This window comes from Undibacterium sp. Jales W-56, assembly GCF_025548535.1.
Taxonomy (GTDB): Bacteria; Pseudomonadota; Gammaproteobacteria; order Burkholderiales; family Burkholderiaceae_D; genus Undibacterium.
The window spans coordinates 173,015-230,685 of the sequence record NZ_JAJLQW010000003.1 but is presented as its reverse complement, the minus strand read 5'-3'; the positions used below and the strand labels follow the sequence as shown (position 1 = coordinate 230,685).

46 protein-coding genes (2 of these 46 running past the window's edge) are annotated in these 57,671 nt (G+C 50.7%); 15 read left to right on the top strand and 31 right to left on the bottom strand.

All coding sequences use genetic code 11. The annotated features are described in order from the left end of the window. The 8 genes from LPB67_RS10205 to LPB67_RS10170 form a co-directional block, all read left to right on the top strand. Positions 1–677, top strand: the end of a protein-coding gene (locus LPB67_RS10205) for a putative O-glycosylation ligase, exosortase A system-associated (RefSeq protein WP_262837063.1). Its footprint begins 694 nt before the window's first position; the window shows 677 of its 1,371 coding nt (coding positions 695–1,371); the start codon falls outside the window, past its left edge; it ends in the stop codon at positions 675–677. Positions 678–813: 136 nt separating this feature from the next. Further along, the gene (locus LPB67_RS10200; RefSeq protein WP_262837062.1) at positions 814–3,114 is read left to right on the top strand and encodes a polysaccharide deacetylase family protein; all 2,301 of its coding nucleotides are present in this window, start codon (positions 814–816) and stop codon (positions 3,112–3,114) included. A 55-nt stretch (positions 3,115–3,169) separates the two neighbouring features. Next, positions 3,170–4,675 carry a lipopolysaccharide biosynthesis protein gene (locus LPB67_RS10195; RefSeq protein ID WP_262837061.1) on the top strand — a complete coding sequence of 502 codons (1,506 nt, stop codon included), beginning with the start codon at positions 3,170–3,172 and terminating at the stop codon, positions 4,673–4,675. Position 4,676: 1 nt separating this feature from the next. Continuing rightward, positions 4,677–5,846, top strand: coding sequence for a carboxylate--amine ligase (locus LPB67_RS10190; RefSeq protein ID WP_262837060.1), 1,170 nt, complete (start codon positions 4,677–4,679; stop codon positions 5,844–5,846). A 79-nt stretch (positions 5,847–5,925) separates the two neighbouring features. Continuing rightward, complete coding sequence (locus tag LPB67_RS10185; RefSeq protein WP_262837059.1) at positions 5,926–7,074, top strand: beta-L-arabinofuranosidase domain-containing protein; 1,149 nt, start codon at positions 5,926–5,928, stop codon at positions 7,072–7,074. Positions 7,075–7,162: 88 nt separating this feature from the next. Beyond that, positions 7,163–8,122, top strand: coding sequence for a polysaccharide deacetylase family protein (locus LPB67_RS10180; protein ID WP_262837058.1), 960 nt, complete (start codon positions 7,163–7,165; stop codon positions 8,120–8,122). Between the two features lie 23 nt (positions 8,123–8,145). Next, positions 8,146–9,135 (top strand): acyltransferase family protein, encoded by a 990-nt coding sequence (locus LPB67_RS10175; RefSeq protein WP_262837057.1) that lies wholly within the window; start codon positions 8,146–8,148, stop codon positions 9,133–9,135. A gap of 85 nt (positions 9,136–9,220) precedes the next feature. After that, complete coding sequence (locus LPB67_RS10170) at positions 9,221–10,105, top strand: glycosyltransferase family 2 protein (protein WP_262837056.1); 885 nt, start codon at positions 9,221–9,223, stop codon at positions 10,103–10,105. 52 nt (positions 10,106–10,157) lie between these two features. Here LPB67_RS10170 and LPB67_RS10165 read toward each other — a convergent pair whose 3' ends face one another. The 16 genes from LPB67_RS10165 to LPB67_RS10090 form a co-directional block, all read right to left on the bottom strand. After that, entirely contained in the window at positions 10,158–10,811 is a 654-nt protein-coding gene (locus tag LPB67_RS10165; protein ID WP_262837055.1) for a PEP-CTERM sorting domain-containing protein, read from the bottom strand. A 127-nt stretch (positions 10,812–10,938) separates the two neighbouring features. After that, positions 10,939–12,183, bottom strand: coding sequence for a hypothetical protein (locus LPB67_RS10160; protein WP_262837053.1), 1,245 nt, complete (start codon positions 12,181–12,183; stop codon positions 10,939–10,941). A 9-nt stretch (positions 12,184–12,192) separates the two neighbouring features. Beyond that, the gene (locus LPB67_RS10155; protein WP_262837052.1) at positions 12,193–13,737 is read right to left on the bottom strand and encodes an MBOAT family O-acyltransferase; all 1,545 of its coding nucleotides are present in this window, start codon (positions 13,735–13,737) and stop codon (positions 12,193–12,195) included. A 378-nt stretch (positions 13,738–14,115) separates the two neighbouring features. Further along, positions 14,116–15,228 (bottom strand): acyltransferase family protein, encoded by a 1,113-nt coding sequence (locus LPB67_RS10150; RefSeq protein WP_262837051.1) that lies wholly within the window; start codon positions 15,226–15,228, stop codon positions 14,116–14,118. Between the two features lie 65 nt (positions 15,229–15,293). Then, on the bottom strand, positions 15,294–16,502 hold the full coding sequence (locus LPB67_RS10145; protein ID WP_262837050.1) for a TIGR04063 family PEP-CTERM/XrtA system glycosyltransferase: 1,209 nt from the start codon (positions 16,500–16,502) through the stop codon (positions 15,294–15,296). A gap of 8 nt (positions 16,503–16,510) precedes the next feature. Next, on the bottom strand, positions 16,511–18,463 hold the full coding sequence (locus tag LPB67_RS10140; RefSeq protein ID WP_262837049.1) for an XrtA/PEP-CTERM system amidotransferase: 1,953 nt from the start codon (positions 18,461–18,463) through the stop codon (positions 16,511–16,513). Beyond that, positions 18,448–19,617, bottom strand: coding sequence for a TIGR03088 family PEP-CTERM/XrtA system glycosyltransferase (locus LPB67_RS10135; protein ID WP_262837048.1), 1,170 nt, complete (start codon positions 19,615–19,617; stop codon positions 18,448–18,450). Before LPB67_RS10135 ends, LPB67_RS10140 begins: the two co-directional genes overlap by 16 nt. Next, positions 19,614–21,134 carry an exosortase A gene (gene xrtA, locus LPB67_RS10130; protein WP_262837047.1) on the bottom strand — a complete coding sequence of 507 codons (1,521 nt, stop codon included), beginning with the start codon at positions 21,132–21,134 and terminating at the stop codon, positions 19,614–19,616. Before xrtA ends, LPB67_RS10135 begins: the two co-directional genes overlap by 4 nt. A gap of 55 nt (positions 21,135–21,189) precedes the next feature. After that, complete coding sequence (locus LPB67_RS10125; RefSeq protein ID WP_262837046.1) at positions 21,190–22,398, bottom strand: TIGR03087 family PEP-CTERM/XrtA system glycosyltransferase; 1,209 nt, start codon at positions 22,396–22,398, stop codon at positions 21,190–21,192. Between the two features lie 9 nt (positions 22,399–22,407). Then, positions 22,408–23,496, bottom strand: a complete 1,089-nt coding sequence (locus LPB67_RS10120; RefSeq protein ID WP_262837045.1) for a FemAB family XrtA/PEP-CTERM system-associated protein — start codon at positions 23,494–23,496, stop codon at positions 22,408–22,410. A 5-nt stretch (positions 23,497–23,501) separates the two neighbouring features. Continuing rightward, complete coding sequence (locus LPB67_RS10115; protein WP_262837044.1) at positions 23,502–24,374, bottom strand: XrtA system polysaccharide deacetylase; 873 nt, start codon at positions 24,372–24,374, stop codon at positions 23,502–23,504. A gap of 2 nt (positions 24,375–24,376) precedes the next feature. Beyond that, entirely contained in the window at positions 24,377–25,558 is a 1,182-nt protein-coding gene (wecB, locus tag LPB67_RS10110; RefSeq protein WP_262837043.1) for a non-hydrolyzing UDP-N-acetylglucosamine 2-epimerase, read from the bottom strand. Next, the gene (locus LPB67_RS10105) at positions 25,558–26,556 is read right to left on the bottom strand and encodes an XrtA/PEP-CTERM system-associated ATPase (RefSeq protein WP_262837042.1); all 999 of its coding nucleotides are present in this window, start codon (positions 26,554–26,556) and stop codon (positions 25,558–25,560) included. Before LPB67_RS10105 ends, wecB begins: the two co-directional genes overlap by 1 nt. A gap of 16 nt (positions 26,557–26,572) precedes the next feature. Further along, the gene (locus LPB67_RS10100) at positions 26,573–28,144 is read right to left on the bottom strand and encodes a TIGR03016 family PEP-CTERM system-associated outer membrane protein (RefSeq protein WP_262837041.1); all 1,572 of its coding nucleotides are present in this window, start codon (positions 28,142–28,144) and stop codon (positions 26,573–26,575) included. After that, on the bottom strand, positions 28,125–29,069 hold the full coding sequence (locus LPB67_RS10095) for an XrtA-associated tyrosine autokinase (RefSeq protein ID WP_262837039.1): 945 nt from the start codon (positions 29,067–29,069) through the stop codon (positions 28,125–28,127). Before LPB67_RS10095 ends, LPB67_RS10100 begins: the two co-directional genes overlap by 20 nt. A 70-nt stretch (positions 29,070–29,139) precedes the next feature. Then, positions 29,140–30,666, bottom strand: coding sequence for an XrtA system polysaccharide chain length determinant (locus LPB67_RS10090; protein WP_262837038.1), 1,527 nt, complete (start codon positions 30,664–30,666; stop codon positions 29,140–29,142). A gap of 581 nt (positions 30,667–31,247) precedes the next feature. On the opposite strand from LPB67_RS10090, the gene LPB67_RS10085 reads away from it, so the two are divergent. After that, entirely contained in the window at positions 31,248–31,811 is a 564-nt protein-coding gene (locus LPB67_RS10085; RefSeq protein ID WP_410482730.1) for an XrtA/PEP-CTERM system exopolysaccharide export protein, read from the top strand. A gap of 304 nt (positions 31,812–32,115) precedes the next feature. On the opposite strand, the gene prsT is transcribed toward LPB67_RS10085, so the two are convergent. The 8 genes from prsT to LPB67_RS10045 all read right to left on the bottom strand — a co-directional run bounded on the left by prsT (position 32,116) and on the right by LPB67_RS10045 (position 44,360). Continuing rightward, positions 32,116–34,899 carry an XrtA/PEP-CTERM system TPR-repeat protein PrsT gene (gene prsT, locus LPB67_RS10080; RefSeq protein ID WP_262837037.1) on the bottom strand — a complete coding sequence of 928 codons (2,784 nt, stop codon included), beginning with the start codon at positions 34,897–34,899 and terminating at the stop codon, positions 32,116–32,118. 215 nt (positions 34,900–35,114) lie between these two features. Further along, positions 35,115–36,230, bottom strand: coding sequence for a GNAT family N-acetyltransferase (locus LPB67_RS10075; protein ID WP_262837036.1), 1,116 nt, complete (start codon positions 36,228–36,230; stop codon positions 35,115–35,117). A 43-nt stretch (positions 36,231–36,273) separates the two neighbouring features. After that, positions 36,274–37,305, bottom strand: a complete 1,032-nt coding sequence (locus tag LPB67_RS10070; RefSeq protein WP_262837415.1) for an SDR family oxidoreductase — start codon at positions 37,303–37,305, stop codon at positions 36,274–36,276. 20 nt (positions 37,306–37,325) lie between these two features. After that, positions 37,326–38,606: a nucleotide sugar dehydrogenase gene (locus tag LPB67_RS10065; RefSeq protein ID WP_262837035.1), complete on the bottom strand. Its 1,281-nt coding sequence runs from the start codon at positions 38,604–38,606 to the stop codon at positions 37,326–37,328. A 182-nt stretch (positions 38,607–38,788) separates the two neighbouring features. Beyond that, complete coding sequence (locus LPB67_RS10060) at positions 38,789–39,562, bottom strand: S1C family serine protease (protein ID WP_262837034.1); 774 nt, start codon at positions 39,560–39,562, stop codon at positions 38,789–38,791. 184 nt (positions 39,563–39,746) lie between these two features. Continuing rightward, positions 39,747–40,838 (bottom strand): trypsin-like serine protease, encoded by a 1,092-nt coding sequence (locus LPB67_RS10055; RefSeq protein WP_262837033.1) that lies wholly within the window; start codon positions 40,836–40,838, stop codon positions 39,747–39,749. A 604-nt stretch (positions 40,839–41,442) separates the two neighbouring features. Then, entirely contained in the window at positions 41,443–42,768 is a 1,326-nt protein-coding gene (locus LPB67_RS10050; protein WP_262837032.1) for a DUF1501 domain-containing protein, read from the bottom strand. Positions 42,769–42,770: 2 nt separating this feature from the next. Then, positions 42,771–44,360 (bottom strand): DUF1800 family protein, encoded by a 1,590-nt coding sequence (locus tag LPB67_RS10045; protein ID WP_262837031.1) that lies wholly within the window; start codon positions 44,358–44,360, stop codon positions 42,771–42,773. A gap of 511 nt (positions 44,361–44,871) precedes the next feature. Between LPB67_RS10045 and LPB67_RS10040 the strand changes: the two genes are divergently transcribed. Further along, positions 44,872–45,618 carry an acetoacetate decarboxylase gene (locus LPB67_RS10040; protein WP_262837030.1) on the top strand — a complete coding sequence of 249 codons (747 nt, stop codon included), beginning with the start codon at positions 44,872–44,874 and terminating at the stop codon, positions 45,616–45,618. 10 nt (positions 45,619–45,628) lie between these two features. After that, positions 45,629–46,411, top strand: a complete 783-nt coding sequence (locus LPB67_RS10035) for a 3-hydroxybutyrate dehydrogenase (protein ID WP_262837029.1) — start codon at positions 45,629–45,631, stop codon at positions 46,409–46,411. Between the two features lie 160 nt (positions 46,412–46,571). Here the strand turns inward: LPB67_RS10035 and ettA are convergent, their stop codons facing one another. From ettA to LPB67_RS10010, 5 genes are all read right to left on the bottom strand, one after another. After that, complete coding sequence (ettA, locus tag LPB67_RS10030) at positions 46,572–48,239, bottom strand: energy-dependent translational throttle protein EttA (RefSeq protein ID WP_262837026.1); 1,668 nt, start codon at positions 48,237–48,239, stop codon at positions 46,572–46,574. A 137-nt stretch (positions 48,240–48,376) separates the two neighbouring features. After that, on the bottom strand, positions 48,377–49,072 hold the full coding sequence (locus tag LPB67_RS10025; RefSeq protein WP_262837025.1) for a methylamine utilization protein: 696 nt from the start codon (positions 49,070–49,072) through the stop codon (positions 48,377–48,379). 93 nt (positions 49,073–49,165) lie between these two features. Further along, positions 49,166–49,609 carry a group I truncated hemoglobin gene (locus LPB67_RS10020; RefSeq protein WP_262837024.1) on the bottom strand — a complete coding sequence of 148 codons (444 nt, stop codon included), beginning with the start codon at positions 49,607–49,609 and terminating at the stop codon, positions 49,166–49,168. Between the two features lie 76 nt (positions 49,610–49,685). Next, the gene (locus LPB67_RS10015) at positions 49,686–50,495 is read right to left on the bottom strand and encodes a DUF3034 family protein (RefSeq protein WP_262837414.1); all 810 of its coding nucleotides are present in this window, start codon (positions 50,493–50,495) and stop codon (positions 49,686–49,688) included. Between the two features lie 332 nt (positions 50,496–50,827). Beyond that, positions 50,828–51,208: an MAPEG family protein gene (locus LPB67_RS10010; RefSeq protein ID WP_262837020.1), complete on the bottom strand. Its 381-nt coding sequence runs from the start codon at positions 51,206–51,208 to the stop codon at positions 50,828–50,830. Between the two features lie 176 nt (positions 51,209–51,384). On the opposite strand from LPB67_RS10010, the gene LPB67_RS10005 reads away from it, so the two are divergent. Continuing rightward, positions 51,385–51,933, top strand: a complete 549-nt coding sequence (locus LPB67_RS10005; protein WP_262837019.1) for a glycine zipper 2TM domain-containing protein — start codon at positions 51,385–51,387, stop codon at positions 51,931–51,933. Between the two features lie 201 nt (positions 51,934–52,134). Beyond that, positions 52,135–53,604 carry a sensor domain-containing diguanylate cyclase gene (locus LPB67_RS10000; protein ID WP_262837018.1) on the top strand — a complete coding sequence of 490 codons (1,470 nt, stop codon included), beginning with the start codon at positions 52,135–52,137 and terminating at the stop codon, positions 53,602–53,604. Between the two features lie 14 nt (positions 53,605–53,618). Here LPB67_RS10000 and LPB67_RS09995 read toward each other — a convergent pair whose 3' ends face one another. After that, positions 53,619–54,455, bottom strand: coding sequence for a Rossmann-like and DUF2520 domain-containing protein (locus LPB67_RS09995; protein WP_316685175.1), 837 nt, complete (start codon positions 54,453–54,455; stop codon positions 53,619–53,621). After that, complete coding sequence (locus tag LPB67_RS09990) at positions 54,452–55,171, bottom strand: Crp/Fnr family transcriptional regulator (protein WP_262837017.1); 720 nt, start codon at positions 55,169–55,171, stop codon at positions 54,452–54,454. Before LPB67_RS09990 ends, LPB67_RS09995 begins: the two co-directional genes overlap by 4 nt. Before the next feature lie 431 nt (positions 55,172–55,602). Here LPB67_RS09990 and LPB67_RS09985 point away from each other — a divergent pair, with 431 nt between their 5' ends. Both LPB67_RS09985 and LPB67_RS09980 read left to right on the top strand, forming a co-directional pair. Then, entirely contained in the window at positions 55,603–57,576 is a 1,974-nt protein-coding gene (locus tag LPB67_RS09985; RefSeq protein ID WP_262837015.1) for an AMP-dependent synthetase/ligase, read from the top strand. Between the two features lie 7 nt (positions 57,577–57,583). Beyond that, positions 57,584–57,671, top strand: the start of a protein-coding gene (locus LPB67_RS09980) for an ABC transporter ATP-binding protein (protein WP_262837410.1). The gene runs 713 nt beyond the window's last position; 88 of the gene's 801 nt are visible here — the first part of the coding sequence; it begins with the start codon at positions 57,584–57,586; its stop codon lies off the right edge, out of view.

Genomic DNA, 57,671 nt, shown 5'->3' with positions numbered 1-57,671 from the left:
TTATCAAGAGTAAAAGAAAGCTGTTATTCGCTTTCCTGTTCGTTTGTATCGGCAGCGCGATGGTGGGATTGATTCCTGCCGAATGGTTTTCGCGTATGGATACGATCAGCAATGCCAGTGAGGACGGGTCGTTCATGGGACGGGTGATTGCCTGGAAATTGTCGTTTATCCTGGCGGCTAAAAATCCCTTGTTCGGCGGCGGCTTCAAAGCCCTGGAAAACGGTCAGATCTGGTATGCCCTGTCCCAGGATTTCGGTTTGTATTCGTTTTTCTACACCGGCTCGGCGGTTCCCAATCCTTTCTTGTCGCGGGCTGCCCACAGTATCTATTTCCAGGTGCTCGGCGATCATGGCTTCGGTGGTTTGATTATTTTTACGTCTATCCTTGGGCTGTCATTTTTAAACGCCGGTCGCGTCGCCAAAAAAACCAGGGAAGCCAACGGACCCGAATGGCTGTTCAATCTCGCCACCATGCTAAGGCTATCCATCTTTGCGTATGCGATCGGCGGCGCGGCGCTGAGTTTCGCCTACTTCGACATGATCTACGCCTTGTTTGCGGTGGTGATCGTTCTCGAATACAAAATCTTGCCTGCAGTCATCAAGGATGAAGAACTGCGGCAGCAGAATGTATCTTTGCCGTCAGAAACGATACCGATTGCAGCCCCGGTCGCATACTGAGTGTATGAATTTTCGTGCATTTATTGTAACATTACGTCACCATATCATTTTGCAAATAAATCTGTTATCCAGGGTGTGAATACCGTCAGGTTTCGCCAAAATACTCTCCATGCTTGACTAGCGGGGCTGCACTTACATGACTGCGCGTACCAAGAACGGCCTCCTTACCTCTGTATTCATTCGAAGTATCGGAGACAGCATTGCTCGCCTCAGCAAGCAGGGACGAGTCTGCATCATCACTTATCACCGTATCCTCGCCTGCGCCGATCCCTTGCTGGAGACCGAGCCGGACGTCACCACTTTCTATTGGCAGATGAAGGTATTGGCTGAGCACTTCAATGTATTGCCTTTGCATGACGCGGTGCTCGCCATGAAAGAAGACCGGCTGCCGCCGCGTGCCGTGTGCATTACGTTCGATGACGGTTATAGGTCTACGCATGACCTGGCCTTGCCCATCTTGAAGGAATTCAATTTACCCGCCACCGTATTTGTGACGACCGCGTATCTGGGCGAAGGCAATATGTGGAATGACCGCATTATCGAGGCGATCCGCCGCGTACCTGACGGCGCGCTGGATTTGCAGGAAATCGGTATGGGCATGCATCCCCTGCATAGCCTGTCCGACCGCCGGCAATTGATCAAGAAGATTAATGACGGCTCCAAATACCTGTCTTCAGAAGACCGCTTAAACGTCATTCTGCAACTGGAAAAACTGACGGGCGATAAATCCAGTCCAGGCCTGATGCTGACGCGCGACATGCTCGTTAACCTGTCGCAAGCCGGGATCGAAATCGGCGGACACACGATTACCCATCCTATCCTGACCAAGCTGGATGACGACGTGGCCCGCCATGAGATTGCCGGCTGCAAAAAAGTATTGGAAGATATCGTCGGCAAACCGTTGCGACTATTCGCTTATCCGAACGGCAAAGTGGGTAAGGATTTCGACGCGCGTCATCTGGCGATGGCGCAGGATGCCGGTTATGTTGCCGCCTTCACGACCGCGCTTGGTTCCGCGTCGAAGAGCGATGATTTTTATCAAATTCCCCGTAGCCGTCCATGGGATGTGACGCCCTTCCTGTTCCAGCTGCGTTTACTGCGCTGGCTCGCAGGCTTTGGGTCTTACGGTGATCGCGACATTCACCGCGTGAAAAAACGTGCCCTGCTGGTCGCCTTTCATTTTCCGCCGCAATCGGCGAGCAGCGGCATACAACGCACTCTGAGTTTCACCAGGAATTTGCCTGATTGCGGCTGGGAGCCGATGGTCTTATCCGCCGATCCGATGGCTTATGAGCAGAAAAATTCTTCCCAGCTGAATCAGCTGCCAGCCGATACCATCGTCAAGCGGGCTTATGCTCTCGATGCCAAACGCCATCTCGGTATTGCCGGACGCTACCCCGAAATCATCGCCTTGCCGGATCGCTGGATTTCATGGCTGTTCTCGGCGGTGCCGGTTGGTCTCTACCTGATCCGTCGCTACCGGCCTAAAGTGATCTGGTCGACCTTCCCTATCTCGACTGCGCATCTGATCGGACTGTGTTTGCAACGCTTGACGGGCTTGCCCTGGATTGCGGATTTTCGTGATCCTATGCTGCAATCCGATTATCCCAAGAGTCCATTGCAAAGAAAAATATATGCCTGGATAGAACGCCAGACCATGTATCACTGCACCAAAGTGATGTTCACCACACACAGTGCATTAAGTTCGTATCAAAAACGCTTTCCCGAAGTCGCGCAGGAAAAATTCATGGTCATCGAAAATGGCTATGATGAAGATGGCTTTGCCGCGGCAGAGGCCGCTGCGGCACTAAAACCGACAAGCAACAGCCGCGGCAAAATCACCCTGCTGCATAGCGGCGTGCTTTACACGGAAGGCCGCGATCCCAGTGCGTTTTTTGCCGGGATTGCCGCCTTGAAAGCCAGGGGTTTGCTGAATCAACATAATTTCGAAGTGATTTTGCGCGCACCCGGCGACGATGCCCATTTCCAGGCGCTGATACAGCAGCACGAGCTGGTGGGAATAGTGCGTGTCGCCAATCCTGTGCCTTATCGCGAAGCGCTTGCCGAAATGCTGGAGGTGGATGGCTTGCTGCTGTTCCAGGGCACGCCTTTCAATCGCCAGATCCCGGCAAAAATTTATGAGTATTTCCGCGCACGCAAGCCGATTTTCGGTTTGCTGGATCCGGCGGGCGATACCGCAAGCGTATTGAATGCGGCAGGTTTTCAGGATCTGGCGGCGATGAATTCGGTAGAAGCAATTACCGAGGCATTACAAAGCTTCATCGGAAAAATTTATTCCGGACAAGCGCATGTTGCCAGCGATGCCGTGGTATCCGCATCGTCCCGCAAACATCGGGCACGCCAGCTTTCGCAGCTTTTTGAAGAAGCGAGTGAAAGTATCAGCGACGCTGTTTTGATGATGTCGCATCATCACTAAGCGATGAGCCAAGCGATGCAATCAAGCACAGTCATCATCATGAAAAGCCGCGTCCATGAGTAGCGAATTACGTTCGAAAACCATCCGGGCAATGGGACATCTGGGACTAGGCAGTGCGATGGGCAAAATCATCTCGCTAGCGACCACCCTGATTTTGGCGCGGATCCTGAGTCCGGCTGATTATGGCTTGATCGCGATTGCGATGATTGTGATTGGTTTTATCGGATTTTTCAATGAAGTCGGTATAGGCTCAGCCATCGTCCAAAAATCTGAATTGACGACCACGGAGGTAAATGGCTGCTTCGTGATCGCGCTCATGGTCAGCAGCATTCTGGTGTGCATCACGGTGGCATCGAGCGGTGTGATTGCGGATTTTTACGAGCATCCCCAGCTACAAAAGATGATTTCGGTGTTAGCCAGCGGTTTCATCTTCGGCGCGTTCAGTACGGTGCCGATGGCGTTCTTACGCAAAGAGATGCAGTTTAAAGCGATCGCCGGCGTGAATATTCTGGCGACCCTGATACAAAGTATTGTCAGCCTGGTGCTGGCATTACTGGGTCATGGGGTCTGGTCCCTGGTATGGGGCTTCGTGGCGGCAAGTGTGGTGACCAGCGCGGGTTTCTTTTTGCTGTCATCCTGGCGTCCGCGCGGTGCCTATGGAATACGTGAAGCCAGCAATCTGGTGATGTATGGCCTGCATGTGACGAGCACGCGGATTTTTTGGTACCTGTACACCAATGCCGATAAAGCGATCGTCGGAAAGATGCTGGGTGCGAAATCGCTGGGGATCTATGATATGGCTTTTTCTTTGGCAACCTTGCCCAGCGCGCAAATTACGACTCTGGTGATTAATGTCGCTTCGCCCTTGTTTTCCAAGTTGCAGCATAATCTTGCGGAACTTTCTTCGGTCATGCTGAAGCTGACGCGTGGCGTGGCCTATGTCACTTATCCGGTGCTCATCGGGATGCTGGTTTGTGCGCATGAATTAATTACAGTGCTGCTCGGTCCGGACTGGATCGATGTACTGATACCGTTTCGCGCGCTGTGCCTGATGGGCTTGATTAAATCGGTGGATCCTCTGTTGTCACAAGTGCTGACCAGCACCGGGAATGCGAAAAAACTTTCTGCCTACACTGCGATCTGCAGTGTCGTGATGCTGCTGGGCGTGGTCGCCGGTGCGCTGCTGGATGGATTGCGGGGCGTGTCCATCGTCTGGGTGCTGATCTATCCCTTACTGTCGATCAAACTGCTGAGCGACGTCAGCAAAATTATCGGTCTGCCCATGCTGACTTATTACCGCACCCTGTGGCCAGTATTATCGGGTACCGTCGCAATGGGCGCTATCGTGCTGGCGGTGCGCGAACTGGCGATCTCTTCCATCCCGTCGGTACCTGCGTTGCTTGCCCTGGAGATCGCCAGTGGCGTGCTCAGTTATTTTTTCTGGATTGTGTATCTGGATAAAAAAGGCTTAGAACAAATCCGTCAAACCTTAATCGATTTAGGTATTGCAGAAACGCGACTCAACCGCTGGCCTTTCATTCGCCACACAGAACCTACATAAAATGATGCCACACTACAAATCGGACCAGCCAGCAGTCGTTCTCGGCGGCGGCGTCAATGCCCTCGGGATTGTGCGCAGCCTGGGTAGCGCTGGCGTTGCTGTGCTTGTCATGGATAGCGATATCAAGTCGCCGGCGATGCTGTCCCGTTATGGCAGGAAAATCCACATAGCGACACTGGAAGGCCAGGCCCTGGTCGATCGTTTGCTGGCATTTGCCCGTGATTACTCCGTGCCATTGATGCTGTTCGCCACCGAGGAAAAAACCGTCCGGACGATATCCGGATATCGCGATCAGTTGAGTGCCGCCTTCCGGCTGCGTTTGCCGCAACATGAGCGCTTGATGGCACTGATGCACAAGCAAGGATTTCAAGAATTGGCCGAGGCGAACCATGCGCCTATTCCCAAGACCATCAGACTGCAAAGCCCGGATGATCTGGCGCAGGCTGCGCAATTGAAGTTTCCCTGCGTCTTAAAGCCCAGTGAAAAAAATTATGCATACGGCGCGCGCTTTAAGAAGGCATATAAGGTGCTTTCTGCCGAGGAGTTGCGGACCTTATATTTAGAGATACATCCGGTCCTGGCAGATATGGTGGTACAGGAGTGGATAGAGGGTAAAGATTCCGAGATTTATTTTTGCCTGCAGTATTTGGGGAAGCAAGGCGAACTGGTGGCCTCTTTCACCGGCAGAAAAATCCGCTCATGGCCAATCCGGATTGGCGGTACGGCGAGTTGCACCGCCGCCTGGGAATACGATCAGGAGTTGACTGAGAAAACCAAGAGGTTCTTCGACCAGGTCGAATTCACCGGCATGGGCAGCATGGAGTACAAGCGCGATGAGCGTGACGGTCAGTTTTATATGATAGAGCCTACGGTGGCGCGCACCGATTTTCAGGAGGAAGTCGCGACGCTGAACGGCGTCAATATACCGCTGGCTGCGTATTTGTATGAAAACGGCTTGCCGCCTGTTTCGGCGCAACAAGCGGAACCGGCGCAACAAGCGATGGTCTGGCGCGATCCGCAATCGGATCGCTGGGCATTTGAAGAGGGCGGCCACGTCGTCGATGAGCGCTCACAGTCGCTGCCGGTAGCTGATGCGTATTGGCGCTGGAGCGACCCTCTGCCTTGGGTCTATTTCATGTGGGACAGGGTCATGCAACGATTTTCGCCATGATCGGCGACAAGTAGCCAGCGGCATTGGGATATGGCAGAGATGAGTGATACGACCAGATATAAGAATCAGGAACGAGAGAATGAATCATATTAAGCAATTGGTGAAAGATAAGTTGGGCATGAGCGTCTTCCCTCCCCAATCGATAGAGACCCATTTAAAGGCCGCCGCAGATTGGTTATTGCAGGCGCAAAGGGGTACTGCTGACGATGGCGTTGCGCATAGCTACGATATCCGCGCCAACAAATGGCTGGCCTCTTATCCGGAAACAACGGGTTATGTGATTCCCACGCTGTACGATTATGCCCGGCACTACAACGCACCTGAGTATGCAGAAGCCGCCCGCAAAATGACCGAGTGGGAATGCGATATACAGCTACCCGATGGCGGCGTGCGCGCAGGTACGATGGATGCAGAGATCGTGGCACCGACTATTTTCAATACAGGGCAAGCCTTGTTTGGCTGGGCGAAGGCCTACCTGGAAACCGGTGAGGAGCGCTTCCGTATTGCGCTGGCACGGGCTGCCGATTGGCTGGTTGCGGCGCAGGATGAAGATGGCGCCTGGCGTCGTTTTCCATCGCCATTTACGACATCCAAACTCAATAGTTACAACACCCGTTCGGCATTCGGTTTAGTCCGGGCATATGAGGCGATAGGCAATGTACGTTATCTGGAAGCGGCGATTGCGAATGTCGAATGGACGCTGGCGCGTGCGCATGCGAATGACTGGTTGCCAGATAACTGCTTGTCCGACAACCAGGATCAGACTGCATTGACGCATACGATCGCCTATTCGATTCGCGGCATTCTGGAGGTAGGTGAAGCCGCCGGACGACAAGACTATATCGAACGCGCAGTGCGTATGGCCAAAGCGGTCGCGGCCCGGCAACGCGAGGATGGTGCGCTGAACGCGTTTTATACGCCGCAATGGCAGACTGCTGTGAGTTGGAGCTGTGTGACGGGGAATTCGCAAATGGCGATTAACTGGTTGCGCTTGGCGCAGTTGACGGGCGAAACTGCATTAATCGCGTATGCAAAAAAAGCCAACCGGTTCAATATGAGCATTCAAAATCTGGGCACAGACGATATGCATGTGCGCGGTGCGATGAAAGGTTCACACCCGATCAATGGCGGCTATATGACTTACCGTTATCCGAATTGGGCGACCAAATTCTTTATGGATGGATTGATGTTGGAACAGTTGTTCAATAAAGTGGACAACATAGGATAAATGCGGACAGGCCCTAGGGACGTTGAATCGAATCGGCTGTTCATGTGATTGAACTATCGTATTTTTTTGAGCTTATTGCTACCTGCTTATGTTAGATGTGTTTTTCACTGTTGACGTTGAAATCTGGTGCGGAGGTTGGAAAAACCTCGATGCCAGGTTTCCGCAGGCTTTCCAGCAATATGTGTATGGCCGCACGCCGAAAGGCGAGTACGGTCTGCGCTATCAATTGAAAGAATTACGTGATCACGGTTTATATGGCGTGTTTTTCATTGAGTCGTTGTTTGCCACGCGGTTTGGGATAGAGCCTTTAGCTGAAATTGTCGGGCTGGTGCAAGAATATGGACATGAGGTTCAGTTGCATATGCATCCGGAATGGGTGGATGAAGCGCGCGAACCCTTATTCAAAAATAGCCAGCATAAACGGCAATTTATGCGTCAGTTCTCACTCGAAGAACAAACCATATTGATTGCCAAAGGGATGCAATTGCTGGAACAGGCGAATGGCGGCCGCGTGCATGCGTTTCGTGCCGGTAGTTTCGGATTTAACCGCGATACCTTGCATGCCTTGGCTGCCAATCACATACCTTTCGATAGCAGCTATAACGCCAGCATGATGGGACTGGAGAGCGGCGTACTGCCGGGTCAAGTCCTGCATAGCCCTGTCGCATGCGATGGCGTGATCGAGTACCCGATGACGATATTTGATGACGGTACCGGCAGCTACAGGCATGCTCAACTGGGGGCCTGTACTAACCTCGAGCTAGAGGGCTTGATGAAGCAGGCGCTAGAACAGCAGCGTCAGGCTTTTGTGATTTTGTCGCATAATTTTGAGCTGATGAACCCGCAACGCGATAACGCCGATCTGATCATGATCAAGCGTTTCAGGCGATTCTGCGAATTTATGGCTGAGCATAAAACGGCATTCCAGATGCGTGGATTTCATCAATTGTCGCCCGCCACGATGACCAGTGATTCGTCCATGCTGACTTCTCCTTTGTGGAAAACCATGCACAGGATGGCCGAGCAAGTCTTGCGCCGCCGCTATTGAACCACCGAGATAAGGCGCTAGCCATGAACGATCAGCACTTTGACTATCTGGATGGCTGGCGAGGTTTGGCTATCCTGTTTTTATTGATAGGCCATTTTTTTCCTGTGCCTGGGATTAACTTCGGTCGGGTCGGCGTCGATTTTTTCTTTGTCCTGTCCGGTTTTTTAATGTGCCGGCTGCTGTTTATCAAAGAAGTCCCGGTTAAGACATTTTATCAACGCCGCATATCGCGGATATTCCCGGCTTTTTTCAGCTTTATCATTTTTATGTTGGCGTATTTTTTTCTTACCGGTCAGGCCATCGATTGGGCAGAAACCAGTATGGCGGGCTTATTCCTCAATAATTATTTCCCCGGCACGGTGGGTCATGCTGTCATGCCTTTTGGTCATATCTGGTCGTTGTCGGTAGAGGAGCATACCTATGTTTTCCTGACGTTGATTGCGGTCACTGTCAGAGGGAATTATGTCAATGCGAAGTGGGCATTGGCTGTTTCCAGCTTGATTTCTATCGTGCTTGGACTTGCCTATTGGCGGTTATTTCCAACCCAGAAATTAGAGTTCGAGCTATGGGCGCATTCTGAAATTTCTGCTTACGGTATCCTGTTTTCAGGCTGTCTGTTGCTGTGTCTGCAGCGAGTAAAAATTCCTACCCTGCCAGTTCCTGTTTATCCTATTCTGATTCTGCTTGGCCTGGCATGTTACTGGTGGTCCATGCCTATTCCCTTGCGGGGTTTTGTCGGCGTCGGCTTGTTCGCGCTGACTCTGAATATCCTCCCGACTGCTCCGGCAATGCTGAAGAGGTGCCTGTCTTTCGGCCCTTTAAAGAAATTGGGATTGTGGTCGTTTTCTATTTATTTATGGCAGCAAGTTTTTTATCTGGCACATCACAGAGAGGGTTTACCGACCATGGCGGCCATCACCTTAGCGGTTATTTGCGGTACCGCTTCTTATTATCTGATTGAAAATCCGACTCGTCGATGGCTGAATGATCGATGGGCTAAAACTGTTGAGTGATTGAGGCAAGGTGAAATTATTCCGAATCATCTTGATAGCCAGTCGCGTGCGCGGCTAGCATACTGGTAAGGCTGGAGGAACAGAAATGTCTATGCAAAATAAGAAAATAAATAAATATATCGCGATCTTTGCGCACAATGAGTCACAGAATATTATGGCGTGTTTGCATAGCGTAAAGCGTGCGATCTCGGAGGGTGACCAGTGCATTGTACTCAACAACGGCAGCACCGATAACACGGATGACTTAGTTGCGCGGTTCGCGTCGGAAAACAGTTTTTGCACACTAAAAAATATTCAGCTGGGCGATAAGGCAAATGCCTGGAATGCCTTCATCCATGATTTCGATGTCGAGGCTGGACATTATTATTTTTTGGATGGCGATTGCGCGTTATTGCCCGATTCATTGACCGCACTTGAAGACGCTTTGAACCAACATCCAGAGGCGCATGTGGCGGCGGCCTTACCTGCCGATGGTGTCGGCGATAAAGATAAAGAGATGCTATTGAGAGAGGGCGGTCTTTGCGGCAATCTTTATGCTTTGTCCGGACAGTTTGTGGCGCAGTTGCGCTCATCTAAAGTGCGGCTGCCGGTGGGCTTGATCGGCGATGATTCATTGATTGGCGCTCTAGCTTATTGGGATTTAAAGCCGCAGCAAAATTGGGATATGCGCAGGATTTTTATTTGCGAACGCGCCCGATTTACCTATGATCCGCTGTCGGTTCTGTCACTGCATGATTTACGTTTGTATTACCGCAGAAAGATCCGTTACAGTTTGCGGTATTTTCAAAATAAAATGCTCAAGGCTCCGCTCAAGGCGAAAGGTCTTGACGGCATTCCAAGCCATGTAAACCAACTCTATCATGAACACATGGGGCCGCTGGCATTGACCTGGCGAGGATTAAACACCTGGTTCGATTGGCTTGCTTTGAAACGTATCAGGCAAGTTTCCAGCCATTCAGGAAAGTCGTAGCGGGCAACAAGGATGGGAACCCACTGCACGGTCATGGCTGGCTGAATTAACCTCACTTAACTGCTCGACGACGCCTTATACCCAAAGCCGCCAATCCCAAACCGAGTAAGGCAATCGATGTGGGTTCTGGCACGTTGGCGGTCCCAGGCGGATTGTTGGCACTGGCATCCAGAACCAGATTGTCGAACTGGTGATAAGGGAAACCCTGACCCCAAGTTACAGAATCAAGATTTGTGAATCCACTGAACAGGAAGGTATTGAAACTGAGGTTGGTAGTCAGCTGGAAAGACTGGCTGACCGTGCCACCACCATGGACATTCCCTGTAAAGATAATGTCTTTACCGGCTTGAAAAGTGTAGTAATCGTTCAGCGATGCCAGATCAATGGCATCCAGTTCAAACGTATCGCCATTGGCCTTGGTCAAGGTAGTAATGCCATTACCCAATCCGTCGTTAAACAAACTCGTAGATCCATAATACCAAGTCATAATATGGCCGTTGTACAGGAAATTCACATCGCCGGTACGGGCTGAACCAAAGCCCGCATTCGATGTAAATAAGAAGCCGCTCTCGCTGTAATTAACCGGACTTACGAAACCGGTGCCGGCCGTTGTCAGCGGGTCAAAACCTATGGTTGTGGCGCTGGTGTTTATGGATAGCGCTACCAAAGCGCTAAGTAAGGCTAATTTAATTAAATTCTTCTTCATGATATTTCCTTGCAAAAACAATGATGAAAAAAGCAATAATCAAGCCTGATTTTTAAGTGATTGAAATAGAAGGCTATTTTTTAAATTCTTGGAATATTTACCGGATGCATGTAAAAAAAATCGACAACTATTTCTGTTTGAGCTCTTTGTTAGCCAGCTGCTCGACTTGCCGGAAGAGCGCTGGATAGGCATTGGCACAAACAGTTTTTTCTTGTCTGATTCTGGCCTGGTTTTCAAGAAAATTCTGTTCATTGAGTTGGATGCCGATAGTGCTGGCCGCTGTTTGTTTGGTTCGCTGCTCGAGCATGCGAGCCAGCATCAAATCGCCCAGACTTTGCTTAAAATGTCCGGCCTCCCAATACCATTTCGTGACGCTCTTGGTGTCGCCTTTGTCCGGAATGACTTCACATTGAGCTGCGCCATAAGCACTGAAATCCCATAGCCTTATAGTGGCGTCGGGATGGGATTTGTTGGCTACGCTGACTTCGCCGAGCAATATCTTTTTCCAGACCTCAAAGGCAGGCCATAAACCGGCCTGATCGAATAAGGCCAGAATTTGCGCGTGATACGGATAAATGACGATATGCGCTTCAGAGGCATCCGAGGCGATCATGGCCAGCGTTGCTCGCAAACCATCGAGTTCGGGCGTGCTGCCAGTCGCTGGATACGCCAGGTCGTGCGGCTTACCGCTGAAGGTTTTGGCGTATTCCAAAGCACGCTGCTGGAAGATCGCGTAATAGCCTTGTTCGCGGGCAAATTTTTTGTACTCTTGCAGCGGATTGAGTCCGCGCGGACTGATGGTTTCGGCTTCCGTATCGTTTTGAATCCGCAAAGTCTTGACGGCGTCCGCGACCGAGCTTAACGAAAACAGGACATCGAATTGCCATTTGATATCGCTGACATCATGTGGATTGCTGCCAGGACTGGCTGTCGGGATGGGGGGCTTCGATGCATCGACCAGATAGTCTAAAAAATCTACCCCAAGGATGACGAAATCGGGCGTTTGTCCAATACTGCGCAAATACGCCAGATCGCGCCTGGTAGTCGCTATTTTTGTGCCGGACAAGGCCAGGTTATAGCCCGATAATCCGGCTTTGGCAAACCCGGCATAGTCGGGGTTCAAGCCATATTCGGCTCTGGAATTGCCGAAGATCAGTGCATTCGCTTTTAGCTGTCGCGCGTTGCTCAGCTTGATCTCTTCCTGATAGCGATCTGGTTGCGGTTTGACTTGATTGACTCCGGCTATTTCTACCAGTCGATAGAGACGGTAGGGATCAATCATGACGACTAGCGACATTGCGGCGATGACGCCAAGCGCAATAGTGATGGCGGTTAAACGAAGAAAACGGACGAAGTCGGTATGAGTCGGCATGTCGTTTCCTTAAAACTGAAAATACAAAAATTCGGCCGGCCGATTAATCAGCAGCAGGCTGGCTAGCAAAATCAATCCTATCCATATCGCCCATTTCAAGCTTGGCATCCAGGTCAGGTGGCGAGCCACAAAAGTACTGCGGAGTTCATCAGATCTGTGATCCAGCGCCGGATCGAATTTTTCCATGATCTGCTGCGTATTCGGTAAGCAGAATGCAATGAAACCCGCGACCAACACCCAGCTATAGGTTTGCACAAACCGCGTACCGCCACCCAGATAAAAAGTGATTCCCCAATGCTCTAGAATTACCTTGAGTCCGCCCAGATGCGAACCGATATTTTCCGGAATGCCGATACCGTTCATGTTGACCATGCCCTGGATAATCGCGCTTGCCCGGTTGAAATCAGCGGCACGGAAAAATACCCAGGCAAAACACACGGCGGCGAAAGTGATGCAGATACTAAGCCGTCGCCATAACGGCGATGTCAGAGGTAAGCGCAAGGCGCTTGCCAGACTTGTCCATGCATGGTTCGCTATCAGATAAACGCCATGCAGTGTGCCCCAGATCACAAAATTCCAGCCGGCACCGTGCCATAAGCCGCCTAGCACCATGGTAGTCATTAAATTCGCATAACGGCGCACGGTGCCTTTCTGGTTGCCGCCAAGTGCGATGTACAGGTAATCGCGCAAGAAGCGCGATAAGGTCATGTGCCAGCGGCGCCAGAATTCAATGATATTGACCGCCTTGTAGGGAGAATTAAAATTCAGCGGCAGCCTGATGCCAAACAGGCGGGACAAGCCAATCGCCATATCTGAATAGCCAGAGAAATCAAAATACAGCTGGAAGCTATACGCCAGCACGCCACCCCAGGCGACTAGCAAGGAAGGACTATCCGTTTTCTCGAAGAAAAATGTTGCATGCACCGCGAGACTATCGGCGATCAAGACTTTTTTTGCTAAACCCATCGCAAAGATGGAGATGCCGATCGCGATATTTTCAGGCAGCCAGGTATAAGTCTTGGCATCGCCGAATTGCGGCATCATTTCTTTATGATGCAAGACAGGACCGGCAATCAGATGCGGAAAATAAGTGACGAAAAGCAGGTAATGTACGAAGCGATATTCTTTGACTTTGCCCTGGTAGGTATCGACTAAAAATGCAATTTGGGTAAACGTAAAAAAAGAAATACCTATAGGCAGGATCACGTGCAATACAGGGAATGTCGTTCCGGCCAGAGCATTGACGCTGGTGATATAAAAATCGGCGTATTTAAAGTAGGCAAGCAACCCTAGATTAAGCGTAATGGCACAGATCAGCCAAAACCTGGCTTTGCTGCGTGGCGTATGTGCAATGCGCCAGCCCAGCGAATAATTGCATACGATGGATGCCAGCAATAATGGCAGGTAACGGTAATCCCACCAGCTGTAAAAGAATAGGGATGCCAGTCCCAGCCAGCCGGCCGCAAGTTGATGACTGCGTTTTGCCACAGCAAAAAATACCATGACAGTTACCGGCAGAAACAGCAGTAAAAAGCTAAAGGAATTAAATAGCATGGCCTAAAATAAATTCACAACAATTCTGTAAAAAGAAGAAATCCTGTTGCCCAATGTTGATTGGGACTGACACAAAACGGCAAATTGCTTACCTCAGCATATTGAACCCGCAGGCTGGATGCGGCTTTCAGAGGCATTTCGTGCCAGCAGGCGCACCCGGATTGCGGGTTCATTTTTAATATCGCCATTCCATGGCGCTGTTTATTCTTGCTTTTCCTCCGTGTCTCGGTGGTGAGAGGCGGTGTTTTTTTGTAAGTCCTATTTATAAGCTTCTCGACAGCATATCGGCTCAGAAGCCGCATGGATAGTGTGGATGAAGCCCTGATGTCTGGAGAGTCGGTATAAAAACAAATACGGTACGACAAACCGCATCGATCTTTATGGCTTCTGCCGGTCAGGCAGGGCTGGCTTGCTGAATACGGATGCCAGCTGCCCCCACAGGCTATCGAAGCCATGCGCAAACCACGATTTTTTATGTTCCGTCACAGAGCCAATCAGATAGGTGAACAGTCCAATCAATACGGACACGCTGATGATGTCGATCATATTGTTGGCATCATGCCGATAAAAGCGCAGCCACATTGAAATCACCAGCATGTGGGCCAGATACAGCGTGAAGGTATACGATGAAATTGCCCTTATGCTAGCCGAGAATTTTTCCAGAACGGCGAACTGGGCATAGCGGGCGCACCAGAAATTACTCAACACCATGATGCAGACGACATAATCAGCCAGATAGCGGCTGGCACTGCCAAGCATCAAGGATTTGAAGGGCCAAATTGTCTCACCCAGCGTAATCAAAGGTTTATCCAGATCGAAATATTCAAAGATGCCGAAGATCACCAAGGTAGTCATCCAGCCTAGCCTTGCCGAGAACACACTGAGCGGGAATTTATCTTGCCGGTGATACAGAAAAACACCGCTCATCCATACAGGGAGCAATAGCCACAGCTTGTGCCCCAGTACCAAAAAAACCAGCGCACTCAGGCACAGGCGTTTATATGAAGAAAAATAATAGAGCGTCGCGAAGAAAATGTAATACCACACCTCATAGCTGAGCGACCAATAGGGAATGAGCCAGGGCGGTACCTCGGAGAGATTCCATAGCTCGCCCAAAAAAAGCATATGGAACGGAATATAAAGATAGGCTTTTGAAACTTCGTAATAGGCGCTCGTTGAATTGCTGAAGTAAGTGCTGCAAACATAGTTCAATAAAAACGCCGTCAACAAAAGCGGCAATGCCACCGAGTAAATGCGAGCGCAACGTGCTACCGCATAGTCGCGTAAGCTTTGCTGTTTCGTTTCAGTAGTGTAGGCGATCACGTAACCAGACAGCACAAAGAAAATAATCACGGCCTCGCGTCCGAACTCAGGAATAAAGCGACCAACCGCATGGTTGACAATTTGCTGTCCGTTAAAATGGTCGAGCACAACAAAGACGGACGCCAGGAACCTGACAATGTCGAGATAAAGCGAATATTGTTTATTCATGATTGCTGTTCGTCGCGAAGCAAATCGAAGATGTCATTCACCTGTCTTGACAGGTCGGAGCTGCCTTACTTTGCGGCAATCAGCGCCGGATAAATCGTTTGATATCTTGCGACACTGACTTTCCAGTTCCTTTCGGTTTCTACAAATTCTCTCGCTGCGCTACGTAGTGCCGCCCAGCGTTCCGGCTTTGCAATCAGATCCAAGACTTTGTCGGCCAGATCCTGGGGATTATCCGCCTGAAAAAGGATGCCGGTGACGCCGTCCTCGATCAGTTCCAGGTGACCGCCGACATCAGAGGCGGCCAGCAAGCGGCCTTGCGCCATCGCTTCTAAAGGTTTTAATGGAGTGACCAATTCGGTCAGGCGCATGCGCAGCCGGGGATAGATCAGGACATCCACCAGGTTGTAATATTTTTGTACCTGATCATGCGGCACGCGACCGGTGAAGATGATCTTGTCGGCGATATGCAGTTGCGCTGCCAGTGCCCGCAATGTCGCTTCTTGCTGCCCTCCGCCGACCAGCAGAATACGGATATCCGGGTTTTTACTCAACATCAGCGGCAAGGCCTGCAATAAAACGAGCAACCCTTCATACGCATAGAAAGAACCGATAAAGCCCAGCGTAATTTTCCCTTCCAGCCCCAATTCTTTTGATAGCTGCAGATCTGGCGTTTCCCCCACACGGAAATTCTCGATATTCACGGCATTGGGTATCACCGTCACTTTATTTGCGGCTATTCCACGCTGCACAATATCGCTGCGCAAGCCTTCGCAAATAGTCGTGACCGCATTGACATTGCGGATCGCATAGGTTTCCATGGCGCGCGTGAGCCGGTACCTCAAGCCCCATTCGGTACTGGTGCCATGATCGACTGCCGCATCTTCCCAAAATGCGCGTATCTCATACACCACAGGAATCCCTAACTGACGTCCTACCCTGAGTGCCGCTATCGCATTCAGTGCGGGTGAATGGGCATGCAGGATATCCGGCTTGATTTGCCTGGCGACTTCCAGCAAGCGCTGGGCAAGATGATTGATGACAAGCAATTGGTTCAGCACCGGCAGCTTGGCCAGCGTGCCTGAGCCGCGCTGGGTGCGAAAAAAATGCCAGCCATCGACCTCTTCTTCCGGCTTGCTATAGCCGGTTTGTTTGGGGCTGGTCAGGTGAAAGGTGTCCCACCCCAGCGCGCGCTGTTCTTTCAGAATAGAGATCGTTCTGAAGGTATAGCCGCTGTGCAGCGGTATCGAATGGTCGAGGATATGCAGGATACGCATGGGTGTCGTCAGCCCTGGTGATTCAATGAATGTAATTGCGGATTGAGCAAGTCGCGATTGCTTGCATCTTCCGGTAAAACGTTTTTCAGGAAGGCGGCAAACATCAGCAGCGTCCACAATGGCGCGGTGTAATCGCGTGCGCCAGACTGGTGTTGCTCTACCATTTCCTTCAAGAACGGCATATTGAAAATGCCGGTATCGGCCATCATCGGGCCGAGTACCGCCGTACGGGTGCTTTCTTTCAATGGTCCGCGCAACCAGCTTGCAAGCGGAATCGAGAACCCCATTTTGGGACGATACAAAATATCATCCGGCAGGTAGGGTTCCAGCGCTTTCTTGAAAATATATTTGCCCTCGCCATGATGCAATTTGAGCGAGGACGGCAATCCCGAGATCCATTCCACCAGCTGGTGATCCAGCAAGGGCACGCGCACTTCCAGCGAATGCGCCATGCTGGCACGATCGACCTTGGTCAGGATATCGCCTGGCAGATAGGTCTTAAAATCCAGATACTGAATCAGCGACAGCGGATCGTCGGTAGGTGAATTGGCGGCATGAGTCCGCATCACCTCTATCGCCTGATAGCCTTGCAAATCCTGGCGGAAATGCGGACTGAATAACTGATCGCGCACCCGGTCCGGCATGATGGAAACGCCGTGGAAATATCCTTCGACCAGGTCGCGTGCCAGCGCTTCAAAGGTGGTCTTGGCGCGGAACATGCGCGGTGCCCAATCGGCTTTGGGATAGATTTTCCCGAGTGCGCCAAAGACCGGCTGGCGCACTGAGAGCGGCAGCAGGGAGCGCACTTTTTGCTCGGCCATCGCATAACGGTAGCGACGATAGCCAGCAAAATTTTCATCGCCGCCGTCACCCGACAAGGCCACGGTGACGCGCTTCCTGGCGAGCTGGCAGACCCGGTAGGTCGGGATCGCCGAGCTGTCTGCATAGGGTTCGTCATACAGAGCGGCCAGCGTGTCGATGAGGCCATAATCATTGGTGTCGACGGTTTCGCTGTGATGCCGGGTCTGATAACGTTGTGCGACCTGATTGGCAAAGCTTGATTCGTCGTAATTCGGATCATTAAAAGCGATAGAGCAGGTATTGACCATGTCCTTATTCCGCTCTGCCATCATGGCGACCACGGCACTGGAATCGACACCACCTGAGAGGAACGCGCCCAGCGGCACTTCGGCCTCCATCTGGCTGTGTACCGACTCGCGCAAGCGGTCTGTTAGCTCATTGATCGCTTCCTGTTCGCTCAGTGGTGCCAAGGGTTTGAAGGGCACATCCCAGAAACGTTTTTGCTGAGCTTGCTTGTCGCCGACCTTGAGTGTGATGGTATGTCCCGGGCTGAGTTTGAACGCATCATGGAAAATCGTTTTTGGCTCAGGAATATAGGCGTAAGCAAAAAAATCTTCGACCGCTTGCGGATTCAGTTTGCGCGACAAGGCGGGGAAGGTCATCAGCGATTTCAGTTCAGAGCCAAACACAAAATGACCATCCGGCAGCAATGCATAGAACATCGGTTTTACACCAATGTGGTCGCGCCCGAGAAACAAGGTTTTTTGATTTCTGTCCCACAGGCCAAACGCAAACATGCCGCGGAAGCGCGAGACGCAATTTTCACCCCATTGCTCCCAGGCATGCACGATGACTTCAGTATCGCAACGCGTGCGGAACACATGGCCGAGCTGGATCAGCTCGGCCATTAACTCATGATAGTTATAAATTTCGCCGTTGAAGACCACCACGACGCTACGATCTTCATTAAACAGCGGTTGTAAACCTGATGCAAGATCAATCACGGATAGACGACGATGACCGAAACCAATGCCGGGTTCGCGGTGCAGCGAGCCTTCGTCAGGGCCGCGGTGTAGCTGGCTTTCATTCATGCGCGCCAGCACTTGCGCATCGATCTCGCGCACGCCCAGCGTATCAAAAATGCCTACGATTCCACACATGGTTTACTGCTTTCTTTGAATTTGTTTTTGCATAAGGCGTCGTACAAGTTTGTATACGAATTTACCATTGCAGTAATGCTGAATTTTTGTCTGACATATTGGCTGGCGGCAGCGCCGTGTTGCCTGAGCATTGCCGGCCGTTGACAGTATTCAGCGAACGCCTGAGCGAATGCCGCATCGTCTGCAGCAGCCACCAGAGCGCCATGCACACCCTCCTGAACGACTTCGGGGATGCCGCCCACCCGCGAGACAACGACAGGCAAGCCGGAGCTCATGGCCTCAAGTAAAGTGACCGGCGTACCTTCGGCCAATGACGGCAAGGCGAAGAGATTGAAGCCGCGCATGATGGCGGCAATATCCGACCGCGCACCAGGTAGCCAGACTACATCGCTGATCCCTGCAGCGGCGACTTGCTGTTTGAGCGTAGCGAGTAAAGGGCCGTCACCAATAATACTGAGGCGCAATTTGTCCTGATGCGCCGGCAGCGCCTCACGTAGCAATACGAAAGCGCGTATCAAGCCCTGCTGGTTTTTTATATCCTGTAACCGGCCGACGGTGCCGATGACGAAACATTCCGCAGGCCAGGGCGTCGTGACGGCGCTGTCCGCCTCAGGGGAAAAACGCCGGGTATCGACGCCGTTATTGATCAAACGGTTTTTTGTGTCGGGTACATGAATGCTTGTTTTTAGCCAGCCATGTAAATCGTTTGACACCGCAACATAGGTATCGATAAACGGCGTCATGAGGCGGCGCAACAGATTGTGTTTGCGGTTTCGCCCCAGGGGATCGCTGATATCGCGTCCATGCTCTGCATGAATACGCACCGGCACACCAGCCAGGCTCGCGGTGAAGGTGTACTCGATGGCAGATAAGTTATAGGTATGCAAAATAGCCGGACGCAGTTGCCGCAGAAGCTTCCAGAGCGCGACATGCGTACCCAAGCCTAATCCGGGCGCCTTATTCAGATCGACAATCTGAACATCTTGTCGGGTAATTTTTTCTGAGAAGGCGGTGTGATTGGTCAGACAAACGATCGCGTGCCGGTACTTGTGTTCCGGCATGTGGTTAATGCAATCCACCAATAAGGTTTCCAAACCGCCGAAATCAAGCCGGTAGATCAGGTGTACCACGAGCGGAATCGTATGCTCAGTCATCGCTTCTTATTCGCTTGTAGGGTCTGTGTGATTGCTGCCAGATGCGCTTGCATAAAGCGCTGCATGACTGTGCGCGCTTCATCCGGATTTTCGGCATAAGGGGCATAGATCAGCACAGATGCGGCGTCGTCGCCATGTAAAAAGAATTTGGCTTTGGTCTGCAAAACTTTGCCGACATACTTGTTGGCAGTGAATTGACCGTCTATCCAATACCAATCCCAGGCAAGCAATGTTTCGGCCGATCCTTTGATGAAGGTTTCGCGCACTGTCAGGTTTTGCCCATCGATATTAAGGCTACGAGTTTCGCTATGGGTTTTGAGCCAGTTGCGATCATGGTCCTGCACCATTTCATTGAGCGTACTGATGACGGCGGAATCGCGATTTTGGTTCCGATAATAGTTGATCAGCATCCCCGCAGCTTGTGTGCCATCCAGATAAGATTGGTCGAGCACCGCGCTGCCGGGTAAAAAGCGCGGGCGCCATGTCGTGAAGGACGATGATTCTTTCCATGTAACCGGCAGACGATCAATATGAATTGCGGTTTGATTCATATTCAGTTGCGAGACATAAGCTGCATACGCTGGCCACAGCGCCAGACACAAGACCGTGGCGAGTGAGGCCCAGCCAAGGCGACTCGTTGCTACAGTTGTGTTGATGGACTGTGTTGTGGGAACGTAATCGGAGGCAGCCTTATCGTCGCGCCAAAAACTGCCGAGCCAGAACATAAAGAACATGACGATGCCAAAAAATATCCAACCATAAATCAGATGATCGACGCCGACAGCGAGTGTCATGCCGCTCAGATGTCCCAGCATGACGATCATATAGGCGCGCAAACCATTGGCGATAATCGGCACGATGATCGAGGCCAGAATGAACCACACCCGTTTCCAGGTCGAGCGGTAGGTCAGGTATGCGTATAGACAACCCAAGGTAACGGAGGAGATCAAATACCTGACACCGCTGCAGGCCTCAACAACGGACCAGTTGCCGGATGGAATAGTGAAACTGCTGCCGTCGCGCAACACAGGGATGCCGGTAAATTGCAGCGCGATCACCGTAAAGTCGGCAGTAAAATCAATCAGCGGAGCGATAAATATTTCACCGAATGGCACCGCCAGCAATAAGAAAAATAAGGGAAAGGCCAAAGTCCATGCAATCTGCCAGCCCAGCATGATGATCACAATCGCCGGGAGCATCGCCACAAACATATATTGCCTGACGACCTGCACATCGCCCAGCTCGGCCAGCAACCAGCCAAATCCGCATGCCGCCAGCGCAATCAAGCCTGGCCAATAGGGCTGTGGCGCCATGTGTTTCAGCAGCTTTTTGCGCTGCCAGATGAGCCAGAGACTGATCGGTAAAATTACATAGCCATGCGCGAAGGTTTCCGATTGATTCCAGACGGAGACGATCGACTGTGCGGTACTGAAGTAGATGGCGAATGGCGCTAGCAATGCGATCAGTATCGCTAGCATGGCCGGATAGGGCAAAGGTGTTATGTGAGTCGCAGTCAAGGAAGATCCTTTGCCGTGAAGAAGGAGGTGCGTCAATTATATTGCATTTTTGTTATTAAATCGACTCCAATGCGGTATCTACCTTTTGCAGATTCGCATCCCAGTTGTATCTCGCTATGACCCTGAGCCGCGCTGCTTTTTCCAGGGCAATGTCGGGTTTGTCTAAAGCGATGCAGACCGCATTGGCAAACGCGTTTTCATCATCCGCCAGAATTAATTCTTTAGCGATGGCGGCATCGATTCCCTCCAGAGCCTGCGGCGATACCACCACGGTTTTGGCCATTGCCATTGCCTCCAGCACTTTGTTCTGGATGCCGCGCGCGATGCGTAGCGGTGCGACTGCAAGCCTGGCATGGGCCAGATAAGGCCGTACATCGGGCACTGAGCCGGTCACCTGCACCCCCGGCAATTGCGCCAGGGCTCTCACTTGCTCGGCCGGCCGGCTACCGACGATGCAGAACACAGCCTCAGGATGCCGGCTCAGGATGGCAGGAAAAATCGACTGCGCGAACCACGTCACCGCATCGATATTCGGCCAGTAATCCATCGCGCCGGTAAATACGATGACCAGTTCTTGCGGCTGGTAAGGATTGTCCAGCGTGTGCCCGGGAGAAAAATAATCGGTGTCTACCCCGTTATTGAAGAAGCCGATTTTATTCATGCTTTCAGGAGCCAATTGCTGGAACAGGCCGGCTTCCGCCTCTGAGACAAACAGCGAGGCGTCGCATTCGTGCGCGATGCGGCGTTCATAGCGCAACAGGCAGCGAGCTTCGCGTTGGTACAGCCAGCTCATCGGAAAACGCTTCTTGTCGGCGTATTGCCGCCATTTATCCGAATCGATATCGACGAAATCAATCACGCGCGTCAGGTCCGGCATACGCTCGATAAACTGGGCCATGACAGAAGAAAACACCACCGCCTTTTTGATCCGGTGTTGATTGACGGTGACATTCACCCAGTCTTGCATGGCGGCGCTGCGATAATAATCGAGTGATAAGGGGCGCTTGCCGAGAAAAGCGGTCAGGCTGGCGATTTTTGCCGTCATCGGATTCAGGCTCGCAAAATGCGTATCGCCGCACCATTGCCTGACGGTCTCGATGTACTGGGCATCGTTGGCATCATCGATGAAACAGCCCAGGTGAACTTGATAATCCTTCGCCAGATGTCTGAGCAAATGATAAGAGCGGATCTTGTCGCCCTTGTTTGGCGGAAAGGGAATCCGGTGCACCAGCAACAGCAAAGCTTGTTTGGGTAGTTGCGTCATGTAAAGATCTCAGCCCAGATTCTTGACGATGTGCGGACCGATCAGATTGGCCAGTACAATCGGCATCTTTTGCCACATCTTGATAAACAACTGGTATTTTGGGTTCAGCGGATTGTTATCCGGCAGCGCTTCTGCGCCGTGCAATTGATATTCGTAATGCAGCGCTTGCGGTTCAAAGCCCCAGTTCTTTTTGAAATCGAAGGCGCCGGTCCCCAATTTGCTGCGACCGAAATCAAATACCTTGTATGACCTGGCGCAAGCCCGCCGCATCAATTCCCAATACATGAAATCATTGCCTGCCACATCGCGCGCTTCGTGCGTACCGCCGCCGTAGTAAGGCAAGACTTCATCGCGGAAATAAAAGCTCATGACGCTGGCGACGGTTGTTGCTTGCGGACTGACGATGGTCATGATTTCACAGTCGTCGGCAAAGGTTTCTTTCAGCAGCCGGAAAAATTTCCTGGAAAAAACCGGCGTACCGAGTCGATGCACACTGGTCGAATAGGCGTAGAAAAAACGATCGGTGTTATCGTCAATTTCGCTGGTCAAGCCGGCTTTTATGCCTTTGCGCACCATGGCGCGCTGCTTGCGCGGAATTGCCAGCATATTGGTTTCTTCGTCGGGATCGATCGCCTTGCGGAAGGTGACATACAAGGCTTTGGTATGCCAGTCTTTTTCTTGCGGCGTGATGCTGCGGTATTCCAGGTGACCGACTTTCAAGGTCTTGGCCAAGGCTTGCGCTGCCTGGCTCAAGACGGTTTTTGCTTCAGCCGATATCGCTGCCACGCCGCCGTATACGCAAAACGGCAGAGCCACCAGCGAATGGCCGAACAGCCGACTCTTGATTTCCGCCAACGGCAAGACACCGAGAATGTCGCCATGCGCCTCAGCATAATAAAACCAGGTGCGATGGCCGAAAGCCTTTTCGATCACCGTCTGCCAACCGGCGCGATGGAAAAACGTCGCATCAGGACACTGCGCTACAAACGCATCCCAGCGAGCATAATCCTCTGGCTGAAGCAGTTTGAGGGAAATCTGGGCAGGTGCGGGGCTAGGCAAGAATATGGCAGACGCATGGGCTGTCAATGTGTCGGTCATGGAATTCATGTGTTCGGCAAAAAAATACGATCCATGCGATCCCAGTGAAAATCCTGAGTCAGGGCTTTGAGTCGGTTTTCGGTGCGGTGTAAGTTCACGTAATGGCGGAAGCGGGTTTTCCAGCCGATATTCTGCTGGCGCGGCTGCTCCGGGTCGATTTCCCAAGGATGAAAATAGAAAATGCCCGATTGCTTATCTTGCTGGTTCACGCGTTGTAGCAGCCAGCGCGAAAGCTGGTAAGGGAATAAGCGGAAATATCCGCCGCCGCCCGCCGGAAAATTCTTTTGCATGAAGCGCACGGTAGTAATCGGCAATTCCAGCAGACCGTCTTGCCCGTTCGGATAAAAGCTGAAGCGCGGCGCGCTCGGCATGCCGTAGTGATCGTGCTGGATAGGGTAGATGCTGGAACTATAGCGGTAGCCCGCATTCAACAAGATATCGAGTGCCCACAAATTTTTTGTGCCAATAGAAAAACTCGGTGCGCGATAGCCCAGTACAGCTTGCCCACCGAGATCTTCCAGAATTTTTTTACTGCTGCTGATGTCTTCCAGGAATTCGCCCGGTGTCTGATCCGAAGCGCGCAAATGTCCATAGCCGTGACTGGCCAGTTCATGTCCCTCTGCCACAATGCGCCTGACCAGCGCGGGATAACGTTCTGCGATCCAACCCAGGGTAAAAAACGTGGCTTTGACTTGCGAGGTACTCAGCAGGGCAAGAATGCAATCGATATTTCTCTCCACCCGGCACGGCAGGCTGGTCCAGCTATCGCGTGAAATATGTGGTGCAAATGCCGAAACCTGGAAGTAGTCTTCCACATCGATGGTCATGGCATTGCGGATAGGCGGGATACTTGCCTGTGTACTGGTAATGATGGACATGGTTAGTCTGCGTACTCCCTGTTTGGCGCAGGAGTGGCGATACCGAGCTGCGCAGCGATCACGGCTGCTATGCGGTCAGAGGCGTGGCCATCCCAGAATTGCGGGATACGTCCGCCTTTGCCACCGGTGTGCATGACATCCTGGAAAATTGCCATGATCTTGTTGGGATCTTGTCCGGCAATGGTGTTGCTGCCTTCTTCCACGGTAATCGGTCGCTCGGTATTGTTGCGTAGCGTGATACAAGGTACACCCAGCGCGGTCGTTTCTTCCTGAATGCCGCCGGAATCCGTCAGCACTAATTTGGCGTCTTTCATCAAGCCCAGCATTTCCAGATAGCCCATGGGTGGTAGCAACAGGATATTCGGTGTATTTAGTTTTTTGTCCAGTCCAAACTTTTCCAGCATGGATTTAGTGCGGGGATGCAGGGGGAAAATCACTGGCACCTGCGCGCTGATGCGAATAATCGTCGTGATGAGTTCGGTCAAAATAGCCTGGTCATCGACATTCGATGGACGATGCATCGTGACCGTCACAAAGCCTTTACCGCCCGCCAGGAAGTCCGGATGGCCTGCCTCGGCGGCAATCTGGGCCGGTGCGATAGCGCGGCTCAGGTTATTGCGCAAGGTGTCGATCATGACATTGCCGACAAAGTGAATCCGGCTGTCCGCCACGCCTTCACGTAGTAAATTATCTTTGGCGCTAGGCTCGGTCGTGAATAATAGATCTGAAATCTGGTCAGTCAATACACGGTTAATTTCTTCCGGCATGGTCCTGTCCCAGCTGCGCAAACCGGCTTCCACATGGATCACCGGCACGCCTTTTTTGCTGGCGACCAAAGCACAGGCGATCGTCGAATTCACGTCACCCACCACCAATACCGCCGCAGGTAAGTTGTCACCCATTGCCGTTTCAAAGCGGCACATGACCTCCGCTGTCTGCACGGCGTGACTACCGGAGCCTACCTCCAGATTGATATCTGGCGATGGAATGCCTAAAGCGTCGAAATATTGCGCATTCATCGCAACATCGTAGTGCTGCCCCGTGTGCAGCAAGGTCACTTTAAGATGCGGTTTCAATGCGTTCAGCGCGACCATAATCGGCGCGATTTTCATGAAATTCGGACGCGCGCCCACCACGCAGATAATCTCGCTTGGACCATGTTGATTCTGGCTTAACACCTGCATTAATTTTCCTTCTCGGAGTAGTTATTTGCTTTATTGCTAGGAAGCATTTTTTTCAGGGCATCAATCACGGACAAAATAGAGCGCTCCATTTTTGCCATCCGGTCGTCCATATGTTCCAGATTTATATTCGGTAAATCTTTCAAGCCGGTGACTTGATTCGCTATGTCGAAATTCGTGGCAGGTAGTTGAAACTCTTGCCGGATGTCGGTAATGACCTGATTCACTTCCACTTCGCCAAAAGTATGTAACTCTTCCAGATAACCCATTAAGAACAGGCGATCACAGAGCGCATTTATTTTCCGCGGTATGCCATTGGTGTAGGCATAGATCGCGGCAAACGCTTCTGCATTGATGAGCGGATCATCCTTCCATCCTACCGTATGCAGTCTGTGTTCAATATAGGCGCGGGTGTCGATCAGGTCGAGTGGGCCTAGGTGATAGCTGGCAATCACCCGTTGCAGCAATTGCTGCATATCTTCGCTCAGCATGGTACGGCGGAATTCAGGCTGACCTAACAAAAACGTCTGGAGTAATGATTTATCCGCAGTCTGGAAATTCGATAGCATGCGCAATTCTTCTACCGCCCTTGGGGTGAGATTTTGCGCTTCATCGACGACCAGCAGAGCGCGTTTACCCTGCGCATCACAATGCCGTAAATACTGCTCCAGGCGCGTCAATAAAGTCGCTTTATTGGCGTTCTCGTATTCAACGCCGAAGGCCGCAGCGACCAGACGCAAAATATCGTCCGAGCCTACATGGGTATTGACGATTTGTGCCGCCTGGATTTTGTCTGACTCTAATTCGTTAAACAAATTCCGCATCAATGTCGTCTTGCCTGCCCCGACTTCACCGGTAATGACGATGAAACCCTCACCTTGCGATATCCCGTATTCGAGATAGGCCATCGCGCGTTTGTGGCCTTTGCTGCCAAAGAAAAACCGTGGATCCGGCTTTAGTTGAAATGGTTTCGCGCTGAAACCGTAATAGGACTCGTACATCTTTTCATGAACTCCGCTAGAACCCTAGCAACAAGAATAGCGTGATGGCATTTTCATTAAAATTGCCAGTGCCATTGGCGAGATTGGATTTTTTCTCTACTCGCCGCACTTCAACCGTTGCTCTTAATTTGCTTTGTAATTGGCGCGAGACCGATGCTCTCGCCGTCTTGGTGTTGTCTTTGATCCCTGTGTTGGCCGAGGCTGTCTGGGTATAAGCTGTGCTGATGTTGGCACTGGTTCTCGGAGACAATTGCCAATTCCACAGGGCATTGACGCCAGTCTGTCTGATTTTTTCCAGCAAAGCCGGATTGGAAATACCTAACAGCAGAATATCGGCCTGGCTTGCTGATTGCGCTTCTCTCTTGACGTTAAATGCATTTAGCAGGACAGTATTTTGCGCACCAGTAAAGGCAACGGAGGCTTGCAGATTTTTTTGCAGAAAAACTCTATTGGTGACGGTATTAAACGGCTGCGCGAGTGCCGAAGGTAAATTCGTATCGCGAATAAAATTATCGACCAGTTGTTGTCGGGTGTTGCTGTCCGGAACGCTGGCTTTCCACAATTGATTCAAAAAGGCAGAAGTGCTGGTGGTTGCCGGAATCAGGTATTGCCCGCGAGTAGTCGTGATATCTTCGTTGTAGCCGAGGCTCCAGACACTGGCGCGCGCGCGTTCGTTGATCAGTGCAGAATACGTAGAGCCATAGAAGCGCTTACCTGCACTGAATGCAAAGCGTGTTCTTTCCGTCGGCGTCCATGAAAATCCGCCAGTCCAAAATGTGCCGGAGGGCTTTTCACCTATTGAGACGTAGGTATTGTTCTCATAACCGGTCGTTGCAGTAAGGCTAAATAGAGGCGAAACAGCATAGCTGCCATTGAGGGTTGATGTTTGAAGCTCAACGTCGGCCTGGTTAGGATAATGAATTTTTTGATCAACGAATTGAAGTCCCCAACTGATTGTCTTATAAGTCGAGCCGCTCTTGAGGTCGAATAAAATTCTATCTCCAGTACTGTCAAATACGTTCTTGGTACTGGTTTTTACTGAGTCGCGCGTATAACGCAATTCAGCTGTAAATTCAGGTGAGAAATTTTTTCGGAAATACGGCGATACGCTGTAAGTTCTGACTTCGGTTCTGTTATTGGATAGGTTCAAGTTGTTGGTTGGCTGGTCCGTGAACGGATTTAAATTTTGTTGACTAATATTCGCGCTGCCGTCTAAAAAAAAAAGCTCTTTGACTAACTCGCTATTGGCGCTGGCATTCAGTAAATGACTGGTTTTAAAACCATTATGATTGCTCGAATAACGCAGGTTTTGCATGACATAGTCGGCACGGAAGCGTAATTGCGCGCCTGTCGCCGTGAGATTGATCCCGGGAGCTACTTGGGTGATGTAAGAGCTTTCAGCGTTTTGCGTCAGTCTGATATTATCGGTATAGCTCTCGCTCACATTGATTGTCGGCGTTACTTTCCATTCCGCTGCTGACACGCTGACGGTTGCGCCGATACCCAGCAAAGGAATGATCGATGTCAATCCTAGCGTGAGAGAGTTTGCCTGCCAGCGCCGCATTTTTTTAGCCGTAATAATTGCCATAGTAATCCCCGTTTGAGAATGCTCTAGCTTTGTTATAAATTAAATTGACATTGGCTTTTGATTTTAGCTGGCGCAAGACTTCTTTGACGGCATGTTGCGTCGTCGCTTCAGCTTCGACAACTAAAATGATTTGTCCCATTTGATTCGCCAGGACCCTGGCTTCCGTGGTCAAGAGTAGCGGCGGGGAATCAAAAATCACAAGGCGATCGGGGTAGCGGTTCGCAATTTCGCTCAACAGGCTGCTCATACTCTGGCTAGCCAATAATTCAGTGGCACGCTTGTGACTACTGCCGGCACGCAACAGGGTCAAGGTATCGATGTTCGTCCTTAGCATGGCATCTGCCAGGTCGAGCTTATCGTCCAGCAATACGTCCATCAGGCCAATTTCAGAGTTGGTACCTTCTGGCATGAGATTCAGATATCGCGGTACCGACGGACGGGCAACATCGGCGTCAACTAAGAGCACGGTGTGATCCAGCTCCATCGCTATGCTGATCGCGAGGTTAACGGCGCAAAAGGTTTTACCTTCACCAGGTAATGAGCTGGTTACCATGATCAGATTGCCGTGGTGCAGCGGTCCTTTTTTCTGATTGAAGGCTTTCTCAATCAAAGGGCGTTTTATCAAGCGGAATTCTTCTGCGATGGCGGTGCGCTCTGCATCCGGCGTCACCATACCCAGGCGATGTAGTTGGGCAATGTCAATTTCTACTTTGCGTTGGCTATTTTTTCCTGGGATTTCCGCTGTGACCGATGGTGCAGGTGCTGCGACAGGTGCAAGTTTAGGAGCTAATTCTTGCGCCACTATAGGCGCAACTGGCGCAACGATGACTGGTGGAATTGCAGGCTCTGCGCTGACTTCTGCGGAGTGCGTTGCAATGCCTTTGCCCTGCTCTAGTCTGCCAACCGCTTTTTCAATAATGCTCACGCTAACTCCAGGTAGATTCGTATGTCCGACTGCCAGACGATCAACAAATATTTTTTTATGTTAATTAATTCTATTGCTTGATATACATGAAGGACATCACTCCGGCGTAAAACACCAGCAATACAAAGGAAGAAGCTGCGAAGCCATACAAACTTTGTTTTTGACGTCTTTTTTCACTTTCAGTCCAGTTCATTGATACGGTGCCGAGGATCGGTAGTCCGGTAATTTCAAGCAGATCGATATGGGTCAGGAAGGTTGGGCGAATTTTACTCATCAATACAGCACCGGCCAAACCCATCGCGATTGCCGCTGCAAATACCAGAGAGAACAAGCGTATGCGATGCGGACCTACCGGTGTCAGCGGCGCTGTTGGCGGATCGACTACCCTGAACGTCATCATTTCTGTGGTGGTGCTCAGATCGCCGGATAATTTTGCAGATTCGCGGCTGGCGACTAATTTTTCATAATTTTCTTTGTTAATCTGGTAGTCGCGATTCAACTGAGATAACTGGGATTCTATCTCCGGCGCTGCAATACTCAGCGTCTTCAATTTTGAACTGCGGTTGGCATATTCATCGACCCGTGCGCGCATTGATGCGACGCGAGCTTCTGCGGCTGACAAGGAAATTTTTAATTGTTGCAGGAGAGGATTTGCCGCCACCATTTCAGATTCAGGTTTGCGGACTTTCGCCTCTTCATTCTTTTTTGCTTCAAGCTGAGCGATCAGTCTTTTCGTCGAAACGATGTCGGGATGCTGATCCGTGAATTGCAAGCGCAATGCATCCAGATTCTTGTTCAGAGTTTGAATCCGTGAGTCAATTTCCGGATTGGAGACTGTTGCCGTCGCCTGGTCAGGTTTCATTGAATTTTCAGTACTGGCAATTTGTCGTTTGATCGCGTCTCTTGCCTGCTCAGATTCAACTAACTCTAATCTCGCCTGATTCAGGCTCTCGGTCATTTCGGATAATTTTGTTCCTGAATCGCTACCCTGGCGCGGCAATAAATTCATATTTTTAAGCTTGAATTCTTTCAGCGCATTCTCTGCAGCGATCAGTTTTTCTTCGTAAATCTTGATCTGCCCATCGATGAACACGACCGCCTTTGTGGAGTCTTGTTTTTTATCACCGAAGCTACCCTCGACAAAAATGGTCAGCAACGCCTGGACTACATCTTTCGCCAGCTTGGGACTCTCGTCGTTATAGGTAATAGTGTAAATATCGTTTTGTACGGTGCCGCCAATTTTAATTTTTGAGATTAAATTTTCGATCAGCAATTCACGGTCTTTGCCCGTGTTTGCCTTGATGTCGAGGTCGACCATACGCATTACGCGTTCGACATTTGGCCGGCTTAACAGCGTCCGGCTCATGATGGAAACTTGCTGCTCGACGTTAGGTACGCTGGTCATGCCAGCCAGCAAAGGTTTCAACATGCTCTGGGTATCGACAAATACGCGTGCCGAGGATTGATAATTGTCAGGCAGTGTATAGACGACGGCAAATCCCAATACCGAAACCAGCCATGCGATCATGACCGCATACCAGCGATATTTCCATCCCCCCCTTAGCAGGGATTGCAACTGCGTTAACAGCTCCTCCATCTTGTTGACTTCTCCATATGTGGTGATTTTAGTGGTAATTCGCAATATGACTAACTTACCAGCTTATCCTTTGGAAAGGGACGTATATTTTGTGAATCATAGTATTATGTAAATGTAAAAAAAACAAGTAAATTCGAAGTTTCCCAAGCTTTTCAGCGATACTTTTTCATCATATTCGGGTACAGAGAGGAAATCAGCAAAATTATCGAATTGCAAGAAATAAGTGTATGATTTAAAACAATTAATTTCCATTGGGGAATAAAATTTATTCCAGGAAATGAACTGGAATTACGCAGAAAATCAGCCAAAAGTCGTTCTGTCATCGTTGTCTGTACTATACTTTCCCAAGCAAGGTGATTGTTGAAAAGTATGTAAAAATAATTATGTAAAAAAAACAATAAAATCAGCTTGTTTTATGATTCGATGGTGGTAATATCGTGCTTTCATGTTAACTTCTGTTGAATGCTGATTGCAGTGAGAAGACATTCAACCATCTCACATAGGGGACTCACGTGAACAAGCTCCAGACAAAAATTTCAAGATGGCTTTCGTGTATTTCAGCGACATTGTTCGTATTGATCATCAGCGGTTGCGCGACGAATCTCACGCCGGCGCCGACGGCCGAATCTCAGGCTCCTAATCATGATTACCTTATCGGTGCCGGTGACTCAGTCAATGTGATCGTATGGCGCAATCCGGAAGTCTCCATGGTGGTATCGGTTCGTCCCGATGGCAAAATTACGACACCTCTGGTTGAAGATGTCGTCGCCATCGGCAAAACCTCGACTGAATTGGCGCGAGATATTGAAAAGGCTTTGGCTAAATTCATTCAACAACCGGTCGTTACTGTTATCGTGACCGCATTCTCAGGTCCCTACAGCGAACAGATTCGGGTTATAGGACAAGCAGCAAAACCGCAGGCGCTGGCATATCGCAAAGGAATGTCATTAATGGATGTGGTGATTGCGGTGGGCGGCATTACCGAATTTGCGTCGGGTAATAAGGCGAATATTATCCGTACTGTCGACGGTAAGCAGCAGACGCTGAACGTACGTCTGAATGATCTGATAAAGGACGGCGATATTTCTGCGAACGTTCCAGTTCGCCCCGGCGATGTTCTGGTGATCCCGCAAAGCTTCTTCTAAGTCTGCGCAAATAAATCAAAAAGCCACTTCATTGAAGTGGCTTTTTGTTGTAGCTGAGCTTGTCGCATCGCGTCAAGCTTTGTCTTTTAACTTGATTGTAGTGCCGTTATTGCTGGTCAATACGTCGCAGACCTATCGTTGCGTGACTCCTATCATTAATAACCAGTATCAGGAAACGCGATGGGGAAGGCTAAGAATAGAAGCGACGCGAGTTATTTACTGAGTTACTCGATAGAGATCAATACGCAGATAAGATAGGGATCAGTATGGCGTCGAGCTGATTTACCCGACACCATACGAATACTTAGAGTTGTTTTAAAAGCGTCTTAGCTTCGTCTAGTTTGGCAAAACTTTTTCCCGGCGTCGTAATATTTTCCAACTCTTTCCTGGCTTTCGCTTTGTCGCCGGTTTTTACCAGTGCGACAGCGAAGTGATAACGTATTTCAAGTGCATCTGGCTGGAGATTGCTGGCTTTTTCAAGCAGAGGTAAAGCACGGGCAGTATCGCCTTGATCCAGTAAGATCCAGGCTAGCGTGTCCATGATGGCAGGGCTATCACCGGAAAGTTTGTAGGCACGTTCAGCATATTCGATGGCTTTTTTATCTTTTTGCTCGGAATAGGCCCAGGCGATATTGTTGAGTGCAGGAATATTATTGGGCTCATTTTTCAAAACGAGCTGGAACTGTTCAATCGCTGCCGTACGATTTTTTTGCGTATTAAGTTGATAGGTTCCCCAATACAAATGGACCGCACCGTCATCCGGGTGATCCTTGAGCCATTGCCCGATACGGGCATCAGCTTCTTTCGTTTTGGCGTCGGCAATCAGGGCATTATGCAATTTGATTAAAATGGGGCCGTTAGCGCTAAGCTTCATTGCCTGTTCATAGGATTTGACTGCCAGGGATGGTTTTTTCTGCAGGAGTTGCGTATCCCCTTCAATTAAAAAACCTGCGGGTGATTTTTCTTGTTGCTTTTGAAGCTGTTTAGCGATAGTCAGGGCTTCGTCGAATTTTCCATTTTTGAGATCCAGACTTGCCATCGCCAATTGGGCATCGAGAAATTTTTCATCAAGGCGCAAGGTTTTTTTCAGTGCTTCAAGCGCGGCGGTTTCATTACCCATCGTCATGTACGCAGTGGCGACTTGATATTGTGCGGCCGGCGATTCTGGCAGTAAAGCGGCGAGTTTGGTATAGCTATCCAATGCGGCCGCTTTATCCCCGGTTACTGTCTGGATTTTCGCCAAAAGATTTAATAGATCAGGATTTTTTTGATTGGTTACCGACGCCTTTTTTACGAAGGTCAGTGCTTTCGCGTTTTCTCCCATGCGAAGATATTGCGTTGTCAGCATTTGGATAATTGACAGATTGTCTGGACTCTCTGTATTCGCGCGCTCCAGCCATACCTTGCCGCCCTCATTATCTCCATTCGAAACAGCCAGATTTGCTAATGCTGTCATGGCAGGAAGCGATTTTTTATCTTTTTCCAAGACAGCTTCAAAGCGTTTCTTTGCAGCTTCTGGCTTTTTCTCCAGTACATCCAGGCGGGCGAGATTGGCAATCGCAGGGAAGAAATTGGCTTGCAGGGAAACGGCTTTCTCAAAACTCAGGCGCGCGTTTGGAATATCCTTTTTGTTCAGATAAATACCGCCCTTGAGATTTTGTATTAGTGGGTTTTCAGGCTGTTCTTTTTCGGTCACCTTTGCAGCAGCCAATGCTTTATCATATTCTTTGAGTTTGAGGTGCGTCATGATCAACAAAACGCCGGCTTTGACTGATTTTTCATCAAGATTGACGGCTTTTTCTAATTCTGCAATGGCCTGACTGCCATCACCCTGGCCTAGCTTGCTCATGCCCAGAGCGGTATGGTAGTCGCTTTGTTGCGGCGCTAAAGCGCTGGCCTTGTCAAAATACTCGGCGGCCTTAGTGAATTCTCTGGTCATCATGTACGACTCACCGGCCATCGCCATTAATTGACTATCTTCCGGAGTAATTTTCAAGGCAGTTTCGATGATGGGAATAGCTTCTTTCGGTTGATTGCTCTTCAGTAAAATCGCCGCGAGTAGTTTTTGCGCATAGACGCTATTCGGTACTTTGCTGAGGTATTTCCTTAAATCTTGTTCTGCCAGTTTGGTCGAGCCGGCAGCGTACTGAACTGCACCGGATAATAGTACGGCGGGCATATAGTCTGGTGCTACCCGAATGACTTGTTGCAGGGATTCTTGTGCCGCAGTGTTTTTGTTTTGGCTAAAGTCGAACAAAGCTTGCGTATAGTTAACCAATATGTTGCCGCTCGCGATTTTTTTTGCGGCATCAATATCTTTCTTTGCCTCATCGAATTTCTTTAAACTTATTTCCAGATTCGCTCTGACTAACAAAGCTTGTATATTGTCCGGTTGAAGTTTCAGTGTTTCACCGTAGGCAGTCAATGCCTCATCAAGCTTACCTTGCACGCGCATCAGGTCGCCTTTAAATAACCAGGCAGCAGTATTTTTAGGATTTTTTGTGACGGCTTGATCAGAAAAACTATTGGCGCCAGCCAGATCTTTATTGGCAAATGCCTGTTTTGCTAATCCTATCAAGGCGTCTGGATCACTTTCTTTATCTTTGAGCGCCTGTTCAAATGCAGTCTTGGCTTCCGTTGTTTTACCCAGGGCCAAATAGGCATTTCCTCGTAAGCTCAGGAGCGTTGCATCGGTTTTGGATTTTGGATCTTTGTCGGTTTCGTCCAGTACTTTTTGGTATTGCCCTTGTGCCAGCAAGGACTTCGCCAGGTCCATCACAACTAAGTTTTGATTGACGCCAAGACTGATCGCTTTGCGGATTTCTTTTTCAGCAGAGACGGCGTCGCCAGTTTCGTTATAAATTGATCCTAGCAAGAAGCGCGCATCTTTATTATCGGGATCTTTTTGTAACGCATTCTTCAATTGAATGATGGCCGCTTTGCTGTCACCTTTTTGCTGGTATTGCTTTGCTTCAGCGAGTAATTTTTCTGTACTTTGCGTTTTGCTGCATGCCCCCAAGCTCGCCAAAAGAACCGCTGATGCGGAGAGCATGGCGATGGATGTACGTTTGCTGTTTTTGTGCGACATGTTGTTATCCCTTTTAATTCAGAAAGCTGCTCATGACGAGATGTGCGTGGAATCCGCGAAATTTATTTTATTATTTAAAAGTCATTATTTTTTTGAGCTTACACCATTTTTGAATTGATTCCCATAGCGCTACTTGAAATACCTGTAGATCGGTGCCGGATGTGTTTTTTAATGCGATTACAGATCAAATTCAATGATCTGAGTAAGGGATGAAATCAGTTGCCAGACCGAAATATATTTCTCATAAGCCGAATGTTGGATTGGATAAAATGGCCGGCCAGATGTCTGATTGCGGCAAGTAAGCCCACGCATGTCCGCAAATTGAATGCCATGATTCCCCATCGTTCACGCCGGTCGGACATCCAGTCTTGTTTATATGCATCGTCGCCAGTCAGATAATCCACCTCTGTGACTTGATCGATATCAATCACATGTTGCATTACACGAGCGGTCAAAATGGACCCGATCGAAAATTGCGCATAACGTTCATCATAAGCAAGCTTATATATGGATGCAGTTTTGTTGTGCACGATCCATATTTGTGCTGCTACCGCTTGTTGATTGATGTAGGCAATACCTAGACGCAAGCAACCCTGCTGCGCGCAGCTCGTAACCAATCCGGGAATAAACGCTGGAAAACCTTCTGCTGCTTTCCAGCTTGCCTGATATACCTGCTCATAAGCACTTAGCGCTTCCCCCAGATCAGTTTCTTTTTGAATGATCTTGATGGTGAGCTGCTGCTGTTTTTCAAGCTGTTTTGTTTTTCTGGCAAGGGTATTTTTTAACTTGGATGGGAGCCCATCAAAATAATTTTCGAACGATCTGCCATTCACCTTGAGATACCAATTACCAAAGCAGAAATAGGCCTGCGTTGCCATACCCGCTTGACTAAGTGCTGACCGGATTGCATTAAAACTTGCATGCTCCGGGTCCATAGGATGGAAATCGATGATATCCCAGCGCGACTCTGCAATCGTCATTGCGGCAATCAGATCGGGTATGTCCTGAGTTATCTCACGTGGCGAACTCGTCGCGAACGGCCGGTATAGCGAGGTATAAAAACTTGCCATAGAAAGCAGGCGACGAACAGGCCATCCGAATACGCTCGAATAGTGTGCCCACATCGGGCATATGACATAGTTTGCCGCACTGGTATTCGTCCTTTGGAGAGAATAGATGCGTTCACTATAGTTTTCAGGTGACGCGGTTTTCGCTAAATTGCTGAACCAGGGAAGGGTAAAGAAAAAATCGGTATCGTCCTGCTTATCCAGGATTTCCGGGTTGGATTGAATTAATTCGTCAAACCCGGTGTAGACGGAGATTTTTTTCATTAAGGCGCCCTCTTCATGAAGGCCAATAATTTTTTAGATGCGTTCAGGTTCGTAAGTTCGCTTTATACCAATCCATCGCTTCTTTGAGGCCGGCATCGACGCTATGTGTCGGCGCATAGCCTAACAAGGTCTTGGCTTTATTGATGTCGGCTTGCGAATGCCTGATGTCGCCCACCCGGAACGGCTCATAGGTGGGCTGATGCGCCTGAACGTGGGTAAAGCTATTCAATAATAACTGCTGCATCATCTTATACAGTTGATTCAGACTGGTTGTGTCGTTGAGCGCCACATTATAAATTTGATTGACGGCCTCAGGATTTTGGCTCAGTGCCGCCAGTAGATTCGCCTGTACGACATTGTCGACATAGCAGAAATCGCGTGTGGTCTCACCATCGCCATTGATGTTCAGCGTCGAGTTCTTGATCAGCGCTGCGATCCATTGCGGAATGACTGCGGCATAAGCGCCGTCCGGATCCTGGCGAGGACCGAACACATTGAAATATCGCAGCCCGATCGACTCAACACCATAGCAACGCGCGTAAACATCGGCATATAATTCATTGACATATTTGGTCACGGCATAAGGCGAAAGCGGCTTGCCGATGACGTCTTCGATTTTTGGTAAATTCGGATGGTCGCCGTAGGTGGAGCTGGATGCGGCATAAATGAAGCGTTTGACTTTAGCATCCCGGGATGCTGTCAGCATATTCAAAAATCCTGTGACATTATTTTCATTCGCCAGCAAGGGATCTTCAATCGAGCGCGGCACAGACCCTAGCGCCGCATGATGCAAAACATAATCAATGCCGGCGCAGGCTTTTTGGCAGTCCGCTAATTGGCGGATATCCCCTTGAATAAACTGAAAATTTGACCAGGCCGAGGGACTGACGCGTTCTTTTACCTGATCCAGGTTGTGCTGATATCCGGTAGCAAAATTATCGAGGCCAACCACTTTTTGATTCAGCTTCAGTAAAGTTTCCAGCAGATTGGAGCCTATGAATCCTGCGACGCCCGTAATCAGCCAGGTCGACTGATGAGTCCGTAATTGCTGTTGTATGGCTTGGTAGCTTGTCATGTTCATGATGCCGATTTATTTTAGAGACGCCAGATGCTGAAACCTGCTTCACGCAGCGCTGCCCGGTCGAACTTCGATTTGATATCGACGAAGCAGCCGTTCGGGATCGATTTTGCCTGATAATCTGACAGTGGGCGTTGCATTAATTCCTTGTGTGATACGGCTGCGATGGTCACGGTAGCAAGTGGCAGTTGTTCCCAGGTCTCTAGCGTCAGACCGTATTCATGTTTTGCTTCAGCGGCATCTGCCAGCGGATCATGAATATGCACGTCAACGCCATAGGATTGCAATTCGAAAATCATATCCGCGACTTTAGAGTTACGCAGATCCGGGCAATTTTCTTTGAACGTCAAGCCCAGCACATTAACCACGCAGCCTTTCACATGATGTCCTGATTTGATGATTTCTTTAACGACTTTTTCGGCAATGAATTTAGCCATGCCGTCGTTGATGCGACGTCCTGCCAAAATGACTTGCGGATGATAACCCAGCATATCTGCCTTGTGCGTCAGGTAATAGGGATCAACGCCGATGCAGTGTCCGCCAACCAGTCCGGGGCGGAAATTCAGGAAATTCCATTTAGTGCCGGCAGCTTCCAGTACCTCGAGAGTATCGATGCCTATCATGTCAAAAATAATGGATAGCTCATTCATCAATGCGATATTTAAATCGCGCTGGGTATTCTCGATTACCTTCGCCGCCTCTGCGACTTTAATGCTTGTCGCCCTATGCACACCGGCACGAACGATTCTTTCGTACAGCTTGGCTACCTTGTCTAAAGTATCGGCGTCGTCGCCGGAAACAATCTTTAAAATCGTTGTCAGCGTGTGTTCCTTGTCGCCGGGATTAATCCGTTCCGGTGAAAAGCCCACATGGAAATCTTCTTTCCATTTCAGTCCTGAGTATTTTTCCAATACCGGGATGCACACTTCTTCGGTCGCGCCCGGGTACACGGTCGATTCATAGACCACGATTGTCCCTTTTTTCAGATGCTTGCCGACGGTCTGGCTGGCGCCGATCAATGGACCAAAATCCGGGTTGTGCGCCAGATCTACCGGGGTAGGTACGGCAATCACGATGTAGTTCGCTTTTGATAGTTCGGCAGGATCTGTGCTCACGCTCAGATGCACGGAAGCGCGCAGCTCCTCAGTAGAGAGTTCGCCGGTTGGATCGATATATTGCTGGTAGCTTGCAACCTTAGTCGCTGACAGGTCGAAGCCTATTGTGTGCATTTTTTTGCCAAATTCAACGGCTAAAGGCAATCCAACATAACCCAAGCCTACGACGCCGACAATATCCATAAGATTTCCATTTTGATAATGATATTCATGCAATATAACAGATGCCACGAAAAGCCACAATATCGCTGCCGGGTTTTAGTTAAGTCCTTGCTTTGTATTAATAATTCTCATTGCCTGCAATGTTTCCGATGAGAATTTTCCAGTGTCATGAGCATGAATTCTGACATCAGAAATTCGCTCAGTTAGTTCTTTTTCTTCAGCAAATCGCTGACGTAGTTAACCGGAATTGCGTATGAAATCCCGCTGGGATTAGTAATTGCAGTTTCTTTCAAGCCTTTAACGAATACCATATTGATGACGCCAATGACGGCGCCTGTTTCCGGCTCATATACTGGACTGCCGCTATTGCCTGGATAGGCGGTTGCATCGAGCTGGAACACTGAATAAGCGGCCTTCCTCAGTTGGGCAATGACTTTAGGATCCAGTCTGCGAGAATCTTGTGCAGGTCTGGCAACCGGGGTAATCGATGACACAATCCCGCGATGCGTTGCATGATGAAATCCCAGGGCTGCACCCAACGGGAAGCCGGTAAATGCAATTGGTTGGCCTTCTGTAACCTTATCCGGATTGCCAAGCGCTAACGCGGGCAAAGGGTTGCCAGAAATTTTCAGGCGTGCCAGATCGTGTTCCTCATCGACGGCAAGCACAACGGCGGGACGAAACTCTGCGGTATCGTCCTTGCCGGTCAGAATGCCGATGGTTTCGTCCACTTCAAGACTACTATTGCCATTCACAACATGGGCATTGGTAATGACCGTCAGTCCATCGCCAACAATAAATCCTGTACCGGTAAAGCTGACGGCAGGACTGCGCGTTTTTTTAAACGTGCCGATTGCCACCACTGAGGGCTTGACAGCTTTTACCGTATTGATGAACTCCTCAGCATAGCAGTAACTGAATGTGAAAAGGCCGCTCAAAATTGCGACGAAAGAGGCGTTGCGGAAAATATTTTTCATGGTGATCATCGTGAGGGAATCAACCAACTGGAAGAGCATTCACCGTAGCGGATTCGCATTCAAAGCGCAATGGGATTTATCGTTCTGTCGCAGTTTACGTACATAGGATCCTGGATTTGATGCATCTGCAACGAACATAAAAAAAGCGACCCAGGTCAGGTCGCTTTTTTTCAGATCAGGAGAATTATACGTTCGAGCGACGGCGAATCATCAGCAACATACCCAGACCCAGTCCCAAGATTGCAATACTGCCTGGTTCCGGAACAATTTGTATTGCGCCACCAGTCGCTGCGGTCAGATAGTCGGTATAGCTGGCCAGCAAGATGCCGCCGAAGTAAGTGCCGAAAGTACCTGGAGTCTGGCCTGTAAAGGTCCCGCTGAAGGTATTGTTCGCAACCAAGATGTATTCGCCGGTATTTGGATCGATCACAAAAGAAGGTCCGCCGGAATCACCACCACCGATACCAGACTCTCTATTGTTGGGCAGTATGGGTGAGCACACGCCATATAGCTTGCAAAAAGTATCCTGCAGTACACCCTTTGCATCTACGCCGTCAAAGTCCGCATAATACACTTCGTTTGGCCCCGCAAAGCCTTGCTCGTCATCGCCATCAAACAAGTCCATGTAGTTTTCGCCGCTACGTTTTTTGGTGAAACTAGGCGATACCGTGTAGCCATTGATACCGTCGCCAGAGGTGCCGTAACCAGCCATCACGATGTGCGTGCCGGAAGTCACGGGGTTTGAGCTCATGCGATAGATTTTTGCGCTGGCAGGTGCGTCTTGAGAAAGCGTAATTACGGAAATATCATCGTTGACGCAGAACGCACTGACGCCTGCCGGACAATTACCGAAACCGTCATAATGAGGATTCATAGAGACTGCGGATGCCGTGACCAATGCATTCACATTGCCATTGCTGTTGAAAACCACGCGGACGTCATTGCCCGGTTTGGTGAGATCAACGATATGGCCATTGCCATCGGTATCCACGCAGTGACCGGCGGACACGACAGAACGTTTGCCAACCAAGGCACCGGAGCAAATGTAAGATTTTCCGTCATAACGGATATTGATGCTGACCACACCGGAAAACGGTGAGCTCGGTGTGTTGGCATCAATGTGCGCTGCCGGTGTGTCAGGCAATGCCCCGGCAGTAATTGCCGGTGTCAAGATGCCTCCAACGATTGGAGATGCTTGGGTTTGTGACGCGAAAAAAGCGCTCGCGATCAGTGTCACTCCCACTACTTTATTAAAAAAATTCTTCTGACGTAACATTGCCTCTCCCTGAGATTGGTCGTTCGATATGGTCGATATTTAAGACTAGCTTGTTATCTGTATAATTTGCGTTGTACGCGAAAATGCTTAATGCAAAAACAATGCCCGAGATGAAAAGATGTTTTCTTTCAGGCACTTATCTTGATTGCGGGTAAATAATAAATGTGAAGTGTAAATTTTTCCGACAACTTGACATGATTTTAATTGCCAATCAGGAAACTTAGCGGATATTGGTGACACTGCTTGGTCGCCTTGAAATAATCCGGCAGACCCATCAATCGATGGTTTACAAGGCAAACAAGGTCGATAGATTCACTGGGGGGGTAGCCAGTGACACGATGGAATCTGGTGCCTGGATGAAGTCAAAGAAAGTGATTTCAAACGCGAGTACCGGCTGTGTCGACTGGCATTGAGTGGCATGACGGACCAGCGCCGTGCCTTGGTGACAGCTTAGGAAGCGAGGATGATAACTATGCTCAAAATTACGGGTACAGACGCGATTTACCGAGGTCGATCAAGCCTATGAAGGACCACAAAAAAACCAATCTTAAGCATGGTTCTTGTTGAGCGATCTGATGCTATGGTTAATGGATCGTGCGCATTGCTATAGAAATCGCAAAACTTTTTGTGGAAAATTTGCAAGATTCGGCAGAACGGCGGGCAGGTCAATGTCCGCCACCCCCATCCATGAGGCAATGGTTGCGGCATATTGGTCGACTGAGGTGGTTGGTATCCAGCGTCCCTCATCGCTGATATCGTCAGGACCGGCCAAGGTTAATTGCGGGAAAGTACCGTAAATATCCTTTCCCTTGACTGCACCGCCTAAAATCATACTATGCCCTCCCCACGCATGGTCAGTGCCTGCGCTATTGTCACCGGCGGGTTTGAATGTACGGGAAAATTCGGAGTGCGTGAAGGTCACCACATTCTGAGCTAATCCCAGCTCAGTGGTCGCGGCATAAAATGCGGTCAAGGCTTGCGACAGATCGGAGAGTAAATTTTGCTGCGTTTCCAACTGACCGGCGTGTGTATCGAATCCTCCCATTTCTACATAAAATACTTGCCGCGATAAGCCGAAAGTATTGCGGCTGGCAATCAGTTGCGCGATTCGATACAACTGTTGGCCTATATCGGTCTGGGGAAATGGTGTGCTCAAGCTGACGTTAAACGCGCTGCCGACGATATCGGCTTGCGCGATGGTCGAAGACAGCGTTCCGGCATACGCGGTTTCTAATTGTAAGTCTGCATTGTCCTTGAGGATTTGGGTAAGTGCGGTCAGGCGTATATTGTCAGCAGCAGAATTCGTGACTCCGGTAAATCCATTGGCTCCTGTGGGATCGACGGCCGTCGATGCTGATATCGCACCGTCACAAAACAGATTGCTACCCGCCGCAGAGACTACTGTGGGGAAGCGTGCCCCAGTATTTTTTGACTGTAAAACATCTGCCATGCGCCCGCCCCATCCTGTCAAGACGGACGGTAAGGCGGGATTTAACATGGACCATTGATTTTGCTGGTCGATATGAGACAACAGATTGTCGGGTAATGGCCAACTACCTAAATTTGCCTGTGCTTTGGTAGTCGGACGAATCAAGGTACCGACATTAGCAAGCAAGGCCAGCTTGCCTTGATTGAATAGTCCTTGCAACCCGGTCATTGCGGGGTGAAAGCCGTAGGCTCCGCCTGAAATGGGCAACACCGGCAGCAACTGTGGCCGCGGTATTGCGATCCTCTGACGTGCCGATAAATAGCTTGCATAACCGCTGTCATCGTTGGGTATCAGCAGATTATTAGAATCACAGCCGCCTGCGAGAAAGACGCATACTGCCGCCTTGTAATCGGTGCCGGCCGCGCGCGCCATTAAAGAGCCGAAACCCGCTCCCGCAAGAGCGGAGAAGGCACCTAATTTCAGAAAATTCCGGCGATCCATAATTACCTCTGAATAGTGAATGCAGGGCTGGCGGCAAACAGGTACAAGGCCAGCATGGCACGTTGATTAGCATCGTTACCAACGGATGACAGGGCTTGCGTCACAGACGCCTTCAGCGATCGCGGCGCGGTTCCATGCATTAGCCTGGTATCGAGTAAGTTGATTAAGGCATTGCTATCGTTGGCAACGGCAATCAAATCGCTGAAATCAGGCTGGGTGGTCGTCGGCAAGCCGCGATTCGTCAAATCAAACAAAAAATTAAGGCGCGCCGAGATCGTCGGGGCATTCACAATTTTGAATTCCGGTCCACCGATGGCGTAGCCTTGCGGCTTATACGACGGCGGGTAGAAGTTAAAGACGGAGGGCGCATTGAAGACGTCCTGTCGCATCAACTGGGAATAATTTTGTATGCCTATGCCATCGCTGCGGGTATTAAAAGCACGCAGCAAACGGGTCATATACAGTACCGGTTCACGTAATTTTCCATCGGTCGATACCGCGGCTTGAGCATCCCCGGCGCGCGCCTCGGGATCTAAAAGTATGGCACGTACAACGGCTTTCATGTCGCCCCGGATTCCTTGCCCGTTGTTGGCAAATGCCGCCGATACGCGTTGTACGTAAGCTGGACTTGGATTGCTTTTTACCAATGATTGAATGAGGCGCGTACCGATAAATGGTCCAACATTGTTATGCCGCGCAATACTGTCAATCCCGGCATCCAGATCCTTTGGCGCACCCTGACCCGCAGGCTGCAAAGCGTCGAGCAGTTGTTTGGTTCCCGTCTCGTGGAAATCTTCATGCGATTCCATCATGCCGACATAGTAGCTGTCATTAAATAATTGCGACACCTTGCCCGCCTTGGTGGGATAGGTCCAGCCGGTGAATACGCGGGCCATGCCCTCGATATTGTCCTGGGTATAGGTCGGCACCAATTTACCGTTGGCATCCAGGAGCGGCGTGCCATCAGCTTGTAGCTTGATCACACCAATTGAAAAAAGCTGCATAATTTCGCGTGCGTAATTTTCGTTGGGGCTGGAGCCGAGCGCGGCATCCGCCTTGGTATTATTGACCATATCGAGGTATGTCCCCATCGCCGGCGACAGGGTAACGTCCTTTAGGAGTTGGCTATAGCCGCCAAACGCGTCCGATAATAGTATTCGCTGAAAATTGACAATGCCGACGCGACTGTCGACTTTTTGATCGCTGACCACAAAAATTTGCCCTAGCGCGAAGGCCAAGCGTTGCCGCAGCTGATCGGGTGCCGTCAGCGCATTCCGAAAGAAAATCGATTGGACAAAATCAAGCCTGGTGGCGTCAGTCGCATCAGGATAATTGCTGGGTGTCGCTGCAAATTGTTCGGTCAGCCAGGCGTCATATCCTATCGATTTTAAGTGGGCAATATCATCGGGTTTCGGACCGAATGTCGCCTGTTCCAGAAAACGAATTGCTGCGGCGTCGGTAATTTGTACGCTGACGGGCGGCGGAGGCGGTGGCGGTAAAGCAGGGGTGGGCGTTGTACCGGAATTGCCGCCGCCGCAGGCCGACAACATAGCCACGAACAGGACGGGTAAACCTTTGGAAAAAGAAGACATATATGCAGCCTTTCACCTATCAAGCGGACGCTTCCAACGATACTGGCACTTGAATGAAAATTAGGAGGTACAACAATTTTTCTACTTCATTATGGCACACACTCACTTGCCATTCGGCAATAATGAAGCGAGATCTGCAAAGTGTATGTTGACCTTAATAGGACTTACGCAAAACGGCAAGCTGTTTACCACCGCTCACATTGAACCCGCAATCTGGATGCGGCTTTCCGAGGCATTTCGTGCCAACAGCCGCACCCGGATTGCGGCTTCGTTCTGATAGCCACATGCCATGCAAGCAGTTCCCCTTGCTTTTCTCGGTGTCCCGTGTCTCGGCGGTGAGGTTTTTGCGTAAGTCCTCCTTCAATGTTTCGCCAAAGCGACGATAGCAATCTCTTACCGTCGATACTTAATCGGCGCTGGTCAATGTAAAAGCCCCTTCAAACCCTGTATGTCAGTTAATATTCTATCTACTTAATGTGCATAAATTTTTAACTAAATAAGGTGCTGTACCATGACAGAAGATGAAATTCGTCGTAACGCATTCGCCATGCCCTATGTTAATTCTGCGTATCCGCAAGGACCTTATCGATTTACCGATCGCGAATTTCTAATCATTACCTATCGTACCGATCCCGAATTACTGGAAAAGATTATTCCGGCACCGCTAAAAATGACAGAGGCGGTGGTGAAATTTGAATTTATCAACATGCCCGACTCCACCGGATTCGGGCATTATTGCGAATCCGGGCAAGTGATACCTGTCACTTTGGATGGTGTCGCCGGTGCGTATGTACACACGATGTACCTCAACGATCATCCGCCAATTGCTGCCGGGCGCGAGTTGTGGGGTTTTCCCAAAAAATTAGGCGAACCCGAATTAAGAGTGCATAAGGACACGCTGGTTGGCACACTCGATTACAGCGATGTCCGGGTAGCGACGGGTACCATGGGTTTCAAACATACCAAGCTCGATGCCGAGGCGGTCAAAAAATCCATGGCGGCCCCCAACTTTTTGCTTAAAATCATTCCTCACGTTGACGGCACTTCACGCATCTGTGAACTGGTGCAATACAGCCTGACCGACATCGTCATCAAAGGTGCCTGGGGCGGCCCCGGCGCTCTGGAGCTGAGTCCGCACGCATTGGCGCCAGTGGCAGCGTTGCCAGTGTTGGAAGTACTATCCGCTGTCCACATTCTGGCCGACCTGACGCTGCCTTACGGCACTGTCGCATACGACTATTTGCAACCATCTAAATAAGGGAAATCTCATGTTACTGAAAGACAAAGTCGCTCTCATCACTGGTGCTGCCAGCGGTATCGGTAAAGAAATCGCGATGGAATACGCCAAGCAAGGCGCGAAGATTGTGATCGCCGATATGGCCTTGGAAGCAGCGAGCGCGACCGCCAAAGAAATCGAACAGGCTGGCGGCACGGCAATGGCCGTCGCCATGAACGTCACGGATGAAGCGCAAGTCGATCAAGGTGTGGCCGATGCGGTGGCCGCCTATGGCAGCGTGGATGTATTGATCAGCAATGCCGGCATACAGATCATCAGTCCTATCGTCGACCTGAGTTTGGATAACTGGAAAAAACTGATCGCCATCCATCTCGATGGTGCCTTCCTGACGACCCGTGCCTGCATGCGTGCGATGATCGCCAGCGGCAAAGGCGGGTCGGTCATTTATATGGGTTCAGTTCATTCGCACGAAGCATCGCCATTGAAAGCGCCTTATGTAGCGGCAAAACATGGCTTGGTTGGGCTGGCAAAAGTCGTCGCGAAAGAAGGCGCGAAAAATAATATCCGTGCCAATGTAATTTGCCCGGGATTTGTGCGCACTCCATTGGTGGATAAACAGATTCCGGAGCAAGCCAAAGAATTAGGCATCAGTGAAGCAGATGTCATCAAAAACGTGATGCTCAAAGAAACCGTCGACGGTGAATTTACGACCGTTCAGGATGTCGCACAAACTGCGATATTCTTGGCCGCTTTTGCGACCAATGCATTGACTGGCCAATCAATTACGGTCAGCCACGGCTGGCATATGCAATAAAGGGCGTTCGATGACGGAATATGGCGACTTCGGAAGATGATCCCGTAGAGCGCCAGGACACATAAAAAAGCACAAAATAAAACAGCCTTGATCGGCTGTTTTATTTTGCTGATCGTCCGCTGCAAAGTATATTGCAGCGAACCGAAACTAATGACGCTAATCAGGTCGTTAAAGGCTTATAACGTATGCGTTTAGGTTTCGCCCCTTCTTCACCCAGGCGTTTTTTCTTGTCTGCCTCATACTCCTGGTAGTTGCCGTCAAAGAAGCTGACTTGCGAATTACCTTCAAATGCCAGAATGTGCGTCGCAATCCGATCGAGGAACCAGCGATCGTGCGAGATCACCATCACGCTGCCGGCGAATTCGAGTAAGGCATCTTCCAGCGCGCGCAAGGTCTCTACGTCCAGATCGTTCGATGGTTCATCCAGCAGCAAGACATTGCCGCCTTGCAGCAGGGTCTTGGCCAGATGCAGGCGGCCACGCTCACCGCCGGACAAATTGCCGACGATCTTCTGCTGGTCGCCGCCTTTGAAGTTGAAGCGCCCGAGGTAGGCGCGCGACGGCATTTCAAAACGTCCTACGCTCAAAATATCAGCGCCATTGGCGACATCTTCAAAGACGGTTTTGGTATTGCCCAAGTCTTCGCGCGATTGATCGACCAGCGATATCTTCGCGGTCTGCCCCAGCACGACTTCGCCGCTATCCGGTTGTTCCAGGCCCTTGATCATTTTGAACAAAGTCGATTTGCCGGCGCCGTTAGGGCCGATGATGCCGACGATTGCGCCCGGGGGAATCTTGAAGCTCAGGTTGTCGATCAGCAGGCGATCGCCAAAGGCTTTGGAGACATTTTTAAATTCGATGACCTCATTACCCAGGCGCTCGGCGACCGGGATGAAAATCTCTTGCGTTTCATTGCGTTTCTGGTATTCGTGCTCGCTCATTTCATTGAAGCGCGCCAGACGCGCCTTGCTCTTGGCCTGACGCGCCTTGGGATTCTGGCGCGACCATTCGAGTTCTTTTTGCAGCGCTTTCTGGCGCGCGGATTCGGTCGCTTCTTCCTGTTTCAAGCGTGCTTGTTTTTGCTCCAGCCAGGAGGAGTAATTGCCTTTCCACGGAATACCTGCGCCGCGGTCCAGTTCCAGTATCCACTCCGCCGCATTATCCAGGAAGTAGCGATCATGCGTGATCGCTACTACCGTGCCGGGGAAGCGCAGCAGGAATTGTTCCAGCCAATCGACGGATTCTGCATCCAGATGGTTGGTAGGCTCATCGAGCAACAGCATATCGGGTTTGGATAGCAGCAATTTACACAGTGCGACGCGACGTTTTTCACCGCCCGATAATACGGCGATCCTGGCATCCCAAGGCGGCAGACGTAGGGCATCGGCCGCCATCTCTAATTGCAATTCAACATTGTCACCGGCGGAGGTGGAGATGATGGCTTCGAGTCGCGCCTGCTCATTCGCCAGCGCATCGAAATCGGCGTCCGGCTCGGCGTAGGCGGCATACACCTGTTCTAACTTGGCTTTGGCTTCGAACACTTCGCCAAGCGCGGATTCCACCGCTTCGCGCACGGTTTGTTCAGGATCGAGCTGCGGCTCCTGCGGCAGGTAGCCGATGTTCAGATTCGGCATCGGCACCGCTTCGCCCTGGATATCTTTATCGATACCTGCCATGATTTTAAGCAGCGACGATTTGCCGGAACCGTTCAAACCGAGTACGCCGATTTTGGCGCCTGGAAAAAACGAGAGAGAAATATCTTTCAGAATCTGGCGTTTAGGCGGCACGATTTTGCCGACGCGATTCATGGTGTAGACGTAATTGGCCATTGTTTGAATTATTTAATGAGTGAGATCGATGCCCGCAAGGATACCTCAATGCAGCGGTGAAGACGAGCTTAGAGGTGAAATTTGTACAGCGCGCTCATCTTGATTTAGCGCAAATACTGGATACTGTACAAAGCGTACTAATACCCGGCATGCTGCTTTGCTACTTGCGCAGGCTTTCTCGGGATCGGTACAAAGTCAAATTGAAATTTCAACGGGGCAGACTGGCTGTTGATGGTCACGGTTTGTGCCAGCGGCGGCTTGATGCTGCCCATATTCGGGTGCCAGGCTTTAATTTCATATTGACCGTCAGGCAAATTTTCTATCTTGGCGACACCGCTCGCATCAGTCTTCGCAAAGTAAGGCGTTTCCAGCACCAGTACATAGGCTCGCATCCAGTTGTGCAGCAAGCAGTAGACCACCACGATGCCGGTTTTATCAAACAAGACCGGCGGCGGCGTTACGCCTTTTTCATACGTTTTGATTTCAAATTCTTTGGCTGGCGAGAACGATTTAACGTGATGCTCCATCTTGTCGTAATTCGGGAACTTGACTTGCGAACCAACCCGGACCGGCATGACATAGGGCGTGAATTGCATATCGCTTTGCGCCACGATCGCGGCGTCGGTTTTTGCCGTCGTCGGCATCGGCGCACCTATCGGGGTCGCATACATGACGACATCTGACATCACGGCGCTGTTTTTATCGATAGCCAGTCCAAACACGGTTGCCGCCCAAGCCCGGGAACATGTACCCGTACCCAAGGTAGCGAGTGCGCACGCCAGCAAGCCCGCTTTGGAGAGCTTAAGCCAGGAGGGTAGGTGCGTTGAAGGCATGGAGGGCGTTCCGATAAAAAGGTAAGTGGTGGATGAGTCCGTCGCGCTCAACGGCAGCGCATGGATTTTGACGTACCCTCCACTGTACAGCAATTATTTAGTGACGATAGGACGCTGCATTGGTGCCAGTTTCGCGACTAATTTATTCGATACCGATGAGGGGATATGGTTTTTTTCCATGGCGATTTGCAAGTCCTCTGCCAGCGCATTGAATTGGGCATTGGTGACATTCAATTCCTTGTGTGCTTCGGTCATGCTCTTGCCGCTGTATTTGCAAGGGCCGCCGCTGACTTCGCAAAACTGTTCGGTCAACATTAAGGCCAGACGTTCCATATCGGTGTCTTTAAACGCGGCATTAATACGTGTGTCGGCCAACACGATGGGTAAAAAGTCCTCAACGATTTTGCTGATACCGGTTTTGGCACCGAGTTCCTGATACATGGCGTCTGGCGCGCTTTGGGCAAAAGCGCTGAGGCTGAGGCTGACAGCGAATATGCCTGCAATTTGTTGGCTAAGGCGGATGAAATTAGTACGCATGGTGAGGTCCTTCTGCAATTGGAGTAGGTAGATTCATATCGATGAGCGAATGCGCGTCATCGCAAGTGCGATTGAATTAGAAACCGGCTTGTAGCGATAGATACCAGCCACGTTGATTGGCCGGGTTGAATACGGTGATGTCGCCCAGCGTCGCGTAAGCTGCGGTCAGTGATAAGTTCTTGCTTGGGAAATATGCGACAAAGACGTCGTAATAATCTTTTTCATTATCGACGCCGAGATTGCGCGGCTTCATCCGGTATTCGGCACCGATCACCAGTTTGCGATTGAGCAGATACGCTGCAGAAGCCTCCAGCATCGGTTCATATTTATTTTTCTTGTCGCCGCCAAAACCGAGGATACCCATTTGATTCGCCTTAGTCATGCGCAGGGTGCCGTTGAGGAGCAGGCTTTGTTCCAGATAAATTTTGGTTGCAGACGCATAGTAGTCAATACCGCGATCATCGTTGGCGCCGAGTTGTTTGACGTTGGTCACGCCCAAGGCACCGAGTCCGCCGATACCGTTATTGCGCTTGATCATGGCGCCGACCGCGATTTGCGGCATCCAGCTATCCTGATCGTAGACAGCGTCGCCAGCGGCTTTGACTTTGACGCCGAGAATATCCTGCTGAATATTCAGCGCATTCAAAGGCGCCAGGCTGCCAGTGAATTCTTGCTTCGCCAGCGACAGTTCCACCCGGTCTGCGATGCCGACCGCAACGCCGTAGGTTTTCAGACCATAGTCTTGCGTCTTCACCTGGGTGTAATGCACATTGGCACCATAGCTGTCGCGTGAGCCATAGCCGCTGATCAGTGCCCAAGGCGTCAGACCGCCGCCACCTGCGCCTTCCAGCTGACTGACCCCGCCAGTGGCAGTCAGTTTGCCCATGTCCGGCTTCAATTCTTGCGCAATGGCAATATGGCAACAAAGTAGGCCACTGCCGAGCAGCAGGGTTGGCAACAGATGTTTTTTGAGAAGCATGTCGATTTCCTTGTTGGTTTTTTTAGTCAAGACAACGCCCTATTCGCGTTTTCTCAATAAGGATACGTAAGGAACAAGGGATCGGATGCAAGGATGTAGAGAATTTTTGCAGAAGACAGTGAATGACCCGAAAACGGGGACGATAGGGCTGCTCGTTGATGTTCTGATGCAACAAGCTGCGAACAAATTCCAGGAGTTTTCGATTCGAATGGTAACAGGCCCTACCTTCCTGAAAAAACTTAACGCAACAAGCCAACTACAGCGAGCAGCAGCAGGCTTAAGGATGCCGTCATTGCCAGTACAAAACCCGTGGCGCGCTTGCTGGCATCGCGATAATACGTTAGCGCATACCAGATCCGGCCCAGCACCCATATCGCACCGCCAATACCAGCGGTATGATCACTGAACCATAATGTACACAACCATAAACACGGTAGAAACAGGATGATTTGCTCCGACGTATTGATCTGCACCCGCATGGCTCGCAAGAACTCGGGCGGACCATCGACGGCAGGCGCGATGACCTTATAACGGGCGCGCGCTCTGCTGACATTGGCCGCAGTCCATACATACACGGCCAGAGCCGCAATCGTTGCCCAGCTAGTCCATTGCATTTGCATCATCGATCCGATCAGAAACAGGTTGTGGGGAAATTTTCTATAACTTTACTGCCAATGCGGCAAGTATCATATTGCACATCAGAAAATACTTGATACAGTTTTTTACATTTTGCCTGTCTTCTTTTTTGCTCGTGGCTCGTTATATGAGCACTGTGACTAATACAACGAGGTACAAAATGCGCATCACTCTGACAAAAACAGCCATTCTCTCCGCTGCCACAGCTTTACTCGGTCTGGCCGGCATGTCCGCAGCAAGTGCGGCAGATTTTGAAGATTTTGCCCGGGTAATCAATGTCGTACCGCAAGTAGAGCAGATCAATATGCCGCATCAGGAATGCCGTACTGAATATGAAAACGTGCAACGTCAGCAACCGCAACGCGAACGCAGCACTGGCGGCTCTATCATCGGCGGTATCGCCGGTGGTTTGCTGGGTAGCCAGGTCGGTGGCGGCAATGGTCGTATTGCGGCCGCCGCCGCCGGTGCCTTGACCGGCGCGATCGTGGGTGACCGCGTTGACAACAACGGCAATAATGACTATGGCCGTCCGCAAACCACTTACGAAAGCCAGCCGGTGCGTCGTTGCGCGAACATCGATCGCTGGGAAACCCGCAACAACGGCTATGCAGTAACCTATGAATATCACAATCGGACTTACACCAGCATCATGCCTTACGATCCAGGTTCACGCTTGCGATTGCATGTTTCGCTGACTCCGCGTCCTTAACAAGTCAGATAATGTGAAAAAAATGCCGCAAATTGCGGCATTTTTTTCATCTCAAATATTTCCATGTGGCATCAAATTTCTCGCAATTCAGCGAGAAAACAGCGATGTTTATAGTATGATCTTGCCGCAACACTGCAAACAGTGATCCGTGTCCTGCGACCGCACGGCATCAAAAATTGACCGCGTTTTGATCACCATCACATGCGAAAAATATTAAAACAATACAGTTTGTTGATCTGGCTATCGCTGATTCTGATCGCTGGTTTCGGTTTCATTCATTTGGCTGGATTGCTGGTGTCGCGCGATGCGATACGCCAGAGTTTGTCGGAGCAAATCCTGCCGATCACCGGCGACAATGCGTATGCCGAAATCCAAAAAGATCTCTTGCGTCCCGTCTTGGTATCCTCGCAAATGGCGCACGACACCTTTGTGCGCGACTGGATTATCAATGGCGAGCAAGAGCCGGAACAAATCGCCCGCTACCTGAAAGACATCAAAACCAGGAATAATGCGATTTCCAGTTTTCTGGTATCTAATCTCACCCACCAGCATTACCATGCGAACGGCATCATCAAAGCGGTAAGTCCGGGCGAGCCGCGCGATCAATGGTTTTATCGGGTCGCAGCCATGAAATCGGCTTACGAAACCAATGTCGATGTCGATACGGCGAACCGCGACAGCATGACGATCAACATCAATTACCGTATCCTCGATGACAGCGGCAAATTGATTGGCGCTGCCGGTATCGGCATACCAATGGATGGCATCAAGCGTTTGATCGACAGCTATCAGGCGCGCTTTCATCGCAATATCTATTTCGCCGACCAAAAAGGTAGTATCGTCCTGGCCGGCAATACCATCAAAAAATCCCGCAACACATTGCAAAGCACACCTGGTCTGAGCGATATTGCCGTACAAATTCTGGCGAATAGAAAGAGTGATTCCCTGCATCTGGAATACCAGCTCGATAATGACAATATCCTGCTCAACTCACGCTATATTCCCGAGCTGGGCTGGCATCTGCTGGTTGAGCAGGAACTCACTAATGACCTGAAACCGTTCCAGGACATTACCCTCATCAACATCGCGATCAGCGCCGTCATTAGCTTGCTCATATTGATCTTGCTGGCGTTGTCGATACGACGTTATCAGGCGCGCATAGACAAATCGGCGGCAACTGATCAATTGACCTCGCTGCTGAATCGTCAGGCATTTGATTTCGTATTTCAACAAGCCTTGCTGGACAGTGAACGCTCGCGCCAGCCTTTGTGCGTGGTACTGGTCGATATCGATTTTTTCAAAAAAATGAATGATAAACACGGTCGCCTGGTCGGCGATCATGTACTCAAAGAAATTGCCTTGATCGCGAAACGTTCGTTGCGCGAGAGCGACGTGATCTGTCGCTGGGGCGGTGAAGAATTCTTGATCCTGCTGAAAAACTGCACCCTGGAAAAAGCAACCTCGATCGCCGAAAATTTACGCAGCATGATCGCTGCGAATGATTTTTCACGTACCACCGATCTGGCGAAAAATCGTCTCAGCATCAGTGTCAGCATGGGGGTTGCCCAATGCAAGGATGATGAGACCGAAGACAGCGTGTTTGACCGGGCCGATGTGGCGCTATCCCAGGCTAAAGAAAACGGCAGAAACAGCGTGTATTTTTCTGAATAACATCAGCAAAACTGTCAGATTTTTTTCGCAGCCAGATCGATGGTCGGCGCAATAAACGCCTGATATAGCGCGCCGGCCTGCGCATTCCACTGCGTTACCACCTGCTGCTGTTGTATCACGGTAGCCATGTCGCCGCGTGCAATCGGGCCAGTCAGGGCTTGCGCAGGTCCTAGCTGAAATACATTGCTTAAACTTTGTTGCGCCAGCGGTTGCGCCATCGCCATCGCCAGCTCAGGCGCAATACCGGCGGCCTGATACGCTTGCAAAGCAAGCTCCAGCAGGCTCACCAGATAATTACTCGCAAACACAGAGCCAGCGTGATACAGCAATTTATTCGCAGCGCTGATCTGGACTGTACGGGCGCCGATGCCCTGCATTGCGGGCAATAAACTTGCCAGCGCCATCTCATCGCCCTCAAGGCTGCAAACCGTGCCGGAAAAATTCCGGGCGAGATGCGCGACATTGGCAAAGCTGCATACCGGATGCACGCTCGCCACTGCAGCGCCGATAGCGCTGGCCGCACTGAGTGCTGTCGAGGCTTTGGCGCCGCTGCAATGAAAGAGGATATTGCCGGCCTGAATCATCCCGGCATCGACCAGCGCCTGGCAAGTCGTCGCAATCTGATCGTCCGGCACACTCAACATCCACACCTCGGCAGCACGCAACTGAGCGGCTCCGTTCACGGCGCGTCCCGCGCCTATCAGCGCGACGGCACGTTCGGCGCTGGTTGCAGAGCGATTGCACACATCGAGCATAGAAAACACCTGATGCTGTGCAAACAAGTGTCCAAGCACTTGCCCGACCTTGCCCGCGCCGATAATGTTGAGGTTTTTTTTATCCGGCATATTCATTTGCCCGGCTCCCCCGGAAATTTACGCAAGCCTTCCAGATCCAGTATCGTGATGCCGCCATAATCGACGCTGAGTAGTTTTTTCTTTTCCAGCACCTGCAAAGCCTGATTCGCGCGTTGCCGCGAGACGCTGGAGATATAACCGATCTCTTCCTGCGAAATTTGCAATTGCATGCTGCTGCCGGGATTCAGATACGGATGGAACATCGCTGCCAGGCAGCGCGCCACGCGCGTGTCAATATCCAGCATACGGTCATACTCGACCAGTGAAATAAAAAAACCGAGGCGCTCATTCAATTGCTGCAGTAAAAAACGGTTAAACGGAATACTGTTATCCAGCAACCAGTTAAAGGTGCTGCGCGGCATGTAGGCAACCCGTGTGTCGCGCAAAGCGACGACGTCGTATTTGCGCGACTCGGTCTTGAGCAAGGAACCCTCGCCGAACCAGCCGCCTGCCAGCATGCAGCTAAAAGTGATTGTCTTGCCTTCCGGCGAGATACTGCTCATCTTTAAAAAACCTTCAATCACGCCCATCCAGTAATCGACGGTATCGCCTTTGCGGCAGACATAAGCACCGGCAGGGATAAACCGCTCCATGACTTCTGCCTCGACCTTTTGCATGTGCTCGGGCGCCAGCATGCTTGCCCAGATGGTCCGCGCAAATTTGTTATCTAGAGAGTGAATAGGCGTCGTGGTTGCCAACTGATTTTCCGGCATGGCTGTTTTTATGATTCCTGTTTGAGCTGGGGTGCGAGTATGCACGCGGTATTGTCGGGCAGCGCCACGGATGGTGCGCTGCACCAACGATAGTCTGTCGTTTAAATGAGATTGTCGGGCAAATGACAACCTGGCGCATTTGATCTGTCTACTATCCTGATAACACATAAAAAATGAGAAAGCCTCGGGGACATTGTATAAGCGAAAGCGGCCACAAGGAACATCTTGTGCACTGATGCAACATCCACGCCATTACAAGATGCCTGCTCCCGAAATGACATGGCGCATGCTGGCACATAGACCAGTAAGCATGTCGTAAGGGAGCGTGAGGAAACTCACCTACATCGTCAGGACTTATGCAAAATTGCCGCCGGTGAGGCCTGCCCGACCGGTTTTGCGCAAGTCCAAATAATCAGCAGTTGGCGGAGACAATGAGCTACACGAACACAGCGAACCCGAGTGATGCGACCTTCCCCAGGCTCTTGCTGCGCAATGCGCAAGTGCATGCGCAACGTCCCGCATTCCGCGAAAAAGATTTAGGCATCTGGCAAACCTGGAATTGGGCGGAGGTCAGCGCCGAAGTCCGTGCACTTGCCTGCGGACTGGCAGCGCAAGGTTTTCAGCGCGGCATGAATCTCGCGATCGTCGGCGACAACCGCCCGCGCCTTTACTGGGCGATGGCGGCGGCGCAGTGTCTGGGCGGGATCGCAGTGCCGCTGTATCAGGATGCCCCGGCCGCCGACATGGCGTATGTGCTGGAAAATGCCGAGATCGAGTTCGCCATCGTCGAAGATCAGGAGCAGGTCGATAAGCTGCTGGAGATCGGACAGCACTACGCAGGCATCCGGCATATCGCCTTCGATGATGAGCGCGGCATGCGCCACTACCGTCAGCCGGAACTCACCTCCTACGCCAGCTTGCAGGAAATCGGTCGCGCCTATGACCAGGCGCATCCCGGCTTTTTCATGCAACAGGTCGAACTGGGGCAAACCGACGACACTGCCGTGATGTTGTACACCTCAGGTACCACGGGCAAACCCAAAGGCGTCTGCCAGACCCATCGCTCATTCATCCATGCCGCCAATGGCGGCGCGAGTTTTGATCACCTGAGTGAACGGGAAGAGATCTTGTCTTACCTGCCGATGGCATGGGTCGGCGATCATTTGTTTTCCTACGCCCAAGCGATGGCGGCGGGCTTTACCGTGAATTGCCCCGAATCGAGCGAAACCGTCTTGACCGATCTGCGCGAAGTCGGCCCGACCTATTATTTTGCGCCTCCGCGGGTATTTGAAAACATGCTGACCACGGTCATGATACGCATGGAAGATGCGGGCGCCATCAAGCGCAGATTATTCCATCACTACATGGAAGTCGCACGTAAAATCGGTTCTGATATCCTCGATCGCAAACCCGTATCCCTGCTGGATAAACTCAATTACGCGCTCGGCAATTTCTTTGTGTATGGCCCGCTGAAAAATGTACTCGGCCTGTCGCGCGTGCGGGTTGCCTACACTGCGGGCGCCGCGATTGGCCCAGACCTGTTCCGTTTTTACCGTTCTATCGGCATCAACCTGAAACAACTGTACGGATCGACCGAGACCTGCGCCTATGTCTGTCTGCAACCCGATGGCCAGATTAAATTCGATAGCGTCGGACTGGCCGCGCCAGGAGTGGAAGTCAAGCTGGCCGGCAATGGCGAAGTGCTGGTGAAATCGGCATCGATGCTGAAAGGGTATTACAAGCGCCCCGACGCCACCGCGGAAGTCATCGATGCCGATGGCTACTTCCATACCGGCGATGCCGGCATCTTCGATAGCGACGGCCATCTGAAAATCATCGACCGGGCGGCCGACGTCGGCAAACTCAGCAACGGCGATATCTTTGCGCCTAATTATATCGAGAACAAACTCAAGTTCTTCCCGTTCATCAAAGAAGCGGTCGCGTTCGGACACGGCCGCGACACCGTCTGCGCCTTCATCAATATCGATATGGACGCAGTCGGCAACTGGTCGGAGCGCCGCGGGATTGCCTATGCCGGCTACACCGATCTGGCGGGCAAGGCCGAAACCTACCAGTTGATCTTGTCCTGCGTGGAAAAAGTCAATGCCGATCTGGCCAGCGAAGCCTTGATGGCGAATACGCAAATCCATCGTTTTCTGGTCCTGCATAAAGAGCTCGATCCCGACGACGACGAACTGACCCGCACACGCAAAGTGCGGCGCGGTTTTGTCGCGCAAAAATATGCCGTGCTGATCGATGCCCTGTATTCGGGAAAGCGTTCGCAGCATATCGAAACGCAAGTCAAGTTTGAAGACGGCCGTCAGGGTACGGTCAGTGCCGACCTGCATATCAGCGATGTCAAAGTCGTCGCTGCCGGTCAGCCAGTACAGCAACAGGCAGCGTGAGGATCGCATGACAGAGATGAACAACATGGGCAGGAAAATCGGCGAGGTGATCCTGGATTTGCAAGGCATTTCGCTATCGTTCGGCGGGGTCAAGG

Coding starts and splice junctions, on each gene's coding strand:
- LPB67_RS10200 (WP_262837062.1), top strand. CDS start 814: ATGACTGCGCGTACCAAGAACGGCCTCCTTACCTCTGTATTCATTCGA.
- LPB67_RS10195 (WP_262837061.1), top strand. CDS start 3,170: ATGAGTAGCGAATTACGTTCGAAAACCATCCGGGCAATGGGACATCTG.
- LPB67_RS10190 (WP_262837060.1), top strand. CDS start 4,677: ATGATGCCACACTACAAATCGGACCAGCCAGCAGTCGTTCTCGGCGGC.
- LPB67_RS10185 (WP_262837059.1), top strand. CDS start 5,926: ATGAATCATATTAAGCAATTGGTGAAAGATAAGTTGGGCATGAGCGTC.
- LPB67_RS10180 (WP_262837058.1), top strand. CDS start 7,163: ATGTTAGATGTGTTTTTCACTGTTGACGTTGAAATCTGGTGCGGAGGT.
- LPB67_RS10175 (WP_262837057.1), top strand. CDS start 8,146: ATGAACGATCAGCACTTTGACTATCTGGATGGCTGGCGAGGTTTGGCT.
- LPB67_RS10170 (WP_262837056.1), top strand. CDS start 9,221: ATGTCTATGCAAAATAAGAAAATAAATAAATATATCGCGATCTTTGCG.
- LPB67_RS10165 (WP_262837055.1), bottom strand. CDS start 10,811: ATGAAGAAGAATTTAATTAAATTAGCCTTACTTAGCGCTTTGGTAGCG.
- LPB67_RS10160 (WP_262837053.1), bottom strand. CDS start 12,183: ATGCCGACTCATACCGACTTCGTCCGTTTTCTTCGTTTAACCGCCATC.
- LPB67_RS10155 (WP_262837052.1), bottom strand. CDS start 13,737: ATGCTATTTAATTCCTTTAGCTTTTTACTGCTGTTTCTGCCGGTAACT.
- LPB67_RS10150 (WP_262837051.1), bottom strand. CDS start 15,228: ATGAATAAACAATATTCGCTTTATCTCGACATTGTCAGGTTCCTGGCG.
- LPB67_RS10145 (WP_262837050.1), bottom strand. CDS start 16,502: ATGCGTATCCTGCATATCCTCGACCATTCGATACCGCTGCACAGCGGC.
- LPB67_RS10140 (WP_262837049.1), bottom strand. CDS start 18,463: ATGTGTGGAATCGTAGGCATTTTTGATACGCTGGGCGTGCGCGAGATC.
- LPB67_RS10135 (WP_262837048.1), bottom strand. CDS start 19,617: ATGACTGAGCATACGATTCCGCTCGTGGTACACCTGATCTACCGGCTT.
- LPB67_RS10125 (WP_262837046.1), bottom strand. CDS start 22,398: ATGACGCAACTACCCAAACAAGCTTTGCTGTTGCTGGTGCACCGGATT.
- LPB67_RS10120 (WP_262837045.1), bottom strand. CDS start 23,496: ATGACCGACACATTGACAGCCCATGCGTCTGCCATATTCTTGCCTAGC.
- LPB67_RS10115 (WP_262837044.1), bottom strand. CDS start 24,374: ATGTCCATCATTACCAGTACACAGGCAAGTATCCCGCCTATCCGCAAT.
- wecB (WP_262837043.1), bottom strand. CDS start 25,558: ATGCAGGTGTTAAGCCAGAATCAACATGGTCCAAGCGAGATTATCTGC.
- LPB67_RS10105 (WP_262837042.1), bottom strand. CDS start 26,556: ATGTACGAGTCCTATTACGGTTTCAGCGCGAAACCATTTCAACTAAAG.
- LPB67_RS10100 (WP_262837041.1), bottom strand. CDS start 28,144: ATGGCAATTATTACGGCTAAAAAAATGCGGCGCTGGCAGGCAAACTCT.
- LPB67_RS10090 (WP_262837038.1), bottom strand. CDS start 30,666: ATGGAGGAGCTGTTAACGCAGTTGCAATCCCTGCTAAGGGGGGGATGG.
- prsT (WP_262837037.1), bottom strand. CDS start 34,899: ATGTCGCACAAAAACAGCAAACGTACATCCATCGCCATGCTCTCCGCA.
- LPB67_RS10075 (WP_262837036.1), bottom strand. CDS start 36,230: ATGAAAAAAATCTCCGTCTACACCGGGTTTGACGAATTAATTCAATCC.
- LPB67_RS10070 (WP_262837415.1), bottom strand. CDS start 37,305: ATGACAAGCTACCAAGCCATACAACAGCAATTACGGACTCATCAGTCG.
- LPB67_RS10065 (WP_262837035.1), bottom strand. CDS start 38,606: ATGGATATTGTCGGCGTCGTAGGCTTGGGTTATGTTGGATTGCCTTTA.
- LPB67_RS10060 (WP_262837034.1), bottom strand. CDS start 39,562: ATGAAAAATATTTTCCGCAACGCCTCTTTCGTCGCAATTTTGAGCGGC.
- LPB67_RS10055 (WP_262837033.1), bottom strand. CDS start 40,838: ATGTTACGTCAGAAGAATTTTTTTAATAAAGTAGTGGGAGTGACACTG.
- LPB67_RS10050 (WP_262837032.1), bottom strand. CDS start 42,768: ATGGATCGCCGGAATTTTCTGAAATTAGGTGCCTTCTCCGCTCTTGCG.
- LPB67_RS10045 (WP_262837031.1), bottom strand. CDS start 44,360: ATGTCTTCTTTTTCCAAAGGTTTACCCGTCCTGTTCGTGGCTATGTTG.
- LPB67_RS10040 (WP_262837030.1), top strand. CDS start 44,872: ATGACAGAAGATGAAATTCGTCGTAACGCATTCGCCATGCCCTATGTT.
- LPB67_RS10035 (WP_262837029.1), top strand. CDS start 45,629: ATGTTACTGAAAGACAAAGTCGCTCTCATCACTGGTGCTGCCAGCGGT.
- ettA (WP_262837026.1), bottom strand. CDS start 48,239: ATGGCCAATTACGTCTACACCATGAATCGCGTCGGCAAAATCGTGCCG.
- LPB67_RS10025 (WP_262837025.1), bottom strand. CDS start 49,072: ATGCCTTCAACGCACCTACCCTCCTGGCTTAAGCTCTCCAAAGCGGGC.
- LPB67_RS10020 (WP_262837024.1), bottom strand. CDS start 49,609: ATGCGTACTAATTTCATCCGCCTTAGCCAACAAATTGCAGGCATATTC.
- LPB67_RS10015 (WP_262837414.1), bottom strand. CDS start 50,495: ATGGGCAAACTGACTGCCACTGGCGGGGTCAGTCAGCTGGAAGGCGCA.
- LPB67_RS10010 (WP_262837020.1), bottom strand. CDS start 51,208: ATGCAAATGCAATGGACTAGCTGGGCAACGATTGCGGCTCTGGCCGTG.
- LPB67_RS10005 (WP_262837019.1), top strand. CDS start 51,385: ATGCGCATCACTCTGACAAAAACAGCCATTCTCTCCGCTGCCACAGCT.
- LPB67_RS10000 (WP_262837018.1), top strand. CDS start 52,135: ATGCGAAAAATATTAAAACAATACAGTTTGTTGATCTGGCTATCGCTG.
- LPB67_RS09995 (WP_316685175.1), bottom strand. CDS start 54,455: ATGAATATGCCGGATAAAAAAAACCTCAACATTATCGGCGCGGGCAAG.
- LPB67_RS09990 (WP_262837017.1), bottom strand. CDS start 55,171: ATGCCGGAAAATCAGTTGGCAACCACGACGCCTATTCACTCTCTAGAT.
- LPB67_RS09985 (WP_262837015.1), top strand. CDS start 55,603: ATGAGCTACACGAACACAGCGAACCCGAGTGATGCGACCTTCCCCAGG.